The following is a 57,547-nucleotide window of genomic DNA, read 5'->3' as shown; positions in this document are numbered from 1 at the left end:
TGTTATTACGGGCGGCGAACTCGAGTGGTGTCCGCGTTGATCCGCTGAGGTGTGGGATCGGCAGGATCGTTGGAACAATGAGCCTATCCGGCGCGATCCCCTGCAACTGACCCTTAATGGATTCGAGCACGGCGAATAGACCTAGTAGGATTCATGGGCCAATTTGCGCGTACTCGGTCAAAATGCTTTTGAATTCAGCATCTTAGATGACCTGGGTTGTCCCACCTCTGTCACCAACCTGCTGATCGGCCTGTTTGGCGCCGTACGCAATCCACTGGCCCATGCACCAAAGACGAATTGGCCCATGTCCGAACAGGACGCACTGGACATCCTGACGTTGGTATCGCTGATTCACCGCAAGCTGGATGGCACCACGAAATTCGCGGCCGTATCGCCATAAGGGAAGGACAAGAATGGACGAGGCGATCGTTGTCTTCTCTCGGAAAGGGATTTTCCAGACCACGATCGCCGCGCGCGATGTTCGCAGCCGGGAACATGCGCGAAAGCTGTGGCCCCTGGTGTCTCCCGGCGCATCTCGGCAGATGGTGACGTGGGTCAGCCCCTCCTTTGAAGGCGGGAAGCTGCGTCGGCGATCCCACTTCCGCGCACTTCCTGCCCAGCACACCTTTAACCCCAAAGCGCACTTCGACGATGAAGAAGCCACTCGGTGGCGCGCCGTGAAGGAAAGTCCCGAACACCGGTGTGCGAAAGAACTTGTCGCAGCCGAACTATCACGACGTTTGAATGCCGGGCTGGCGATGCCGTGGGCGTTCAAGGATGCGGATGCGTCGGACTATCCGCTGGAAGGCAACCTATTGCTCGGCGCCGACCAGGTGGAAACCGAGCATCCCCTAGAGACGCCATTCGGAAGCAAATTCCGGCTCGACGTTGCTGTGCTCGGGCCGCCGGTCCAGGCTGAGCCGATGGTGCTAGGCGGCGTTGAAATCGAACTCGGCCATGCCTTCGACGGGCGCAAGGCGCTGATCGGGAAGTCGCTCGGATTTCCGCTGATCTCCATCGACATCACCGAGATGAAGCTGGACGAACTCACGCCTGAGTGGGCGCAGCAAGTATTGACCGCGACCACGCGGAGCCACGAGCAAGGACGCCGGCAGACCTACATCTATCTCCACGACCTGATGTACCCCCTCTACGGGCAATTGCCGACGTTTCTGGACGACGAGCAACGCCATCAGTTCCTTGTGTTTGCCGACGATGAGACTCTGAACAAGTTGGTGCGCTGGATGAACCTGCTCGCCGAAAAGCTGGAGTACCACAAGGGTACGGTCGCCGTTGGCCTGGTCAATGGCAAGACTAAACAGTCGCGCAAGATGCTGGAACGCGCGGGGCAGGTCGTTGGCCCCGACTGGAGTGAGTTCAACGGCCAGCGATGCCTACGGCTGACCCTGCCGCGTCCCAAAGGCCCGGCGGATCTCCAGGCCCATCGCTTCCACATGACGATGGCGCGCATCCTGCTGTCGCACACTGATGCGCTGGTCGGCTACAAGTATTGCAACGGCGTGGACAACAACCATCCCGAAGAAGACGTGTGGGTTGCGCATCGCTGGATCGCCGACCTGAAAACCCATACCCAGCATCGCGTATTGCCGAAGCGGCTGGCCGAACCGATCAACAGGTTGATTGCGGTGGTTTCGGGCCTACATCGCAATAGCGCAGCCCTTTCGCCGAGTAAGTGAAGATGTGATGTGAGAATAGAAACAGTCTTCGCCAAGATAGCAGGCGGTGAAAGAGCCATTGGAATTCCGCGAAAGAGATCACATCGACTCACAAAGAAGGAAGCTGCCAGAGCCAGCGACCTGGATTCGAAGTCGGGCTTTCACGGTATCTTCCCTTCGCACGAAAAACTGCGTCTCCATGTCGGCAAAGCTCCAAAAGCTGCCACGCAATCGCGGGAACGAACGGCCGCTGACGCTGCAGACCAGTCCCCTACCATCCCTCAATTTCGCTCACTTCCCACCTTCAGCCTCTCCGGCGCAAACGGTACCAAGAACTGGTCACTGCGTTCAGGCGTGGCCACGAGCCACTCGTCATAGGCCGCCTCAGGCAGTATCACGACCATGCGTTTCTCGTCGGTCGGCTTGTGGAACTGGTTCATCAGTGGGTGGGCATCGGCGTTGATAGTCAGCATGGTGTAGCTGTGCACCCATTCCCCCTGGGGTGACTTCCAGGCCGACCAGAGGCCCGCAATGCCCATGGGCCGACCGTCATCTCGCTCGATGCGTGTTGGAATGGCCTTGCCGCTGCGCCAGTCCGGTTCGTAGATGGCCTGGGCCGGGATGATGCAGTGCTGCGCCTTTTTCCACGCATCCCGAAAACTCGGCTTGGTGGCCACCGTTTCGCTGCGGGCGTTGTAGGTGCTGCGGCAGATCTTCAGGTCAGTCGCCCAGTGGGGCGCCAGGCCAAACAGGCCCGGCAGCACCTCTCGCTCCGGCACCGCGTCATCGCCCGAGTCCTTTTCTCGGGGACGGCGGATCAGCAGGCCTTGGTACCCCGGCCACAGATCGGCTTTGCCAATGTCGGCTGGAGGTTCCGCCTGGAACATCTTCCGTAAGACCTGGGTGTCCCGCACCCCTTCGTAGTGACTGCACATGCCTTCATCCTATGCGCGGATGCCCATCCGTTTTTATGAAGCATTCCCCAAACGAAGAGCCTGGCTTCTATACTGTTGTTATGTCCAGTATTACAACAGAGTTCCAGTTGCCACCCCTGCGCCCCGGCACTGAGTCGGGGCGCTGCAGTACACCAAGGCCCTTTGCCGAGTGCACCCTCCCCGCCTTCCAATTGGAATCCCGGATTCGAGCGGGTTTTCCGTCACCGGCCGAAGATTTCCAGGCCAAGCGCATCGACGTGCTCGAACACCTGATCAAGCACCCGCAGGCAACCTACAGCATGACGGTCCGCGGCGAGTCCATGCGTGAGGCAGGCATCTTTGATGGGGATGTGCTGCTGGTGGACCGGGCGATCAAGCCCAGCCATGGCCAGATCGTGGTGGCGGTGGTCGATGGGGACTTCACCTGCAAGCAACTCTGGCAGCGCAGTGGGCGCCTGAAGCTCAAAGCGGCTAACCCGACCTTTGCCGACATTGTGCCCACCGAGGGCCAGACGGTGGAGGTCTGGGGCGTGGTGATCGCGGCGATCAAGCAGTTCAAGCGCTGAAGTTGGTTGAACTTCTCTGCGAATGCTTCATGGCTTCCCCGCTGTATGCCCTGGTCGATGGCAATAATTTCTACGTCTCCTGCGAGCGGGTGTTCCGCCCCAGCCTGAACGGCAAGCCGGTGGTGGTGCTCTCCAACAACGACGGCTGCGCCATCGCCCGCAGCAACGAGGCCAAGGCCCTGGGCATTGCCATGGGCGCACCCTGGTTCAAGATCCGCCACATGGCGGAATCCCAGGGACTGGTGGCCTTGTCTGCCAACTTCCCGCTCTATGGCGATCTGAGCGACCGGATGATGAGCCTGGTGGCCGGGCTGGGGCACCGGCAGGAGGTCTATTCCATCGACGAGTCCTTCGTCGATCTTTCCGGGGTTCGCGGCGATTTGCTCAAACGCAGCCAAACCATCCGCGAGCGCGTGCTGCAGTGGGTGGGCATTCCTTGCTGCATCGGCATCGGGCAGACCAAGACCCTGGCCAAGCTGGCGAACCACATCGCCAAGACCGCCGAGCGAAAGCCTGACAGCTACCCGTCGGAGTTGGCCCAGATCTGCAACCTGGCGGCCTTGGACCGAGCATCATTGGAAGCGGTGTTGGCTGCGACCTCTGTCGACGAAGTCTGGGGTGTCGGACGCCGCATTGGGGCGCAGCTCAAAGACGGTGGCATTCAAACGGTACTGGACCTGGCTCGCATGGACCTCGGCACTGTTCGCCAGCGCTGGTCGGTTGTACTGGAACGCACTGTGCGGGAGCTGCAGGGGCAGCCCTGCGTGGGTCTTGAGGACATTGCACCTGACAAGCAAGAGATCGCCTGTACCCGTTCATTCGGCCGCACGGTGAGTGCCTTGGGTGACCTTAGCGAGGCCGTGAGCGAATTTGCCAGCCGAGCGGCCGAGAAGCTGCGCCGCCAAGACGGCCATGCCTGCCAGGTGCTCACCTTCGTTCGGACCAGTCCATTTCGGACCGACCCACAGTACAGCCGCTCAATCGTGGTTCCGTTGCGTCGGCCGACATCGGACACAAGCCGGATCGTTGAGGCAGCGCTGGCCGGCCTGCACTGCATCTACAAGCCCGACTTCTTGTACGCCAAAGCCGGGGTCATGTTGCTGGAGCTGCAACCGGCCTCAGTGCACCAGACGGAGCTGCCCCTGGAGCTAGAGGACGAGCGAGACAAGGGGCGCCTGATGGGTGCGCTGGACGGGCTCAACCGACGTTACGGCAGAGGTACGGTGCTGCTGGGCAGCACAGGGCTGCAGGGCGATCAGAGGCGATGGTCCATGAAACAAGAACGCCGCACGCCCCAATACACGACCCGATGGGAAGACATGCCGGTGGTACGCGCTTGACATGCCCAAATGGAGGTGTGCCCGATGCACCCAGGCGCAAGTTTTCATAGACGGCTCGGGCCAGCCGAATCGATAATGCACTCGGGGCAGCCTGAACAGCCGCCCCTCCTCCCTGAAAAGTCGTGTGACAGCGACTTTGATTTACCCGGCACTCGTGCCGGGTTTCTTTTTTCTGGCGCGCCAAGACGGCAGGGGCCTCGCGCGCTACGAATGTGCTGGAAAACAGCCCAAATCCAGCAGCGGCGCAGGGGGTTTCAAGTCCTACATTGACCTCACGGTGTTCAGAGAGCAGGCAACCGATGCCCCATCAAGAACAGCGTCAATCCGAGGGACTTGACCATGAACCATCCACCTCCCGCCGACACCCGGTGCTGGCAATCCACCGAAGCGGCAAACTCGCCGAGAAAGTTGGCGGCAACGCTGGCGAGCGCCGCCGTCAGCATGTTGCTCACTTTGGGGCTCCTCGCACCATCGACGGCACGCGCCGTCGATGGCTGCCTGGTTCTGCTGTGCTTTGCGGCACCGAGCTGGAAGTCTGTCCCTCAGTGTGTGCCACCGATCCGAAAGGTGCTACGGGATCTGGCTCGGGGCAAGGCGTTCCCCATGTGCGGTATGTCTGGCGCGGGCAATTCGGCGAGAAATGTGTGGGCTCGGGCGCCCGGCAACTGCCCACCCCAGTACACCCAAGTGCATGAGACCGAGAGCGGACCGATCTACACCTGCGACTACACCGGGGCGATCACGATCACGATCGACGGCAAGCAGTTCACACGCACCTGGTGGGACATGGGTGGCGATACCGTGACGGACTTCAGCCCGGTCGCGAAGTCCCAGCTTGGCAAGTGGGACACCCGGTACGACAACGACCATGCCAACTGGCTTCGCTCCCGTCCGTGAGGGCTGCGCCATGGAAGCCTCCACCTTCGCAGCACTGGCCTTGGCCTGCGCGCCACAGGTCCACCTGACAACGGCTCAGGCGCTCGTCTCTGTTGAAAGCGCCTTCAACCCCTGGGCCATCGGCGTCGTAGGCGGCTCTCTGCAACGCCAACCCCGCCAACGCACCGAGGCACTGGCCACCGCGCAGGCTTTGCAGGCGGCCGGTCGCAACTTCAGCGTGGGCCTCGGGCAAATCAACCTGGGCAACTTCCAGCGCTTGGGACTGTCGCTGGAATCGGCCTTCGAGCCTTGCACCAATCTGGCCGCCATGCAGGCTGTGTTGAGCGCGTGTTTCGAGCGGGCGCGACGCAAGTCGCCCCGCAAAGCGGGAGACCAAGCAGCCCTGCGCGCCGCCTTCTCCTGCTACTACAGCGGCAACTTCACCACGGGCTTTCGCCATGGCTACGTGCGCAAGGTGGTCGCCGCAGCCCGCAACCCTCTCCCCATCAGTCAACCCAACCCCGTGAAGGAGCCGTCATGAACCGCTTTCGTCTCATCGTTCCCCAGCGCCACACCGCAACCGCCCTGCTGCTGTTCGCTGCAGCGTCCAAGGGCTGGGCGCAGGGTTTTGACAAGATCAACACCACGGTCACCAACGTCAACACCATCCTGGTGACGATCTCGATTGCGGTGGTGACCATCGCGATCATCTGGGCAGGCTTCAAGATGATCTTTCAAGGCGCACGCCTGGCCGATGTGGCCAACGTGCTGATTGGTGGCACGCTGGTGGGTGGGGCGGCGGCCTTCGCCAGCTACATCGTCAGCTGACGGCTGAAGGTGCAGACCATGCAGGCCGAAGCCATCTACAAGGGCGCCACGCGCCCGGCCATGAAGCTAGGCATCCCGCTGGTTCCGCTGGTGATCCTGATTGGCACCGGCATGTTGCTGATCATGTGGGGCGGCATCCTGGTGAGCTGGTGGCTTGCGCTGGGTGTGGTCCTTTCCATTGCACCGGTGTTGCTCTGGATGCGCTGGTTGACGGCCCGCGATGACCAGCGGTTCCGGCAGATTTTTGTGGCCCTCAAGCTGAAGCTGCACGACCGCAACCGGCGGTTCTGGCGCGCGCGCAGCTACTCGCCCACGCTCTACCGGGGAGGCTCCAATGTTTGGCATGTTTGACCGATCTGGCAGCACGGCCCGTCGTCGCCTCGGGCGACCTGCTGCAGGGCAGCCACAGCCGCGCCACTGGGCACAAGCGCTGAAGGAAAACCCGCTCTCGCGGTTTGTGCCTTTCTCCTCACTGGTCAGCGAGCACGACGTGATCACGCGAGGTGGCGATTTCATGCGCGTGTGGCGCCTCGACGGCGTGGCCTTTGAATGCGCCGACGAACACCTGATCGCCGAACGGCATGAAGCCCTGTGCAGTCTGTTGCGCAATCTGGCCGGCGGCCAGTGGGCCGTGTGGACCCACCGGCTGCACCGGAAGATCCAGGACCAACTGGAAGACCCGCTGCAAGCTGGCTTCGCACGCGACCTGTCACAGGCCTACCAGGTCAGGCTGGGCAAGCACGCCATGATGAGCAACGAGCTGTACCTGACGCTCGTCTACCGGCCCAATGCCTCACGCCTCAGCCGGGCACTTCAATCGACCCAGCGTTCGAAGACCGCCATCGCCGCAGCGCATGCTGAAGCCTTGCGCGTGTTGGAAGAAAGGACCGCGTTTGTGCACCGGGTGCTGCGCGGCTTTGGCCCTCAACTGCTGGGGGCGCGCATGCAAGGTTCAAGGCGGTACTCCGAGCTGGCCGAGTTTCTGGGCTACCTGGTCAACGGCAGCTGGAGGCCGGTGCCCCTTGCGGCGGGGCCGCTGTACCGAACCTTGCCCACCACCCGCCTTTCTTTCGGTGGCGACAAACTGGAACTGCGCCACGGCGAACAGCGCCGTTGCGCGGCCCTGGTGGACATCAAGGAATACGCTGACGCGGTGGAGCCGGGCATCTTGAACTCGCTTCTGTATGAAGACAGCGAGTTCATCGAAACCCAGAGCTTTTCGATACTGCCCCGGCGCGAAGCCATGAGAGCGCTGGAGCTGCAACGCGACCAGCTGATCGCCAGCGACGACGTGGTGGCCAGCCAGATCGCCGACATGGACGAAGCGCTCAACGAGCTGGGGGATGGGCAGTTCTGCATGGGCGAATACCACTACAGCCTGGTGGTGTTCGGTCAGCCAGGGGAAGACAGCCTGGCAGATGCCGGGCGACGGGCTTCGCAGGCGATTGGTGCGGTGGGCGAGGCGTCCAGCCTGCAGATGTCGCCGGTTGATCTTGTGGCCGATGCTGCCTGGTTTGCTCAGATGCCCGGCAACTGGCAATGGCGTCCGCGCGATGCCAAGTTGTCGTCCCGCGCTTTCGCGGCCCTTGCCAGCGGTCACAACTTTGCCCGGGGCAAGCGCGACGGCAACCCCTGGGGAGAAGCGCTGGCCTTGCTGCGCACCCCATCGGGCCAGCCCTTCTATTTGAACCTGCACAGCAGCCCCGAAGGCGAAGACTCTGCCGACAAGAAGCTGCCGGGCAACACCCTCATCATCGGCTCCACAGGCGTCGGCAAGACCACGCTGGAGATGTTCCTGCTCACGCTCACCCGAAAGTGGAACCCGGCTCCAAGGCTGGTGTTGTTCGACCTGGACCGAGGCTGCGAGATCGCGATTCGGGCCTTGAACGGCCGCTATTTCACTCTCGAAGCGGGCAAGCCCACCCACCTGAACCCGCTGCAGCGCGACCCCACGCCAGCACGCATCCAGTTCTGGGAACAGCTGATCCGCATCTGCATTGCCACGCCCGCCCTGCCCTTGCTACCGGCCGATGAGCGGGCGATTGCCGACGCCGTCAAGACGGTGGCCATGATGCCGACAGCTCTGCGCCGCTTCTCGACGGTTCGCCAGAACCTGCCGAAGTCGGGTGAAAACAGCTTGTACGAGCGGCTCGGGCGCTGGTGTGAAGGTGGCGCCCTGGGCTGGGTGTTCGACCAAGCCAACGACCAGTTGGCGGACCTGGATGCGGCATCGGTGATCGCCTTCGACACCACCGAGTTTCTGGACCTGCCCGAGGTGAGGACGCCGGTAATGCTCTACCTGCTGCATGTCATGGAAGAGCTGGTAAACGGCGAACGCCTGATCTATGTGATCTCGGAATTCTGGAAAGCGCTGGACCACGAGATCTTCAGTGACTTCGCCAAACAGAAGCAGAAGACCATTCGCAAGCAAAACGGCCTGGGCATTTTCGACACCCAGAGCCCGTCCGATGTGCTGCGCCATCCCATCGGGCGGACCATGGTCGAACAAAGCGTGACCAAGATTTTCCTGGCCAACCCGGAAGCGGTGCGCGAGGAATACGTCGAAGGCTTTGGACTCAGCGAGGCCGAGTTCGGCATCGTGCGCAGCCTCGGCGCGCAGGGTGGGCGCCGCTTCCTCGTCAAGCAAGGCCACAGCAGCGCCATCTGCGAGCTGGACCTCAGCGGCATGGACGATTTCATCACCGTGCTCTCGGCCACCACCGACAACGTGGCCCTGCTCGACACCGTTCGTGAACGGCACGGTAACGATCCGTTTCTGTGGCTTCCCGTGCTGCTGCGCGAGGTTCAGGATCGCAAATCCCGTACTTCAAGGAGAACCCCATGAAAGTCCACGTTCAACGGTTTGCGCTGATCGCTTTGGCGCTGGCCACCAGCGCCGCCTCGGCCCAGTTCGTAAAAGGCAATGAGGCGATCCGTGTCATGGCCGATGGCACCCAAAAGGTGGAGGTGCCGCCGCTACCGTCGGTGGCTTTGGGTTCGCCATGCCCAGCCGCCAAGTCTGGCTGCGCTGGCGGTGGCTGGAAGATGTTGGAGAGCGATTCGGGTCTGGTCGAGTGCACCGAGGTCTTTGCGCGACCCACGACCTGCAGGCCCTCAACCTACGGCGCTGAAAAGCGATCACGCGCGTGGATCGTGAAGCTCAAAGGCCAGTGGGTGCAGTGCGCTCAACCCGACATTTCGGGGAAGTGCGTCAGCCTGAAAAGCCTCCCTGTTAGCGCTGTTCAATAGCTGAGGAGACATCCCATGTTTGCCTGGGTCGGCTCACAGTTCGATGCGGTCCTGAGCACTTACGTGATCGGCGTCGTGGGTTCGCTCATGGCCGGGATCGCACCGATCGCACTGACGGCGATGACGATCTGGGTGGCGCTGTATGGGTGGGCCGTTCTGCGCAATGAGGTTCCAGAGACGGTGCCCACCTTTCTTTGGAAGGTGTTCAAGATCGGTCTGGTGCTGGCGTTTGCCTTGCAATCGGCTTTTTACATCGCGAACGTGGCCGACACCGCCAATGCGCTGGCAACGGGAGTGGCCACCACGTTTCTACCGGCAGCCGCAGACCCCACCACGATTTCTTCACCTTACGCACTACTGGACAGGTTCAATGACGGCGCCAGTCAACTGGTGCTCGATCTGCTGAAGGACGCGGGAATCATGCGTCTGGACCTGCTCTTCGCTGCCGTGGTCTGCTCCATCGGCAACGTCGTGTTTCTCTGCATCGCCCTCTTTGTCGTCACGCTGGCCAAGCTCTTCCTGACGTTCGTCATCGCCGTGGGTCCGCTCTTCGTCTTGTGTCTGGCTTGGCGTCCCACTGCACGCTTTTTCGACAGCTGGTTGTCCATGGTGTTGAACGCCGTCGTACTGACCTGGTTTGCATTTTTCGCCTTGGGTATCAGTGCGTTCATGGGCGATGCGATTGTGCAAACCGTTCAGGTCAATGGTGGATTTCAGGGCTCGACGTTCAACGTCGTCGGGGAAAGCCTGAAGTACTGCGTCGTCATGGTCCTCATGGCCATCATCTGCTTTCAGGCGCCCAGCCTGGCCTCGGCGCTCACCGGCGGTGCCGCCATCCAGCAAGGCATCCAGATGATCCAGAACGCCATGATGGTTTCGGGCCTGCGTTCTGCCTCGTCGGCTCGGAGCGCCAGTGGTGTCACCAGCGCTGGCGGCGTCATCCGTGCAGGCGCCGGTCTTCCACACACCGCCGCGTCCATGGCCCGCCGAGGCTACGGCGCTGCCCGCTCCGCCGCTTACAAACTCGCCGCCCAACGCGGCCGGTCCTGACCACCCCACCCGCCAAGGAGTTCACCATGCACACCCGCCTCAAAGTAGCTGCTGCCGTCCTTATTGCTCTGGGCGCCACCCAGGCCCGAGCCACCGGCATTCCCGTGATCGATGTGGCCAACCTGGTCCAGACCGTCCAGCAGGTCATCAACGACATCACCAAGATCAACAACCAGATTCAGCAGATTCGACAACTGCAAACCCAGATCGAGAGCATCAACGGCATTCGCAATCTGGGCGACGTGTTCAACAACCCGCTGCTGAAGAACTACGTTCCGGCCGAAGCCTTCACCTACCTCAACGCGGTGAACACCTCGGGCTACAGCGGGCTCAACGCCACGGCCAAGGTGTTGCGCGATGTGAGCATGATTTACAACTGCATGGACCTCACCGGCGGCGCCCGCACCCAGTGCCAGGCCACTCTGGCGCAGCCCTATCAACAAAAAGGGCTGCTGCAAGACGCCATGCAGACCGCGGCGGGCCGACTCACGCAGATCCAGTCGTTGATGACCCAGATCAACGCCACCACCGATCAGAAGTCGGTGCAGGAAGTCCAGGCACGAATCGGCGCTGAAAACGCCTTGCTGGCACACGAAATGTCGCAAGTGCAGATGCTGCAAGGCATGGCCGACAGCGAAGAACGCATCGCCCGATCTCGCGAGCGCGAACGGCAGTACGAAATGCTGGGCCGCACCGGCAAGGTAGCGGATTTTCTGCCGTAAACCCGCCTGAATCCCGCCGCCCCCCAGACCCACCGGAGAACCCCATGAGTGCCATCCTGTTGTCAGGTAAAGCCGCCGCATGGCCAAAACGTCCCCCTGAACCGTCGAACGAGGCTGAATCGGCGCCCTTCAACGCGAACCGCGACTGGGAAATCGACCGATCCCTGATGCTCGAACGCTCGGAACGCCGGGCCTGGCGGGTCGCGGTGGCCGGTTTGATTCTGGGTCTGGTCGGAATTGCTGCCGTGTTCGTGCAGGGGCCGCTGCGCCGCGTGGTGGAGATTCCCATCGTGGTGGACCGCGTCACTGGCGAAACCACCATCCAGCAGCGGCTGAGCGAAGAAACCATCCCCGCCATGGAGGCGCTGGACAAGCACAACCTGGCGGCCTTCGTGCGAGCGCGAGAAAGCTACAGCTGGATGTTCCTGCAGCGCGACTTTGACCAGGTGGCGCGCATGGCGGTGCCGGGTGTCTTCGCCGAATACAACCGGCAGTTCGAAGGTGACGGCGCGCTGCAGAAGAAGATCGGCGCCGCTGAGGAATGGCGCATCAACATCGTGGGGGTGCGCCTGCGGGCTTCCGGGCGAAGCGGCAACCTGAGCGACGCCACGGTCACTTACGACAAGGTGGTCCGCCTGACAGACCGCAACCTGCCGGACGTCACGACCCGCCACGTGGCCAGCATCGTCTACCAGTACCAGCCCAAGGTGCTCGCCAAAGAAGCCGACCGGCTGGAGAACCCGTTCGGGTTCGTGGTCACCGCCTACCGGTCCGACCCAGAGATCAACACCCAGGCAGCGGGAGCACGGCCATGAAGCGCACTGTCTTGACGCTACTGGCTGCCTGCGCCGTGTCTTCGAGCCTGTTCGCTCAAGCGAATCCGAAATCGGCCGACCCGCGCCTGCGCGACGTGGTCTACGACCCGACGGCGGTGGTGACCGTCCCCGTCAAACGGGGCATGGTGACCCTGGTGGTGCTCGCCCAAGACGAAGTGATCACCGAAGTGGCCGCAGGCCAAGGCGGCGATTGCAGCAAGGCCGATGCCGTCTGGTGCGTGGCGGCGCAACCGGGGGGCCGCAACCTGTTCGTCAAGGCCAAGTCTGGCGCGGATGCACCCAACAACCTGGCCGTGGTCACGGACCGGCGCACGCATGCGCTGCGTTTCGTGGTCCTGCCTGACGGCGACAGACAACAGCCCGTCTACCGCTTGACCGTCAACGCGCCCGCACAACCCAAGCCCAACACTGGCCTGTCAGCGAAAGACCTGGCGGCACTTGCCGCCCTGCCCCCCCTGCCAGCCCAGCCGACGCCGCAACAGGTGGTGGCTGAACGACTGCAGGCCAGCCCCACGGTGATGAACTCCCAGTATTCGCTGGCCGAAGGATCAGGCTCGCAAGACATCGTGCCGACCCTGGTCTATGACGACGGGCGATTCACCTACCTGCGCTTCCCCGGCAACCGCGAAGTGCCAGCGGTCTTCCATGTGCTCGGCGATGGCAGCGAAACCCTGGTCAACGCCCGGATGGAAGACGACCTGCTGGTGGTGGACCGCGTCAGCCGAAAACTGATGCTGCGGGCTGGCAACGCGGTCGTGGGCATCTGGAACGAGGCCTTTGATCTGGATGGCACCCCGGCAGAAGGTGCGACCACTGTCCCGGGTGTGCACCGGGTTCTCAAGGGTGTCAACGCCTCTCTCGACAACCGCCCCACTGGAGTCAGGCCATGAACGACCAAACCAACGCCCACAACCCGTCGACCCCAGAACCTGCGGACGGCAACACCATCACACCTTTGCCGGGAGAGCCCGGCATCCCCCAGGTGACGGCGGCACGCAGCGTCAACTGGTCGCGCAAGGGCGCGCTGGGGCTCGGCATGATGGTGCTGACACTGGTGTTGTTCGCGGGCTTTGCCATCAACCGCTATTTCACCAGTGGCCCTGCAACAGACCAAGACGCCAAGCTGGTGCGCGACAAGCCCTCCGCCGCCAGCGCCGGGACACGCGCACTGGACATGACGGCTCCACCCGCACCGCGTGTGCCCGCTTTGCTGTCCACCCCTGAGATAGCTGAGCCTATCGGGGTGCGCAGCGGCGGGGCTGCTGCGCCCAAAGGCATCTCTGCAGACGATGCCCCGGTGCTAATCGTGTCTTCTCGTCCTGGCGTGCACTCCAGCTCAGCGGTCCTACCCAACGCAACGGTTCCCGGCGACCCCTCGGCCAATCCGGACGATCCAATGGCCAACACCGGCCGCAACCTGCAGACCTACCAGAGACAACTGCAGGGCCTGCTCGACAACCTGACCCAGAGCACGGCCATGACCAATGGCCAGGGTGGCGACTCGACCAACCTTGGTGCCCTCGGATCTATGGCAGGTGCCTCATCGGGCGGGGGGTTGCCTGCGCCTTCTGCGGGCCTGTTCGGCGGTCAACTGCATGGCTCCGCCACACCCAAGGTCGCGGCCAGCACACTGGGCGACCGCAGCCTCACGCTGCCAAAGGGCACGGCCTTCACCTGCGCCCTCAAAACCAGGGTGATCAGCGCTACGTCGGGCCTGGTGGGCTGCCAGGTCCAGCGCAACGTGTACGGCGACAACGGGCGCGTGCTGCTGATCGAACGCGGCTCGCACCTGGACGGCGAGTACCGCATCTCGTCGGTTCGCACCGGCACGGTCCGTATACCGGTGTTGTGGACCCGGGTACGAACGCCGCACGGTGTGACAGTGGACATCGAGTCGCCCAGCACCGGCCAGCTCGGCGAGTCCGGCATTGATGGCTACGTGGACAACCGCTGGGGTGAACGCATCGGTGCCGCCATGCTGCTCTCGCTGATCGACGACTCGGTGAAGCTGGTGATCCAGAACCAAACGCAAGACCAGCAGGCCGACACCATCGTCCTACCGTCCACCACCGACAACACCAGCAAGCTGGCCGAGAAGGTGCTGGACAGCACCATCAACATCCCGCCCCTGCTGTACCAGAACCAGGGCGGCATCGTCGGCATCTACGTCGCCCGCGACGTGGACTTTTCCTCGGTCTACGAACTCCAGCCGCGGGAAAGGTGAAGGCGATGAACACCCTGCCCGGCATTGAAGAAGACCCGCTCGACGGCTGGTGCGGCGACGCCACCTCGGTGGTGGAGTTCCTGCGCCCGTTGCGCGAACAGCTGGACGCTCCAGGCGTGCTGGAGGTCTGCGTGAACCGCCCCGGCGAGCTGCAGGTGGAAATGGTCCATGGTTGGCAAGCGGTCAACGCACCGGCCATGACGCAGGAGCGTTGCCTGTCCCTGGCCACGGCGCTGGCCACCTACTGCGACCAGCAGATCAACCAGGAACGCCCGCTGCTGTCGGCCACGCTGCCCACCGGCGAGCGCATCCAGTTCGCCATACCGCCCGCTGTGCCACGCGGCACCGTGTCCATCACCATCCGCAAGCCGTCGAATGTGGTGCTCCGCCTGAGTGACTTCGAGCAAGACGGCTTGTTCGGCCGCGTGGGTGAAAAAGCCGCCGCACCGATCCCGGAGAACAACGACGGCCTGCAGCCCTTTGAGCGCGAACTGCTGGCCTTGAAGGCCGCTGGCCGACACGCCGACTTCTTGCGCCTGGCCGTGCGGCATCACCGCACCATCGTGGTCAGCGGAAAAACCGGCTCGGGCAAGACCACCTTCATGAAAGGTCTGGTTGAAGAAGTGCCGAAACACGAGCGCCTGATCACCATCCAGGACACGGCCGAACTCACCTTGCCCAACCACCCCAACGTGGTCCACCTGTTCTACAGCAAGGACGCCCAGGGCATGGCCCGGGTCACCGCCAAGTCTCTGCTTGAAGCCTGCTTGCGCATGAAGCCCGACCGCATCTTCCTGGCCGAGTTGCGCGGTGAAGAGTGTTTCTCCTTCATCCGGCTCGCCGCCTCAGGCCACCCGGGCAGCATCACCAGCGTGCACGCCGGCAGTTGCGATCTGGCGCTGGAACAGATGTCGCTGATGATCCGCGAAAGCGGCGCGGGTGGCGGCCTGCGCATCGATGAGATCAAAGGCCTGCTGCGCATCGTGATCGATGTCATCGTGCAGTTCGACCGGGACGAACGGGGCCGCTTCATCGCCGATGTGGCCTACGAACCCCGCCGCAGGCACCATGCCGCCAGTCTCAACCCGCAGCGCGCCAGCACCCTGCAAGAGCCCAGCGCTGCCGCGAGCGAGGGGCTGCCATCATGAGCCAGGCATTGGCCTTGCCCTTCACCGCCTGGTCCTTGGGCCGACGGGTTGCCGCAGGCGCCTTTGCAGCGGTCATGGCCGCTGCCCTGCTCTGTGCGGCGGTCTACGTCTCGGGAGTGTTGTTTTTGCTGCTCAGCAAGGCCGACCCCAGGCAGGCCCGGTGGAGCAGCATCACCACCTACTGGCAGCTCTATTCAGACGATGCTGTTTTGCGCCAGCGACTGTTCACCGCCATGGCCCTGTCCGGCGCTGGCTTGCTGGTCTTCCTACCCGGCGCGCTCATCGCAGCGGCCCGGCCACGCCGCGCATTGCATGGCGACGCGCGTTTCGCCTCGGCTGGCGAGGTGGCCCGCGCTGGGCTTGTTGATTCGGCCAAAAACCCTGAAACCCCGAGCATCCTCATCGGACGATTCAAAGGCCGGTATCTCGCCCTGCCCGGCCAGTTGTCGGTGATGTTGTCCGCCCCCACCCGCAGCGGCAAGGGTGTGGGTGTGGTGATTCCCAACCTGCTCAACTGGCCCGACTCCGTGGTCGTGCTCGACATCAAAGGTGAAAACCACGCCATCACGGCGGGCTACCGCGCCGCCCACGGCCAGCCGGTCTACGCCTTCTCCCCGTTCAACGAACAGGCCCGCAGCCACCGCTGGAACCCGATGACGGCGGTTCGCACCAGCCCGCTGCACCGGGTCGGCGACCTGCTGGGTATCGGCCAGGTGTTCTTTCCCAACGACGGCAGCGGCACCTCGTCCGAAGCCTTCTTCAACGACCAGGCGCGCAACCTGTTTCTGGGCCTGGGCCTGTTGCTGCTGGAAACTCCCGAGCTGCCTCGTACCGTGGGTGAGCTGTTGCGCCAGTCTTCTGGCAAAGGCCAGCCGCTGAAAGACCACCTGGGCAGTCAGATCGCCCAACGCCGCGAACAAGGCAATCCGCTTACCGACGAATGCGTCGATGCGCTGCAGCGCTTGCTGAGCAATTCCGAGAACACCCTGTCCAGCGTGGTCGCCACCTTCCATGCGCCGCTCACCATCTTTGCCGATGCGGTGGTCGATGCCGCCACCAGCGCCGACGACTTCCGGCTCGAAGACCTGCGGCGCCAGCGCATGTCGGTCTATGTGCGCATTCCGCCGCACCGCCTGGCCAATGCCCGCCCCTTGCTCAACCTGTTCTTCTCGCAGCTGGTCAGCCTGAACACCCAGCATCTGCCCGAACAAGACCCCAGCCTCCGGTTTCAATGCCTGCTGGTCAACGACGAGTTCACCGCCATGGGCCGCGTGGGTGTCATCACCCACTCTGCTGCCTTCCTGGCTGGCTACAACCTGCGCCTGCTCACGGTGGTGCAGGCCATGTCGCAGCTGGACGCGGTCTACGGCGACAAAGAAGCCCGCACCTTCGCCACCAACCACGGCATGCAGATCCTCTTTGCGCCCCGTGAGCAGCGCGACGCCGACGAATACAGCGCCATGCTCGGCCACTTCACCGAGCGCGCCACCTCACGCGGTCGCAGCCGTTCTTTCAGCGGACACGGCCACAGCACCGTCAGCCGCAACGAAAGCGAGCAACGCCGCGCCCTGCTGCTGCCGCAGGAGTTCAAGGAACTGGGACGCGAGCGGCTGGTGGTGATCTTCGAGAACTGCAAACCGATCCTCGGCGAAAAGATCCGTTATCACCGGGACAAGGTGTTTCAAGCCCGCCTGCGCCCTGCCCCAGCGGTGCCCCGGATGAACATGGACCTGCACCAGGCCAAGGTCCAGCAACGCTGGTGTTACGCCGATGACGATCTTCCGCCCGAAATGCACACCCTGGACTGCGAGGCGCTGGCCCACGACATCCAGTTGGCACCTGAGGTTCTGAACGGTCCAGCCGACAGAGCGGCCGACGCCCTGCTCGACCCCTTTGACCAGAGCAAGGCACTTCAAGACGGAGGTGGATCGATCGAGCCCGCCAACGAAGACGCAACCGACGAAAGCACCACAGCCCCACCCCTGTCTGCTGAGGAAGGTGGACCTCAGGTGGAGATCACAGGAGAACGCCCATGACCGCCCCATTCAATCGCTTCGTATGGACCAGCCTACTGAGTTTGACGCTGGTTGCCTGCAGCTCGCCGCCCAAGCCACCCACGGTGGACGAATCCCAGAAGCGACCCGCCAACGCGCAAATGGCCGTCGAGTTGCAGGTCTGCAAGAACGATCTGCAAAACACCCGCATCCTGGCCACCGAATCCAGCCGCCTGGCCGAGACAACGGCCGCCACGTTGGCCCAAATGGCGGCTCGTCAACAACTGTTGGCGTCGATCCAGGAGAAAGCAGCGGCCAACAGCCTGCGCATCGTCCACTTCGCTTTCAACAGCACGCAGGTGTCCATCCCAACGGCTGAGGCATCGGCACTGGTGGAGGAAGCCAAAGTCGCGCCGCTCGTACTGTTGCGAGGGCGCACCGATGGCACGGCGGACTCATCTGCCGAAAGCCGAATAGCTCAGGCTCGAGCCAACGCGGTTCGCGACTACCTGGTTGCCTCCGGCGTGGACCCCTCCCGAATCCGCACCACCCATCAACCCAGCGGCGACCACCTGGCCGACAACCGCAACCCCCAGGGCCGCAACCTCAACCGCCGGGTCGAGATCGAGGTGTACCGCACCCTGCCCATTGCCCAACAAACAGCACAGCAGCAGCCCTGACCCATCCGCCAGCAAGCTCCAACCCCAGGAGGTTTCCATGGACGACAGCAATGCCCCCGCCCAACGTGTGAGCCGGTCCATTCCGGATGCCCCAACTTCGCAGGGCGGCACGGTGGAACCCGCCAACCGCGCTCCGGTGGCCATCCGGACGTTTCAGGCGCCCGAACCCGAGCCAGGCGAGCGCTACGAACTGCGCGACCCCTTCACCGACCTCACCTACCGCAGTGACCGTCTCCAGGAAATAGTGGCCAAAGCCGATCAGCTCGGCGCCAACCGCTTCGTGGTGCTGGATGCAAGGGAACAAAGGTCCTTCATACACAAGGTGGATGGCCAGTGGCAGCGCGAAGAGCCGCGCGAGCCAAAACGCGACGGGCAAGCCATCCCACGGGCGACAACCAGCCCAGAGCCCAGCTCACAGCAGCCGCCCACCAACGACATCCCCCTGCCTTCGACGCAAAAGGAGCCAATGGCGCAAGAGACCACTGATCTGCAAGCCTCAGCGCGAATGGATGCCCAGGCCGAACGCGCCGCCTTGGTGGCCAAGCTCGAAGCCTCCTTGCTGGACCGCTACCTCATCAAACGGGCTCCGGTCACCGTGGGTGACGTCAAGATCGGCCTGACCGAGTACCGGTTCAAGGGCGATACCTCGCGTGTCGCTTTCACCGAATCCACCTTCCGACTGGCCACAGAAACCAACAGCCCGTCTGTGGCACGGTCCATGGTGGACGTCGCCGAGGCCCGCAACTGGCATTCCCTGCGGGTGTCCGGCAATGAGGACTTCAAACGCCTGGTGTGGCTGGAAGCCGCCGCACGCGGCGTGAAAACACTGGGCTACGAACCCAACTCGGCCGACCTGGAACGCCTCAAGGTGGAACGCGAGCTGCGCCAAGTCAACCGCATCGAACCAGGCCGGGAAACGAACGCCAGCCAGGGTAGCGCACCCGGCGACAAACCTGCGGGCCGTGGAAGCGGTGGACGCAAAGCCGTGTTGGCTGCCGTTGAGGCCATTCTGGTTGCCAATCGCGTGCCCGAGAAGCAGCGTATGGCCATCATGGCAGCTGCCACCGAAAAGCTGGCCCAACGCATCCGCGACGGCCACACCCTCAAGGTCAAGGTCTACGACAAGAACGCACCGTCCCAGCGCCCAGCCGTAGTACCCAAGCAAGAACAACAGCGCACCCGTGAACGGGCAGCGCCCGTACGGTGAGGGTGTCAGGATGCTCAGCGATGACGTGCCATACATGGCGTATGACATCGGTGGTCGGCGCTGGATGAAAGGCGCGCCCGGCTTCGCCGAAGCCATCGCAGAAGCCCATGCCACCCGCCAGCGGCCACTTTGTCTTTGCGTTCCACAAGGCGTCGAGATGTACGTGGCACGCCTTGCAGGGCCTTGCGGGGGCTTCATTGTCAAACGCATGCCCGACACTGGCTATCGCCATGCCTACGACTGTCCCTCCTACGAGCCACCGGCCGATGTTTCAGGTCTGGGTCAATTGCTGGGCACCGCTATCAACGAAGACCCCGCCACCGGCCAAACCAGCTTGCGGCTGGGCTTTTCTCTGACCAAGATGCCAGGCCGCTCACAGACGCCACTGGCAGGGGAAGAGAGTGAAAGCGTCGCCACTGACGGCACTAAGCTCTCTCTCCGCGGCCTGCTCCACTACCTGTGGGACCAGGCCGAACTGACGAAGTGGCATCCGGGCTTCGCGGGCAAACGAACCTGGGGGACGGTGCGCAGGCAGCTGCTGTCGGCGGCGGATGACAAGATCGCACGAGGCGATTCGCTGCGCTCGCGCTTGTACATTCCCGAAACGTTCTTTCTTGACCAGCGCGATGCGATCAATGCCAGGCGATCTGCGCAATGGTTACAAGCCCTATCTGCACCCGGCAGGCCGCAGTGCCTGTTGCTGTTGATTGGTGAGGTCAAAGAAATCGTGCCGGCGCGCTATGGCTTCAAAGCCGTGTTGAAGCATGTTCCTGACCAGGCTTTTGCACTGGATCAACAACTCTACCGAAGGCTGGGAAGGCGCTTCGAGACGGAGCTTGCGCTTTGGAGTTCCTCCGACCACATACACATGATGATCATCGCCACGTTCAGAGTCGCTGAGACAGGATTGCCAGTCGTCTCGGAACTGTCGCTGATGTCCGTCACGCAGCACTGGGTGCCCGTAGAAAACGCATTTGAAGAACAGCTCGTGGACCGATTGGTGAGCCAAGGGCGCACTTTCAGAAAAGGCCTGCGATACAACCTTCCTGCAACGATACCTGTGGCCAACGCGACCCTCATTGATACAGGCGACGACCCCTGCTTTCTCCGATTAACACGCGAAGTGAGGACTGCCATGGATATGTCGGGACACATTGAACCCAGTGACCCATCCGACCCGTTGCAGAGCTGGGTCTGGTATCCAGAATCCGAAGCCATGCCCCCGCTACCGAAGAAGCGCTTGGTCGCCGAAACCCTCGGCAACCGCCAGTAGGTGAATCGCCTTAGCAGCTACTTCATTCCTTCTTCTTTGCTTTCTGCGAAGGTGAAGAAATCGGCAAGGTGGGTTTGCTTTCAAGCGCTCTCACGGCCGATCTCAAGTCTTCCACCTTTTGCCGCAGGTCGGCATTCTCGCCTTCCAGCTTTGAGGATCGCGAGTTGGACACCTTCAACTCATCCAGGACTTTCGCTTGCCAGTCATCGCCCGACTTGTTGTTGAACCAATCTTGAAGGAAAGAGGCCCCGGCTAACGCGGCAGCGATTGCCACGGATCCCACAGCAATCCAAAGCTGAATTTTGGTCGTTCGTTTGGACTCGTCGTCACGTTGGTCGAGTTTCTCCAACATCGTGCTGGCCGCAGCAGCAAGCTCTTGGAGGGTCTCAGCAGACTGCGCTGTCATCTGCCCAGTCAGCCTCACCATCTCGCGGTCTTCAGACCGTTCACGCGCCGATCTAGCGTTGTGTTCGGCCAGGTGGTTGCTCAACTCCAGTGACCTGGCTTCAATTGAAGGAGAAATACCAGTGGAGGGAAAAGCGCTGGCCCTTGTCAGTCGCTCAAACTGCTGCCGGGTATCGCCGAGTGCTTGGCTGGCTTTCCGCATCTGATCGAAGATTCCATGCGTTGAGCCGAGAGCCTGTTCACGCAGCTTCTTGAATAGGTTTGCCTGTTCCTCAATCTCACCGTGCATGAGCCTGCCCAGATATGCCGTCGCAGGTTCATCCGCCTCCCTCACGATGGGCGCACGGTCCTTTCCACCTTCGCGGACGGATCGAACACCATTCGACGAGACAAAGGCCTCAGCGATGGCTTCGACCATTTCGTCGGACAGACTGGAGGCATGGTCCGGCGTGATGCCAACACGCTCGTGCTTCAACCCGTAGTCAGAATACAGACTAGCGATGCACGGCAAAAACTGCCTCGCGCGATCAACGTGATTTGTCTTGGGCAGTGCACCAAAAGCTTGAAGGTCTGAAGTACGCAAAGGGAACAGATACAGCTTCCCAATAGGGGTATCGACCTCGGCAACATGCTTCAAGAGGCTGCTGAGATCAAACCCCTTCTTCTTGGGCTCATCCCCCTCGCGGTCTCCCAACTCGCTATCCGTGGTCATTGCTTCACCAGTTCCATCAACTTGCCGAAGCTGTCCACCACGTCGTACCTGACCTGCTCAGGGGCGAATTTCTGATTGATGTCGTCGAAGAACTTGCGGGCGCACTTGATCTTGGTTCTCTCGATCTCGCGCAGCTCCATGGAAGACATGGTGCCCTTGGTCTCGGCCACGAAGTAGACGTGCTTGACCGCGCCTTCCTTGAAAGAAATGGCCCAGTCGGGGTTGTAGTCACCTACCGGCGTGGGGATCAGAAAGCCTCGGGGCAACTTGGCGTAGACCACGACATCGCCGCTGGTGTCCAACTCCTTCACAAACTGGCGTTCGACGTTGGAGTCGGTCAGAACGTAGTCGTAGATATGGCGCTGCAGCTTGTCGCCAGCCTTGCTGAAGTCCTGCTTGGTCAGGCCGGCCGTGAAGATGTCGAGGTCGAACTTGTCTTCCACCGGGTCATAGGCCAAGTGCTCGATGATGACCGTGGCCTTCTGCTCGTTGATCAGGCGGATGGCTTCAGCGATAAAGCTCTCGGGGTTGGTCTTAAACTGCGCGAAGACCGCGACGTTCATGCACTTCAGGATCTCGGCAATCGTGCGCCGGGTTAGCTGTGTGCCTTCGGCCAGCTTGCCGATCAGGTCGTATTTGACGGCCGAGTGCACCGACAGGCGGTTGACCTCAGTTTCCGTGGCCTTGAGCTTGAACGCTTCACCGGACTTGATGCCGTCGTAGGTGACGGCCTCGGTCTGCTCGCCGCGCTGGATCGTGTACTGCAACGGGGTGACACGAAGGCCCGCGTCTTTGTCGTTCAGCACGGCCACGGCCTTCTGGACCAGCTCGGCCTCTTCGAAGCTGACGCTGTAGGCCGCCTTGCGGTTGATGCGGCTCCAAAGGGCTTTGAACTCTTGCTTGTCGAAGTTGGCGTTGAGCGGGTTCTTCTTGGGGCGGCGGTCGTCGCCGATCTCCGGCAACTGGCTGGCGCTGAACACGCTGTCGATCAGCTGGTAGACCTGCGCCGCATAAGGCTTCAGTTCAGGCGGCAGTTCGGCCAAGGTCTCGGCCTTCTTCGCGTCGTGATACGTGCCAGTGATGCGGTCGGCATCATCGGTGTAGTCGTTCTTGAGCAGGTACTTGTAGATTTGCTTGGCCACCTGCGGGGTGACTTCCACGTCGCCGGTGACCGTCTTCAACACCTTGCCAGTGAAGAAGGCTTCGTCTGCCACCTTCGGACGGGCAGACAGCGAGTCACTGATGTCCTTCTGCAGTGCCGCAACGAAGTCCTTGTAGCTCTCGCTGGCCACCACCGTGAGCACGTTCACATCGTGGACGATGGCCGGATGGTCCATGCGGTCGCCGTGCTGGTTGACGGACAGGCGCAGACCCCGGCCGACTTCCTGACGGCGGGAGATCGTGTTGTCGCTGTGCTTGAGCGCGCAGATGACGAACACGTTGGGGTTGTCCCAACCTTCGCGCAGCGCCGAATGGGAGAAGATGAAGCGCACTGGCTCGGCGAGACTGAGCAGTTGCTCTTTCTTGCGAAGAATAAGGTCGTAGGCCTCCACGTCGTTGGAAAGGCCCGCGTTTTCGCCGCGTTTCTCTATGTCAGGATCAACGTCGCGCTTGGTCTTCTTGTCGATAGAGAAGTAGCCGCTGTGGGTCTTTTCGGCGGTGATGCCCTTGAGGTACTTGACGTAAGCCGTCTCGTCCAGGTCCAGCATCTCATTGAGGTATAGGTTGTATTCCTCCTCGAAGATGCGGGCGTACTCGCCTTTCTCGTCTGGCTGCGAGTAGTCGCGGTACTTGGCCACCTCGTCGATGAAGTACAGCGTCAGGACCTTTACGCCCTGCTGGAACAAGGCCTGCTCCTTGTCGAAGTGGGCCTTGATTGCCTCGCGAATCTGGATGCGGCGCAGTGCGGCCTCAGTCACGTCGCCGGTGGCATCACCCACCGTCAACTGAAGCCCGTTGGTGAAGCTCAGGGTGTCGGTGTTGGCGTTGATGTCCGACACCACGAAGCCGTCGCGGTACTGGTCTAACCCGTTCGAGAAGCCGCCTGAAAAGAGGTTGTCGCCCTTGGACAGCTTCTTGACCACGCGCTTGATGTTGCCGCCTGCCAGCTTCTGCTCGAACTCGACGCGGGCCTCGGGCGGCTTCTTGCTCGAAATTTCGATGGATTGCAGGTACAGGTAGCCCGCAGTGCCCGCCAGGCCCTTCACCGCGATGCCGCGCACGGCGATCTTCTTCACCAGCTTCTGGTTGTAGGCGTCCAGCGCGTCCAGTCGGTGAATCTTGTTGTGCGTTGTCTTGTGCGTGGCCGAGTAGCGCAGCACCATCAAGGCCTTGAACTCCTCCAAGGACTTCAAGGTCTGCGCGCCTTCCATCTTTTGCGGCTCGTCCAGGATCAGGATGGGCCGGTTCGCGCTGATGACATCAATCGGGCGGCGCGACTGGAAGTCGTCCAGCACCTCGTAGATTCGACGGTTGTCTGCCCCACGCGCGGCAAAGGCCTGCACGTTGATGACCATGACGTTGATGCCAGCATCCGACGAAAAGCTCTCCAGGTGGTGCAGCTGCTTGGAGTTGTAGATGAAGAAGCGCGCCTTCTTCTGATAGGTCTCCAGGAAGTGCTCGGCGGTGATCTCGAGCGACTTGGCCACGCCCTCACGGATGGCGATGCTGGGCACGACGATGATGAACTTGCTCCAGCCATAGAGGCGGTTGAGCTCGAAGATGGTCTTGATGTAGCAGTAGGTCTTGCCCGTGCCCGTTTCCATCTCCACATCGAGGTTGACGCGGGCGACCTTGTTCTTCACCAGCGTGTCGGACACGGGCAGGTTTTGGCCGCGCTGCACCTGCTGGATGTTGTCCAGCAAAGCCAGGTCGGTCAGCGCAAGGTCCCCGTTCTTGAAGCCGTCCTCGGTGCCCAGCGTAGTGCCCAAGGTTTGTCCACGTGCTGCGCGACCGGGGTCGATGCGATAGCTGATGGCCTCCGCTGATTCGGGTGGCTGGCCCTTGAAGCAGTCCACCACGGCTTGCACCGCCGCAGACTGGTAGGCCTGGGTCTTGAACTTGAGTTTCATCGCCAGCCCTTCAGATGCACTTCACTTCGGTGGCAGGCGATAGCAGCTTGAAGATTTGCTCCACGTTGATCTTGACCGAGCTGTCTTTGAAGCCCGCGTCGCGGAACACGGCGCGCAGTGGCTGTACCTTGGCCAGCTCTTTCACGAAGTCTTCATCGACACCGCCGTGACCGTCGAAGCACGCGGCCAGTGCATTGCCGTCGACCAGGAAAACGTCCTTGCCCTGGATGGCTTGCTTGGCGATAGGCAGCGCAAGGTCGACGCCCCAATCGAGCATCACTTGGAACAACAGGTCCTCCGGCGTGCGGTCGGGCTTGATGTTGTCTACCAACAGGTCGATTTGGCCAATTTGATACTGATCTGGCGCGTAATAAACATCGGACAAATTTGAAGTGTCGACCTGCACAGCACGGAAACCAACGTCCCGGCGCCAGCCCTCGCTGCTCTTTCCTTCCAAAACCTGCTTGCCTGATCGCCGCAATCTCTCTTTGCTGATATCTGATATCTTGGAAAACCCCTCTTGGTCACAATTCTCTGGCAACTGAACCAAAATGAAGCGGCGATTGTTCCCATCTTCAGCGTTCTGCTGCATAACAGCATGCGCGGTACTTCCACTCCCGGCAAAGAAGTCGAGGATGAGATCATCACCTGCGGAGGCCAGCGCAATCATTCGCTGCAAAAGTCTTATTGGTTTTTTTCCATTTGGGAACTCAATATTCCCTTCTTTGGTGAGGTTGTTGTAGTCGATGTCATCCCAAAGCGACCCAATCTTATCCAGGTAGTAATAGACACCATCAATCTTCTGAACGACATCCGAAAGAAACATAACCATGTTTCTTTGATCACTCGTGGATCCCGTTTTGTATAGGACCTCGATGACCGTTCCCTCGTTCCGTCCTTTTATTGGCGAATACTCACACCCGTACATCGGGAAATCTGTATTTCTTGTCTCCTTGATGACTGTTTGTCTTACACTACTTTGGGCATTGGTTGTGCGGAAAATCTTGTCCGCGTACTGGTTATAAACATCTTCCTCCGTAAGCCTATTTGCTCTCGCGAAAGCTTGGATTGACATTGTTTCAAGGGTCTTGTAGCCGAAGAAACGTACGCCTTTACTGGCATCCTCCTTTATTAAAATTTTGTCTGCCAACTTGGTGATAATGGAGGTGTACTTCCAGCTCTTTCCATCTTGCTCATAGGCACGAATCCGATCCGACAACTTCGTCTTTATATAGACCGGATTCAGCTGAAGGTTCTCTTTGTTCTTTGCAAAAGCCCAGATAAATTCCGTGGTGTCCTTGAGGCTCTTACCCTCCGAGCTTCCGGAAACTCCTCCCACCTTTGTCTTGACTGTAATAATATTTACAAAGTTATCCTCGCCGAATACCTCAGTGCACAGCTTTCCGAGTGAATCTACTTCGTTGTCGTCAATATGAACAAACACGATGCCGTCATCGCGCAGTAAACTTGATGCCAGCTTCAGTCGCGGATACATCATTGAAAGCCAATCTGAATGGAATCGTCCATTGGACTCGGTGTTGGCCACAAGGCGGTTTCCAGATTCATCCTTTTGATTGGATTGCTTTAGAAAGTCATCAGCCGTCACCGAGAAGTCATCGTCATAGATGAAATCATTGCCCGTGTTGTACGGCGGATCGATGTAAATCATCTTCACCTTGCCCAGATACGTTTCTTGCAAGAGCTTCAGCGCATCCAGGTTATCGCCCTCAATGAACAGACTCTTTGTGTTGTCAAAGCCCACGCTTTCTTCCCGTCTGGGCCGAAGCGTCTTTGCAATCGGCGCATTAGCAGTCAGCAATGCCTCACGCTTGCCAGGCCAGTTCAGGTGGTAGCGTTCCTGTGGCCCCTCGACGATCGACTCAGTCAGTTCTTGTCGCAACTGGTCGAAGTCCACTGCGAGCTTCACGCTGCCGTTGCTGTCCCTGGCCTCGGTTATGCAGCCCGGAAACAGATCGCGAATGCGGGCGATGTTGACTTGCGTGAGGTTGGGCGAGTGCATCTTAAGTTTTTCCATGTTGTTATTCCGTGTCTTTGGCCGCTTGCTTCAGCTCGGCAAACTTGGCGGCCATGGTGGGGTTGCCCCGGGTCAGTTTCTTGATCGTCACATCCTGCGCTTTGTCGTTGGCCAGCCGCAGGTTGCGGTCGGCGCCGAGCAAGGCTTCTTTGGTCTTCTGCAGGTGGTCTATTGACTTGTCGATTTCGTCGATTGCCGTTAGAAAACGTCGCGAAGCCAAGTCGTAGTTCTTGCCAAATGCCTCCTTGAAGCTATCCAGCTGGTTTTCAAAGTTGGTGATGTCGATGTTCTGTGACTTCACCAAGGCCAGCTCGGTCTTGTACTTGAGCGAGTTCAAGGCCGCGTTGCGCAGCAGCGTGATGATGGGAAGGAAGAACTGTGGGCGCACTACGTACATCTTTGGAAAGCGGTGCGACACGTCGATGATGCCTGTGTTGTAGAGCTCGCTCTCGGGCTCTAGCAATGAGACCAGTACGGCATATTCGCAGCCCTTTTCGGAGCGGTCTTTGTCCAGCTCCTTGAAGAAATCTTCGTTCCTTTTCTTGGTGGCAGTTGTGTCGTTTTCATTCTTCATTTCGAACATGATCGACACGATCTCGGTGCCCGCGTCGTCTGAATCTTTGAAGATGTAGTCACCCTTGCTGCCGCTGCTAGCGTCGTTGTCCTTTTCAAAGTACGCGCGGGGAAAGGCCATGGCGCGGAGGCGGTTGAACTCTGTTTCGCAGTGCTGCTCCAGGGTTTCGCCCACCATCTTGGTGGAGAGCTTGACCTTGAGGTCTTTCAGGCGTTCGATGGCGTCTTCGCGCTCCTTGATCTGGAGTTCGTACTTTTCTTTGAGCGACTGCTCGGCAAGGCGCTTCTCCAGCTGCGCTTGTTCAAAACGGCTTTTGAACTCATCCCGCTGCTTTTCAACCGTGCTCAAAGCTTGGTTGACGGCCAGTTGCTGGTCCTTGGTGGCGGCATCCAGTTGCGCCCGCAGGGCTTGTATTTCTGCGGCGCTGGCGGCAGCGGCCTGTTGCAGATCAGCCATGCGTTGTGCTTGCGCCAGTGCAGCGGCGGCTTGGTTGTCGCGCTTGACTTGCTCCAACTGGTGGGCCAGCGCGTCGCGCTCTTTCTCAGCACTGCTCAGTGCGTGGGCCACCGCCAGTTGTTGCTCCTGGTTGGCTGAGGTCACCTTGGCTTGCAAGGCCTGAATTTCAGCATCCTTGACAGCCGCGGCTTTCTGCAGCTCGCTGGTCAACCGAGCCTTGGCCAGCTCGACCGCACTTTGCTTGTCCTTCTCGGCCAGCTCCAGCCTTTCGTGCAACTGCTGCTCGAACGCGCTGTCGCGCACTTGCTTGAGGATGTCTGCATAGCCGGCCTCGTCAATCTTGAAGGCTTTGTGGCAGTGGGGGCAGATGATTTCATTCATTTGAGTTGCTCCTCACTATTCGGAGTAGCGGCTTCTGGTTGTGTTGCCGACATTTGTTGCCAGTCATCCGCGATGGCCTTCCAGTTGACGCAACGCTTAATCGCCTCTCCATCGCGGTTCTTGCCTGACCAGACCGCCCAGAAATCTGGGTCGTCGGATTTCGGACGATGTTGCTCGGGCAGAGCGATCATCTGCACCAGTACGGGCAGCTCTGACGCCCAGCCAAGCAGGATGGCATGGCGGGACGGCAAAGACGGCAAGTCGCGGAGCAGCCCACGCAGGTTGTCCGGTACCAGTTTGTGGACAAGCTCCTGGTCTCGGTCGTTGCTGATTCGGTGCAGCAGATAGCTGTTGCACTGGGACAGCACAGTAGGTGACAGTTCGCTTGGACGCTGAGATGACAGCACCAGGCCGAGTCCAAACTTGCGCCCTTCTCGGGCGATCTTCTCGAATACTTGACAACAAATAGCAGCCGAGTTCTGATTTTCTGCGTCGTCGTGGTAACGCTTGATGAAGGTGTGTGCCTCTTCCATCACCAGCACGGTAGGCAAGGTCTTGCCATGATGCAGTTTGCGATAGCGTTGAAGCGCCTCCAACGTCATGCGGGCGATCACAGCCGTAATGATGTGCACCACCTCGGCGGGCACCAACGAGAGGTCGATGATGGTGACCGAGCCGTTGGATGCCTGGTCGTCACCGATGTAGCTGCCCAGCCAGTCATCCAGCGTGAGGTCCTGGGCGGTACCCGAGACGACTTTCATGCGGTTGTCTGACAGCAGAGTGCGAATGCGCATCTGCATGGTTTCTACGTACTCGGAGACGCCGAGCAGCTCAGCTGTGCCTTCGACGCTGCGGAGAAGCTGGTCGCCGGTAAACGGACGTGGCACATCGGCGTCAATGGGCAGGATGTCGGTGTCGCTGCCGCCGAAATTGGCGTGCGCGGACTGGAGCAACGACAAGAGTTCGTTAACTTCGCCACGCGTGAACTCGTAGGTCGGGTATTGACCGGCGCGCGCATTGATCAAGCTAGTGAGCTCGTCTCGGACAGCACTGAGTGACGCTTTTTCGTCGTCTGAGAATGAGTCCTGAGAAGCTAAACCCTCCTGCCACTTCTTCAGCTTTTCAAAGAATCCTTTGGGCTGTGGAAACTTACCCCAAGGACTACCGGCGTTGCGCTCTAGTTGCAAGATACTGACCAAGGTGCGTAGATAGCGCCGCATTTCATGGCTAGGCGTGACCGTGGCACCGAACACGCCGTCACGGACTGATCGCAACGCCTGTACTAAGGTTGGTCGCTGGGTCTTTGCGCTGGCCTGCGTAAACGCACTCCATTCGGCGCTGTTCCAGAACCACAGCGGGATTTGCAGTTGCCCCACGCCTTCGCTGGGCTCGACGGCGAACACCCGCACCTTGCTCATGTCTCTGAAGGTGTTGGCGTATTCGCCATTGGGGTCAAGCACGATGAAGCGGGCATTGGGGTCTGCGCCGCCACGAGCTTTGCGAGCCTCGTCCATCGACCAACGGATCAAGCCTGCAACAGAGCATGACTTGCCACTGCCTGTGTTACCCAGCACGGCCAGATGGCGGCCGAACAGCCGATCCGGGTCAATCTTGACCTCTGCATTGGCGGCCAATGGGCTCGTGCCGATCAGCACATGGCGGTTTTCGCCTGACTCTACGATGGCACGCAGCTGATTTTGTGTGGGCAGCAGTACTGCATCGCCAACTGTCGGATAACTTTCGACACCGCGCCGGAAGCGAAAAACGTCGCTGCCGTTTGCGTCTTCGCGCTCATAGGCGAGCACCCCTAGGGGGTTTAGGCTCATCTTGCGCAGCGGATAGGGCAAGTCCAACAGACCGAAGTCCTGCATGCCTTTGCGCTTGGGGTATTGCGAACGCTCGATGGTGATCCACTCAACCTGGGCGACCAAGTGCCCTTCGTCACTGGGAATCAGCACATAGCCATTAATGCGCGGGAAGGGACGCGGCGTGCCGGTATTGAGCGCCACGCCATCGGGCGCCTCGATGTCGAGCAGCACTTTGATCTCGTCGGGCGACACAAAGTCGATGGTGCCGATGCGCAATGAGTCGGCATAAGCCAGGGGGGACATACTCATACGAGATCACCCCCATCGGAGGCACCTGCTTCCAGTGCTGCACCTTTGGCCGCTTGCGGCTCTGTCCCCATGCGCTGCTTGAGCAGCTCACTCATGCGGAAAGTGGTCTTGTCGATGGCCGGCTTGGGCAGGAAATGCTCGGTCAGCATGGTCAAGTCTGCCAATGCCGGGCCGATCAACAGGCTGATCTGGGAGGGCCGACCCAGCTCTTGGTAGGTCTGCATGATCCGGCCCAATGGGTCGTCATACGAGATCACGACCAGATGCGTCGATGGGATCGTGAGCATGTCACGGATGACTCGGTTAATGTGCTCATCGCCAAAGCTGTAGCCGTAGGTCACCAGTGTGCTGTTCGGGCGGCACACCGCAGCTGCGAGGTCGCGGAATAACTCCACATAGGGGTAGTCAGCAGTTTCCCTGTCCTTTGCTGCGTTGGGGTAGATCATCAGTTCGTGCGCTGACACTCCACACAGGCCCGGTGCCTGCAAATAGGGTTCAACACTGGCAGCACCAAACGGCAATCCGATACGGCGAATGTCTTTGTCTGTCTGCACCCAGTCCACCGAGCCGTGCAGCTTGGTGTAGCGGGCCACGCCTTCCAAATAGCGCGGCTCGCCACGAATGCCAGGCGGGTTGTAGTGCATGTCCAGATCCAGGCGCGAGGAGCGAAAGACCGGCATCAGCTTGCCCAGGAAGCGGTCCAGCAGGTGCAGCCCGGCCAACTCGGCCCCAGCCTCGATCAGCCGGTCGTAGTTGGTGGTGAATATGTTCAGCCGATCGCGCACGCCAGTGCGGCTGGCGAAACTCATCAGGAAGGTGACGAGGGTGTTGAAGGCATGCTCGCGCTGCTCGTGACCTGAAGTGGCAATGCCCGCTTCGCTCGCTAGGATCGATTGGGCGAAAGCCAGCATGCCCGTCTGAAGTTCCTTGCGCAGGGCTTTGGCCTCATCGTTCTTTTGCAGAATCTCAAGACCTCGCAGCAACTCGTTGGCAACTCGAAGTTGATCTTCCAAGTTGCCCTTCTTACGCCCGGCCGCTACAGAAGCCTTTTCAGCAGCCTGATTGATTACGGCTTGATGGTTGCTCAACGTCAAGGCACCCATGCCAGCAGCGCCTTTCTGGGCGGCCAAGTAGTGCACTGCATGGGTCAGACCCGAGCCGGCTAGGAGTGAGAGATGCTCAGATTGAAACAGCGATGTCAGCCACGGCTCAATACGTTGGCGAAGGTCTTTATTGCTGAATTCGTTCTTGCTCAGCCATGAAACTTCAGTATTTTCCTTGAGCTTGTATTTCCCATTGCCTCCAGAAAACCATGCTGGAATTGGGTCATCACGAACCTTGAGGATATTCTTGCATTCGGGCGCCACGTCAGCAGCATGAGCCATATTTGTCGTATCAATTTCTTCCGTCATCTCAATTTCTCCTCCGCTATCGTGCAGTTAATGATTGAAGTTCAGCTTTGAGTTGACTCAGTGTGGAGTTGATTTCCACTTTGCGATTGAATTGCTTCTCTTTGGCAAGGCGGGCCTCGGTTTTTGCGACTTCTCGTTCTTTAGCTGTGACCTTTTCTGCCCGCGCCACCAAGTCGTGCAGGGGCTCGCCGGGCCTGGCGGTGACTGGCGCCAGCCGGCGGAGTAGCTGCTCATAGAGCCCACCAAGGTCTAGGGCCAGCGGCAGCGATGCGCGCACAGCCGCTGCGGGCGTCCAGACTGACTCGAAGTAATCGGAGCACACCCAGCTGGCAGGATCCGTTTCGCTGGGGCGCTTGTAGGCGCCGACGACCTGCGATCTGGCTTCGACTCCTTGGCCGTGAGTCAGTTCAAAGATGATGGGGAACTGGATGGCACCGTCGATGCAACGGAGGACGTCACGGTGCAGTTCTGACGTCTTGAGCTGGATGGCGAAGACTTGAATTTCCGGCACGCCCGGCTTCGCGGCCAGGTTGATCGTTTCCGGGGCCAGCTTGTAGCGCCAGACGATCTTCTCCACCTGCTCAACGAACAAATCCCTCAAGCGGGTGTTGGCGCCGCTGTGCTCGTAAATCTTGTTCTTGGGCAGCGTGCGGTCGAATTCGGCTTGCTTGGGGTACGCGAACAGGCCGCTCATCCCGCCTCCTGGATCACCAGGAAGGTGATGAGTTCGAAGTCGTCCAGGCCGGAGATGGTGTTGGTCAGCGCCGTGGTCTTGCCGCCGGTGAACAGGCTGTCCAAGTCCTTCTCTTCCTTGACCTCGATCATGGTGCGAATGGCCTTGCCCAGCAGGTCTGAGTACACCTGCATCTGTCGGCCCTCGGCGGTCTCTTCGTTGAAGATCAGGGTTGCTTGCGGGATGGGTTTGTCCTGACCTTTGCAGCAAGTGCGGGCCAAGTCCAGCAGGCGCTTCACCTCGGTGTGGTCGTGCACCACTTTGCCAGCCCGGTCGATGTAGACAAGGTAGTACGGGTGCAGCCGGTTGTGCTGGTTGACGTTGACGCCCGTGTTGAGGTTGCGCAGCGTGAAGATGACGCCAGGGTGCAAGCCCATGGCAGGCTTGGCGGGCACCACGGCATGCATGCCGTTGGGCACGTTGCGCAGCTCGCCATGTTCCTTGACGTAGTTGAGCAAGTCCATGCGAAAGTCGTTGAGGCCGAGGTCGGTGATGGACACGCCGGTCTTCAGGTCTTCCAGTTCGATGACTTCCTCTTGCAGGCGACGCAGTTGCTCCTTTCGGTACGACACGTCGTTGGCCTGGGCAGAGAGCACGTTGTCGTCACCGGTGGCGGTCACGTCCGCAATCATCATGCGGCTCTCCACCCGATCCTTGAGGTTGATGTACTCGTCGAGGGTTATGTCCGGCCAGTAGTTGACCAGCTGGATGCTGGTGTTGGGCGAACCGATGCGGTCCACACGGCCAAATCGCTGGATGATTCGGACTGGGTTCCAGTGGATGTCGTAGTTGATGAGGTAGTCGCAGTCCTGAAGGTTCTGGCCTTCAGAGATGCAGTCCGTGCCGATCAGCAAGTCCACCTCGGCGGGCTCACCCGGCAGTACCACGGCCTTTTCTTTTGAGCGTGGGGAGAACAGTGTCAGCAGCTCCTGGAAGTCGTAGCCCTTCTTCAGCGTGGACTTGGGGGCGCCCTTTCCAGTCACCTTGGCGGTGTGCAAGCCGTGGGCTTCTAGCAGCACGGGGGCGAGGTTGGCATAGAGGTAGTCGGCCGTGTCTGCGAAGGCGGTGAAGATCAGCACCTTCTTGTTGCCGGGGTTGATCGGGTTGGCGATCTTCTCCAGCACATGGGCCTTCAGGTGTTGGAGCTTGGCGTCGTCCTCGGGCGTGACGCGGTGCATGATGGCCAAAAGGTCGTCGATCACCTTCAGGTCGGCCTGCAATTCGTGTTTCCACGAGGGCAAGTCCATGTCCGCCAGGTTGATCTTGACCTTGCCGCCAATCTCTTCGTCCCCCTGGAAGGAGATGTCGTCCTCTTCGGCGTCCAGTCCTTCCAGTGCCTCAGTGAGGTCGCCAACCAGGGTGACCTGGCCGTTCTGCTGGAAAGCGTTGATCTTGCCCAGTGTGTTCGTGTGGTTGGCCCGCAGGGACTCCAACGTGAGCCTGAACGACTGGACGGAGCTTTCCAGGCGCTTTAGCAGGTTGGTCACCATGAGCGCCTGCAAGCTGCGCTCGCGATCAATCTGCCGCAACGTGCCTTTGCCCGACCCCACCTGGGTGTCGTACATGTCTTCGTACTTTTTCAGGCGGCTGGGCAGGATGTAGCTGATCGGGGCGTAGACCGCGAGTTTGAGCAGGGAAAGCTGTTCGAAGATGCCGTTGAAGCCCATCACATCGGTCCGGGCGGTCAGCGGAGACTGAAAGGTCAGCGGCTTTCTGCGTTCAGGAAACTGCCCGATATCCTTGGTGTCGTAGAAGGTCTGGATGTGCTTTCGCGAGCGCGCGATGGTCACGCTGTCCAGCAGCTCAAAGAAGTCGAAGTCCAGGGAGTCGAGGATGGCCCGTGCGGTGCGCTCGGCCGGAGGCAGTTTGGCCCAAGCATTGAACGAACCTTGTGCCCCGCGGAAAATCTCTTCAACGGTTTTGCCGGTCTTGAGCTTCTTGCTGAGGTTTTCCGAGTCCCCCTCGTAGGCCAGCGCCAGCTGATTGCGTAGGTCGGCAAAGCGGTTGTTGACCGGGGTGGCTGAGAGCATCAGCACTTTGGTCTTCACCCCTTCCTTGATGACCTTGTTCATCAACTTCTGGTAGCGCGTCTCCTTCTCCTTGAAGGCGTCGTTGTTGCGGAAGTTGTGGGACTCGTCGATGACCACGAGGTCATAGTTGCCCCAGTTGATCCGGTTCAGCGGCGTGCCGAAGGATTCACCGCTGGTGCGGCTGAGGTCGGTGTGGCAAAGGACGTCATAGTTGAACCGATCCTTGGCGAAGATGTTGGTCTTGAGGTTGCGGTTGTAGTTGAGCCAGTTGTCGGCCAGCTTCTTCGGGCACAGCACCAACACCGACTTGTTTCGCAGCTCGTAGTACTTGACCACGGCCAGCGCCGTGAACGTTTTGCCCAAGCCCACGCTGTCGGCCAGGATGCAACCACTGTAGGTTTCCAGCTTGTTGATGATGCCGGTGGCTGCGTCCTGCTGGTAGTTGAAGAGCTTCTTCCAGATCAGCGTGTCCTGGTAGCCGGTGCGGTCGTTGGGGAGTACGTCCTCGTCGATCTCGTCCAGGAACTCGTTGAAGATGTTGTAGAGCATCAAGAAGTAGATGCTCTCGGGCGAATTCTCTTGGTACACCGAGGCGATGTGTTCGCAAATCTGCGCAGTCACGTCCTCCAGCTTCTCTGGGTCGTTCCAAATCTGGTCGAACAGGCTGAGGTAGGTGGCGGCAAAGGCGGGCTCGTCCATCTTGTTGACGAGGTTGGACACGGCGTTGCCTTGCTGGTAGCCCAGATCCACTGCTGTGAAGCCGTGGAGCGGCATGTAGGCGGTGTCTGCGCCATTGGCCTGGACCACGGCGAAGGGCTGCATGGGAGCCTTGGTGCGGTTGCTCTTGAAATGAGCTTTGCGGCGTATCCAGTCGGCGCACTCCTTGGCAATAGCGCGCTGGTTCAGCTTGTTGCGCAGCTGAATCTCGAACTCGCTGCCGTACAGGCTGCGTTCACGGTCGAGCTTGGGGATGTGGAATTCCTTGCGCTCTTTGCGAATCTTGTCGGTGACCTCGCTGGCCGTAAAAGTGGGCGAGGTGAAGATGAAGCTGAGTTCGTCGATCTTCTCCAGCTCGGCCTTCAGGGCTTCGAAAGCGTACATCGAGAAGCACGAGGCGGCGATCTTGAGCCGTGACTTGGGCTTCAGCGTCGCTTTGAGGTCGTCACCCAGCAACCGGGTGATGTTGTCAATCAGTTCCATGTTTCTTCTTCCGCTCCCCAGCGTTGATTTGCGCTTCAGGCTCTGCATCTAAACCATGCTCTTTCGCATAGGCCAGAACCAGAACCTCAACCATGGAAGCGACTGAGCGGTGCTCCCGCTCCGCTGCCAGCCTCAGCATTTGCTTGATGTCAGCTGACGTGCGGATAGACAAGGTCTCATCCTTTAGTCGTTTCATGGTTTTGCACCCAAATTGTCTTGTCCTGCAAATGTACTGCGTCTTGAATGACTGCAAGTTCGGGGCCTTGGGAGACGGATCTGCTGGGCTCAAGGTATATCTGTTCGGGCATAGTCGAAGCCCATTGGGCAACCAGGGCCTGGACATCAACAACCCGGAACAGAAGTACAGCCTGAAGGCCCGGCTAGTTCTCGGGCCTGCACCTGCTGTCCATCATGTACGCGGCGTTCCATCAGATCGATCCCGGTATGAACTTGGGCATGGACTTCGAAGCCGAGCACAAGGCGGCGATGGAGCTGAAAAAAGGTTGAGGGTTCAGCGGGCTCCAGCGCAATTTCACGCCGAGCCGACAGGTCGCCTTTATCGATTCAGTCCGATGTCTCTCGGCAGGGTCTGCGGCTGCAGATTCGGTTGAAGTTCGGATTTCTGTGATGGGAGCTGGACCGTTGGCTCCGAGCGTACGGGGCTCCGCTCCGGCACACCCGGCTGGGTATCGGTCATCTCTTTGACGAACCTGGCGACATGCGCGGCCAATTGCCGGTCAGCTGCATCCCCCGATTGGGCCAACGCCAGACCGATTTGCACCCAGGCATCAACAGCCGCCTTCCTCGCCGGATGGTTCTGCGCTTCGCTTTGTTTGGTTGATGGCGTGCGGCGCAGGCGCCCTTCTTCCCGGGCCTTCAAGCGCCACAACGGATCGGGCTGGCGATGTTGGCCGCGCGTGGTTTGCCGGGTTGCCTCGGCCTCGACGCCATAGCCTCGCAGATTTTCAGCGAAGGTTTCTCGCCAGCGGTGCAGGTCGTTCTTGCGCGGGTTGAGGCGCTTGCCCAGCCTGGATACCGCACGCACACTGATGTGCACGTGCGGGTTGGCCTGGTGGTCGTGCAGCACCATCACGTATTTGTGGCCGGCCAGTTCGGCCCGCGCAAAGTCACGCGCGGCGCGCTGCACGATCAGTGGATCGGTGCCACGAGGCATAGACAGCATGATGTTGAAGGCCTCGCGCCGCTGGCCTGGCTCGGCGTCGTCTGGGATGCGCGCGCCGCCCATGCGCCACTCATCGGCCAAGTGGTGCAGGCTGTCTTTGCCTTGCAGGGTCTCCCCACGCTGGTCTTCGATCTCCAGCCGCCCGTTTTTGCTGATGTAGCGGAAGTGCGCCGTTATGGCCGCCATGCTCCGCCCTCCCCCGGTAACCTTGACCATGACCTGCGGGGCACGCCGAACAACGGTGGCTTCGATGCGCTGGCGGATGGCGTTGGCTCGCTGGTGCGCGCCCGAAGCGCCCAGCTTGGGCTGGGGCCGAACCTGGACGAGGCGGTTGCCCGGATAGAACAGGCGGTCGCCCCAGGTGATGAGGATGCCGTCGAGCGAGGGGTTCTGAGGCGTGTTGGCTCCGTACGAATGACCTTGGACTGACGCTCGCGAAGACGAGCGAAGTTGGCCAGATGGCGATTTCATGGGGGGCTCCTTCGGTTTCCGGGCCGGGTGCAGCCCCTTGGTTCTGCGTTGGCGGGGCGGCGCGGCTGCAGGTCAGCGAGCGCGCTGGAAGCGAGGTCGAGGTGCTGGCGCACATCGCGCGCCAGGGTGTCGAGCTTCAAGCGCAGCGGCCTGGAGGACTCGTCTTCGCCTCGGCGCAGCAGCGTGCTCAGCAGGTGGAGATTGCGGCTGAGGGTGGCGAGCTCTGCGGTGGATTCACTCAAAACAGCGATGTGCTCAACGCGGCTGGCACCGCCTGCCAACACCGGTACGTGGGCCACCAGACCGGCCAGGTAGGCACCGCGCGACAGGCCTGCGGCTCGGGCACCAGCAGCCAATTGAGCGGCCTCCTCGGCTGTCATGCGGATCGACAGCTTGACGCTGGCAGCGCGCCCAACGCCATGGGGCACCTCCACGCTTTGAGGCTCACCTTCGACCACCGAAAGACCCAGATTGCGCGCCACAGCGCTGCGCACCATCTCCGAGACGCTGACCCGTTGCGCCTGCGCACGGGCCACCAGCGCGGCCTTCAAGCCGCGCATTTCAACCGTGACGAAGTCGTGTGTTGGGGTGTTCATGGGCCGACGACTGGAGGGGCGCGGAGCGCTTGTGAAACCGGCGGCAGGCCGCCTATCTCTGCACTCACCATGAACCCAGTATTGGCCCGAACCAAGGCTCTTGAGCTGCTGGATTTGGGTCCAAATCCAGCGCGTGAAAGGGCAGCAGGAGGGTCGAAGATGGGTCACAACGCAAGGCACCCATCACACGACTGAACAGAAAGTGCGCAGCAACTGCACAGGTTGAACAGCCAGCGCACAGGCACTGCACAAACTGAACAGCAACCGATCAACTGCTGCACAAAAAATGAATAGAAATGACGCGATAAAGCTGGTCCCGAGCGAACCGCCCGGCCGAAGCTCTCGCAAAGCGCGGCGCTTTGCGCCCGAGATGCGAGCGCTGCGTGCCCAGGGCTACACCTTCGAGGCCATTCGTCTGGCGCTGGCGTCCTCTGGCGTGCACGTCAGCAACGCGACCGTGCAGCGCGAAGTGGCCAGGGCAACCAAAGCATCTTCAAGCGCACAGAGCGCGGGATCCGGTGTTCGTCCAGATGAATTGCCGCCTGTTCTCACTGAGTCGCAGGTGTATGCATCCCCACCATCTACCAACGCGCCCCAGTCACCTCAGGTCGTTTCCGTGGTGACGGACATGCGCAGCGGCAAAGAGATCGCCGAAGCGTTCGCCAGCAGCCGGATCACCAACCCCCTGGCACGCGCCAGGCTCAACGCAAAGGACTCATCATGAAAATCGCCGTCATCAACTTCTCAGGGAACGTGGGCAAAACCACCATCGCCAGGCACCTGCTGCTGCCGCGTATCGACGGCGCGGAGCTGTTTTCTGTGGAGAGCTTGAACGCGGCCGACGGCGAAGGCCATGCGATGCGTGGCCGGCAGTTTGGCGAGCTGCAGGAACTCCTGCAAACCATGGACAGCGCTGTGGTGGACATCGGGGCCAGCAACGTGGAGGAACTGCTCGACCTGATGCAGAAGTACCAAGGCAGCCACGAGGACTTCGATGCGTTTGTGGTTCCCACGGTACCAGCCCTCAAGCAGCAGCAGGACACCATCGCCACCCTGGTCGAGCTGGCGCGGCTGGGCGTCTCCCGTTCAAGGGTGCGGCTGGTGTTCAACATGGTCAGCAGCGCCGCCGATGTCCCAGCGCAATTCGATCTGTTGAGGGCCTTCCTCAAAGCGCAGCCCATCGCCACAGAAACCGCTGCCTGCTATCTGGGCCCCAACGAGGTGTATGGGCGCATCCGGGGCAGCAACACCGACCTCGCCACCCTGGCCCGTGACGACACCGACTACAAGGCCTTGATCGTCAAGGCCAGCAGCACCGCCGAGAAACTCGCGCTGGCCCAGAAGCTGGCCACACGGCGGCTGGCGGTTGGGGTGTTGCCGCAGCTGGATGCCTGCTTTGCGGCGCTCGGACTGGGCGAGAGCGCGGCCAGCAACGTGGTGCCGTTGGCACGGCAGGTTCAGTGAGCGACCTGGTCACGGCCCGCGAAGAGCTGATGGCCGTGGCCATCGGTCAGCTGGGGGAATTACTGGACCGCATGGATACCCTGGCGCCCAACCTGGACGCAAGCCGCATGGAGTTGCTGATAACCAGTACCGATCTGGCAAAAAAAGTCGAGGCCTATTCAAAGCGCATGGATGAAATCACCGAGAACGCGAAGGTTCAGACGGTGAAGCACATTGCCCGCCGCGCCGACGAAATGGCCCGGGTGACTGTGGACACACAGACCCGGGCCATGGAGGAAGCGGCGCGCACCGTGTTCCGCCATGAAGTGGGCCCAGCCCTGCAGCGGGTGACGTTGCCGCTGCAGGACGTGGCAGACTTGGCCCGCAAGGGTGCCCGTCCCTGGGAAGGGTGGTTGTTGCACGCCGCGACGGCGGTGCTTGCTTCGGCCATCAGCTGGGCGATGGCCGCCTGGCTGTGGCTTCGGTGAGAAGCTGCAGCCGAAATCGCGCGAGCCGGCGACAGCCGGCGAGCGCGTTTCGGAATTTCTGGTGGACCACACCGCCCAGCGTTGGGGCGGTGTGGCGTTAAGCGCGTTCAGGCTTTGAGCTTGCGCATCTCTTCGGCCAGAACCCACAGCGCGCGGTTCAGGCTCACGCTGCGGTCGATGCTGGCCACCGGGCGGGTGTGCAGGCGCCGACCCTTGGCTCCGCGCCCGGGCTGACCACCGCGCAGGGCGTTTTCCTGCACCCGCTGGAACGTGGTCCACAGGCTGTTGCCGAAGTCTTCCGGCCGGCGGGCTTCGATCAGCTGCTCAGCGGTCACCGGGGCCGGTGGTTCACCCTCCCCCCGTTCACCGTAGCGCAGCGCCAGGGCGGCGGTGGCAAAGGCCTGCTGTTCCTCGCGCTGCAGCGGCAGGGCCTTCATGCTGTCGGTGGATGCGTCCACCACCTCGAAGTCCTCCAGCACCCGGAACGCGCCTTCGATCACCTCATCCTGGATGTTGCCCTTGTGCGGGATACGGATGTCGTTGGTGACGTCGCCGACCACCAGACCGTTGCAACAGACGAACCTGAACAGACCCGAAAGCATCTGGTAGCTGCTGGCGCCGTCGTGGCTGTTGATCAGGATGATCTCGTTGGCCTCGGGCCGGGTGTTCACTTGCCCAGCGTGGCGCATGCGGATCATGTGTTTGGTGAACTCGGTCTTGCCTTCGATGCGGCTCTTGCTCTGGGCCACCATGAAGGGCTCGAAGCCCTCCTGCCGCAGACCGCGCAGCACGTCGATGGTAGGGATGTAGGTGTAGCGCTCGGAACGGCTGCCGTGTTTGCCTTCGGCAAAGATGGACGGTGCGGCCCGGCGCATCTGGTCTTCGGTCAGCGGTGTCTCGCTTCGGATGACGAAGGTGTTCTGGCCAAAGCGGGTGGCCAGGGGGCGGGAAGCTTGGACGGTGTTCATGGTGATGCTCCAGAAATCAGACTTGAAATGGGTTGGGATGGGAAAGCCGGGCGGCTGGACACCGCCCGGTGTGCTGCGTCAGGCGTGCGCCGGTTGGCGCTCGTTGCGGGCCTTGCGGCTGGGGGTGGGTGCGCTAGGAGCGGCTGCGGGTGGATCGCCTGCACCTTCACGCGCGCGGCGGGCCTCGCCTTCGGCCTTGCTGTCGAGGTAGTCGATCTCGTCCACGGTGAACGCCAGCCCGTAGACCTCGGCCCCGTCGCTGTCCTGGTAGTGGTTGTTGCGCACCCGGCCGACGATGTTCACGTGCGAGCCTTTGCCCAGGTACTCGGCCGCGTGTTCGGCCTGCTTGGCCCACAGCGTCCACTGGATCGCGGTGGCTTCTTCGGACCGCTCGTCGCCGCTGCCCCGGCGGCTGTTGCTGATGGCGGTTAGCACCGCCTTGGCGACCTTGCCCTCGCGCCCGTTGACGAATTCGAGCTTGACGGCAGATGCCAGGTGCGCGTGACGCTGGATGACTTGAACGTTGGCCATGGTGGAACTCCTTGCATAAGCGAATCAGCCGGACCCCGACCCGGGTTCCTCAAAGCTGATCCTCTCGCTCGGACTCCCTCGCTCCCGCCCACGGGCGGGCGGGGGGTGGGCAAGGCCCCTTCCCTCGGGAAGGGGTGGGGGATGGGGAAACCTTGCAGCACGAAACAGTGAGCCAGTCACCTGGCCCACCGCTGAAAGATCCCCCCACAAGTCCCCCTCACCTGTGGATGGGGGCGCCGTGGGGGGATGACGGTGGGCCCATTGGCGCACGCGCTGCCACAGCCTCTTCGGGCGACCAGCGAAGCGCAGGCGACCGTGTGACTTGAGCAGCGGCGGCTCTGCGGACGGCGTGACACCAAGCGCAGCGACTGGCGCGGCGTTCGAGCCGATGCGATCACTTCAGGGGTTTGCTGTCTCCGGTAGTCCCAGCGGCCCGGCTTCGGGCATGGCGGGTGACCGGGGGGACGATCTGGCGAACGGGACGGGACCACAGCGCAGCGGCGGGAGCGGACCGAACGTCAGTTCGTCCAGCGGGCTCGTTCCCGCGCAGCGGGAAGGAAACCAGACCGCGTTCCCCGGGCACGGGACAGGGCCGCTGCTCCCCGTGCTGCCAGTGATCACCGGCCGTGCTTCGCCCTCCCCTATTCCCGCGCACTGCGCGCTGATCAACAACAAAAAATTGGGGCAGAAGGCCCCAGGGTTTAGACCATTCCCAATTCGGCCATCGAATTCACGGAGTCGCCCGCCACAATGAAGTGGTCGAGCACCCTCACATCGACCAGAGCCGCTGCAGCCTTGATGGTCTGCGTCAGAACCTCGTCGGCCCTCGATGGACGGGCAGCGCCGCTGGGATGGTTGTGCACCAGGACCAGTGCGCAGCTGTTCCGAAGCAGTGCATCGCGCACCACCTCGCGCGGGTAAACCGATGTCTGGCTCACCGTGCCCCGGAACATCTCGACGTAGTCCAGCACACGGTTCTGTGAGTCCAGGTGCATCACCGCAAACACCTCGTGCGGCAGATGGCCCAGGCGAGAGCGCAGGAATTCCTTGACCACGGCAGGCGAGTCCATCAGGTCGCTGCCGCGCACTTGGGCCGCCAGCAAGCGCTGCGCGGCCAGCAGAACCTCGTCGGCCTCGGCGGGACGGTACTGCCCAGTCACATCGCGGATGAGCAAGCCGCCCGAACCAGCGGGCACCGACAGGAAGGAATCGAGGGAAGAGAACAGATCGTGCTGCATGACCAACTCCGGTGATCGGGCGGGATTGCCCGAGACCGGAACCGGCACGCCGCAGCGCAGCGGTCACAGGTTCGAAGACGGCCGAACGGCCGCCAGCGCCCACAGGGCGCGCAGACCTTGACGGCGAGAACGGTGTGCAAGGATGAAGGGCTCAGCAAGCCAGCCCCACCACACCTGCAGGCGTGAAACAGGCAAGCGCAGCGCGCAGGCCGGGGGCATGCCATCGGCCGGAGACGTCAGGGATCGGAGCCGAATGGCCGCGCCACACAGGGGCGCGGGGCGCAGCCCGCAGAGCGCGACGGCGGCACGCCGGGACGCTATATCAAAATCGGCACTCTTCAACTGCTGCACCCGACAGCACCGAAGACAAGTCACCCAGATCCATTTGCATACCCCATGACCACCGCCGCCAGAGCCGACACCACATCTTGGGCCTTCCGTACCCGGTTTCGCAGGGGCGCGTTTGGCTGGAAAGGCACTCAGCTGGCCATAGGCCGCATCAACGAAGCCCTGACCGAGATCCGTGCCGTTGCCCGCCACGACACCGCCTGTGCCGCCGAAGGTGCCGTGCTGCTGCTCGAGAAGCTTTCCCCTGCCCTGTGCCAGATCGACAGTTCGTCAGGCGCCCTGGGCAACGCCACCCACGCCGCGGTCCAGGAACTGGCGCCCCTGATCAGCCATGCGCCCGTGAGCACCAAGGTGCGCCAGCAATGGCTCGACCGCCTGTTCGAGGCCATTCAGGAAGACGATCCCCCCTACATCGAAGCCCTCGGTGATCACTGGGGCGATCTGTGCGCTACAAAAGAACTCGCCTCCGCCTGGGTCGACCAGCTCCTACCAACCCTGAAAAACGTCTTGCGAGAGCGCAAGCGCGGCACCTACGCCTTCTTCTCCGGCGCCACCCTCTGTTACAGCGCCCTGTTCAAGGCCGAGCGGCACGATCAGCTCCTGGAGTTACTGGACATGGACCCGCACCCGATTTGGCCCTACCTGGTCTGGGGTGCCAAAGTGTTGGCGACCCGAGGCCAGATCGATGAAGCCATCGCCTACCTGCGTGAACGCGCAGGCAGCACAACCAGCGAAACATCCATCGCCCGCTTTGCTGAAGAAGAACTGCTCAAGGCCGGTCGCCGCGCCGAAGCCTTCAACCAGTACGCGCTGCTCGCCAATCAGGCCAACACCCACATCGCCACCTTCCGGGCCGTCGCCAAGAAGTACCCCGAGCTGGGCAAAGACAAGCTGCTGAACCACCTGATCGCATCCACACCCGGTGAACCCGGCAAGTGGTTTGCCACCGCCAAGACGCTGAAACTCTTCGACCAGGCGACCCGCCTGGCTTGGGCCACCCCGTGCGACCCCAAGACCCTGAACCGCGCCGCACGCGACCACCTGAAGACGCAACCAGACTTCGCCATGCAATGTGCGCTGGCCTCGTTGCACTGGATGTCACTGGGCCACGGTTACGAACTCACCGGCATGGATGTGCAGGATGCGCATCGAATGGCCATCGAAGCAGCAGCCGCCACACAGCAAACTCAACAAGCCCACGCCACCATTGGGCAAGTGCTTGCAGCCGACAGACCGAAGTCTGCCTGTATGAAGCGGTCATTGGGCAATGTGCCGTAACTGGCGTAGTTAAGGCTCGCACCTTCCCTGAAGTAGCAGCTTTCCAGACAGGTGCGTTGTCCCAGTCAGGCGCGAGCAAACTCCCGTTCGCTGCCTCTGACCGTTCAAGGCTGGGTGCTGCCGCGCGGGTTCAAATGCGGAGCGGCCTCATATCGACAGTAACCGGTCACAAAGGGGACTACTTACTCACTGCGAGGCGCTTCAGCTCGCGTGTATCCTAAGGCAACAAGATGAATTTGGGACCTATGGGGAGTGGCAGGCAATGACATTGATCGTCTACGGCGAAAAAGCCGGACGGACTCACGAAAACCAGATGCTCCAGATCTTTCTGGAGCGACTGGAAGATCGTTGGGCAGACAGTACCGACTGGATTGTTGCCGTTGCAAACGCGATGTGGAACGGCGCCGAAATCGACTTGGTCTGCATCCTGCCGTCCGCCATCATGGTGGCCGACTTCAAGAGTTATGGCGGTGTATTGACCGGCACCGAGAACGGGCCTTGGCAAGCGGATGGTGTGATAGTCAAAGGCGGCCGGAAGGCCAACCCCTACCAGCAATTGCGCGACAACAAGTTCTCCGTTCTGGATTGGCTGCAATCCAAGGCGCTGCTGTCCGGGCGCAACCTGGGTCATATCTCTGCCGGTGTCATCTTTTCAGGCGGGATTGAAGATCAGTTGGAATTTCCCTCCAAGGTTCGCTCCTGGTTCTACCCGTCGGATTTGGCCAACTGCGCCGTGATGCTCGATGGCCTGTCGTCACCCGAGTTGAGGATTGCTCGCGACGAAGCGCTGGAGATTGTCCGCAGGCTGGGCGTTCAGCCGATTGAATGGGCCTCCACTCGCCCACAGGTTCGCGATATTCATTCGCGTCCGGATCAACCCCAAGCGCGCACCCCGCTGACCGGACATCAACGCGAGGCGTTGCAGACCCTGAGCAGCTTCGTCGCTGCGGACGATTCTGTCAGTCTTTCAGTTCTGGGCATGACTTCGACCGGCAAGAGCCGTTTGCTTGCTGAGTTGGCCGACGAGGTCAAGAAGGCGGGCAAGCAAGCCATCGTGTTGCAACCTAACCGGCGCCTTGCCGATGGCGCAGAGGTGGAGTCCAACAGCATCTACGGGCATCTCTACACCGGCAGCGTGAACGGTGATGATGAACCGGAAAATGAAGCAGAACAGAAGAAGCTCAAAGTCATCCCCTTGCGCGCCTGCGATGACGAGGCCGACTGCGTCTACCTTCTGGACGACGCCCACTTGCTGGGTAACTCAAGATTTTCTACCCCTGACGGCAAGCAATATGGCAGCGGCCAGTTGTTGTCGGACTTCTTCGACTTTGCTGCTTTGGGCAAGGGGGCGCGCAAGGTCGTTTTCTTTGGCGATCCGTATCAGATTCAGCGCGGCGGCAGCGAGGGGGCCGTGCTTTCGGGTGACTTCCAGAAGTCACGTGAGCTAAAACACCAATCGCTAGAGCTGACGCAACTGATCGACACCACAGGTGGTTCAGCCAAACTGGCCAACGCAGTCAAGCTGGTAACCGCCATCCGTGCCCAGAAATTTGCTGCTTTGGAACTGGAAACCGATGAGGGTTTCAGGGTTCTCGATAAGAAGGATGCGGCCAATGAGATGGTGGATCACTTCCAAGCAGACCCAAGTTCAGTCTGGTATTTGGCCGAGACACATGGCCAGGCGAACGCATTGATCCAGTGGATTCGTGAGCGCTTGCACGGCAAGAAACTCCTGGACACGGTGGAGGTGGGCGACCTGCTGGAGGTATACGTGAGCCCTGATGTGCGCGATGTATTCGGCGCCCGGGTAGCCGTGCAGTCCGGCGGGCGTCTGACAGTCGCGAGTGTCGGCAAGCGATCCGTGTACCAACAAGGGTTGAGCTGGGTAAAGAGCGGCCCGATCAAGTTCCATTCCATCAGGTGTAGGGTCGAACGTCGCGATGAGATTGAACTTGAGGTGTTCGAGGAGTTCCTGCGGGCGGAAAAGCCGGAGTTGGACAAAGAGACGGCAGTTGCCGAAAGCGTCTGGCGAAATGTCGCAAAGCGCGACAGAGAGAAAGCGTTCGGCGGGAAACAGGCGGCGCTACAGGGGATAGAGATGCTGTCCCCGCCACCAACCGCGCCAGATTTCACGTATGCCCGTTATGGCTATGCCTCCACGGTTCACCATGCCCAAGGCATGTCACAGCCGATTTGCTACGTGAATTGCGATCATGCAGCAGGCCGCCACTCGGAAGGATTCTTCCGTTGGCTGTACTCGGCACTCACTGTGGCCGAGCGTGAACTGGTTTTGTTGAATTTCACTGACATACACCCCTTCGACGCTGCTGTTTGGAAACCAGGCGCTGTCAAGGTGGCTGCTGACATCGCAGTGGGCGCGGGCTGGGTATTTCAGCCCAACGGAATTGCGTCCGAAAGAGATCAGCAACGCAGCTTGCCCGAGGGGCTTGATCAATCGAAAGACGTTCTCAAGTCCGTCGCCATCTGGCTTCGTGTCGTCAACGCCGCAGAGCAGTTTGACTGGCGGGTCGTAAAAGCGGCCTGTCACCCCTACCAAGAACAGTATGACCTTTCTGGCCCGCTGGGCGAACACTGCCTACTGCGGATCGCCTACAGCGGGAAAAATGTCGTCACGGCCATGCACGTGAAGGAATCCGAGCACTGGGGTTTGCTTTCCGACGTGGCTTTTGAATGCCTCGCGACGAATGACTTTTCACCGGAAGCTGCCTCCTTGCTCCGATCTACTCGGTCGCGCTTGGATCAAATTGGATGGAAAGTCGTTTCTGCCACTGAGACTTCGTATCGTTTGGCAATAACGGTTGCTCGCAGCCAGGATGAGCGAGTCGGGCTTGAGATCAACTTTGACAAGCAGGGGCTCGTATCCAGCTTGCGCCCGTTGACGTGCAGCAGCCCAGAGTCCGTTGATACGATAAGGTCTGTTTTCCAATGACGTGGGCAGAAGTACAAGCGCTCCGTAAATCCGGGCGTTTCCAAGAGGCTGTTGACCTTGGTCTCCAAGAGCTTGCTGACGATCCCGATAACTTCAAACTGCGGACGCAGATTGACTGGGCGTTCTATGGCTTAGTCAAGAACCATGTGTCTTCCATAGTTTCCAAGCTAAAAGGAGGGCAGGCGGCCCCCAACGCGGTCGTCAATCAGATTCATCAGGCGTTACGCCGTTACGCGCGGCAACCGAAGCGCCGTCCAGACAACGCGCTGTCCAACATCTTGCGCGAGTTGTCGAAGATCGCATCGCACTTTCCATTCTTCCCTGGGTTTGTTCGGTGGGTGGGCTTCGACGGCCTCGCTGCGGAAGATTGGCAGTACAACCAACTCGATGAAAATCGTTTTCCGCCCATTGCCCTTGGAATCGCCCGTGGCTTGGCGAAGTGGATGAAGGCATTCCCTGATGCGGCCCAAGAGGAAATTGATCTGGCGCTTGAATGGATCGACCGCGTGCGACCAGTGGCTGAGGGTGACGATGCCCTATGGATGGACTGGGACAGAGTTTATCTGCTGCGGCGCGTCCATCGCCATGCCGAGGCTGCCGGAGTTCTTGGTCCAGTCATCAAGGCGAAGAGAAACGAGTTTTGGGTATGGGCCGAGGCGGCGAGGCTGTATTCGGAGGAGCAGCCAGACCTTGCATTAGCGTGCGCGTGTCGGGCGTTGGAATGCGGTTCAGACCCCAAGTTCACTGTGAAGGTTCACCGTGAGCTTGCCCAGATGTTGGCAGATCGCGGTGAGTTTGCTCAGGCAAGCAGCGAACTGGCTTCGGCGATAACGCTCCGGCAAGAACAAGGTTGGGGAATCGATGCGGAGCTTCAGGAACTGATCAACAGCAGTTGGTACGACCCGTCAGCGCAAGGTGCTGAAAGGGCAAGAGACTTCTACGCCCACCACTCCCAGGACGCACTGGTACTGTGTTTCGATTCCGTGGAAGTGAAACCTGCGACCTATTTGGGAACGATCGTGCCACAGCCGCAAAAGGATGCTCAACCGGAAAGGAAGGTCCGGCCTCTTCCACGTTTTGCGATACGTGAATCCAATGGTGCATCGGTCAGTATTGTTGGGCCGGGCGTTCGTTGCCGCAATATCAAGGTCGGAGATCCTGTAACGCTAGTTCTCGGCAGGCAACGGGATAGTGATCGTGACGCAATTGTTCAAGTTTCAGTTCGCTTGGATGGGGCCAACTGGGACTGCACCGATTCGGGGCAGGGGCTGGTAACCCGCGAGGCAGCAGATGAGAGACGGGCAAAAGTCTTTGTTGATCGGGATCTGGAGGTTGGAATCGACAACGACGCTTGGATCGGGTCACATTCCCCCAAAGTTGGCGAAGGCGTTCGTTTTCGGGTGACTCAAAATCCCAAGACGGGCCGAAGGGATCTCTTCGCCGTTGAACCAGGTCCTCGTCCAGATGTTGATGTCAAGGTGAAAACTGGTCACTTGAAGCGGAACCCTAAGGGTTTCGCTTTTGTTGATGATGCCTTTGTTCCTCCATTTATGCTTGAGACAATCCCGGCAGATGTCGCTACCGTTGTTGCGGTGCTTGTGTATGCCAAGCACCCGAAGGAGGATAGACACGTATGGCGAGCAGTCGACGTAAGCGCGACTTGACTGCAGCTTGTCAGTGACCGGTAGTGGTCAGCCAGTGTGAACTTAATTGAAGAGGCGGAATGTCAGCAGTCGCACTTGAGTCACTCAGGTCTTTGTATCGCCTCTTCTGAATGGGATGGTGGCGTCACCCTTTTTCTGAGGACTTAGCTGGCTAGACCTGTGCCTGCAGAAGTACCTACTGAGTCGCGCACAGTGGCGGCGCCAGGGACCACCTTCACATCATCAGGCGTTGGCTGCAGAGCCGCAGCCTCAATAAAGTCAGCTACCGTCTGCCATCCGGCGCGCAACTGCGCTTCACTCTTGCCCACATAGTGACCCAAGGTGACATCCCCTGCGACCGAGTGGTTGAGCATTCGCTTCAGCAAACCACCTGACACCAACTCTTCAGCGATGCTGGCAAAGGTATCCCGCAAGCCATGTCCCTGCACATTGGTTTTTGCCTTTGCATTGATCCACTTCAACGTCTTACGCGCATCGGTGATCGGGAACAACACTTCTTCCGGCTTCCTGCCTGCGCAGTGTTTCGAGGCGATCTCCAACGCCTGCCGGGCTAGCAGCAGCTTGTGGTCGCTACGGTTCTTCGTGTCCCGCAGAACGACTTTCCCGGCATCACAGTCCACGTCACCCACCTTGATTGGTGGGTAGTTGTATCGCTTGTCGCCATGAATTTCGCCGCCACGACAACCGGTCAACAACTGAAAACGGTAGTAGTCGGCTGCGATTTGTGAGGGGGCTTTGCTGCTCACCCGCCACCAGGCGCCGAGTCGTTCCGGGGGGATGGGAGCCGGATTCCCCTTCGCTGGAGTGAGCACGATCCGATCACGCCCTGCTGTATCGCGTCCCAACGGGTTGCCTGGCACCACAACCCCATGCCATCGCATCACCGCTCGCAGCACCTGCATCGCATAGTCGGCTTGCCGCTTTGACCGCTTGAGCAGTGACGAATACTGGTCCCGAATGTCACCAGAAGTGAGCTTCACCAACAGCTTGTTTGCGAGCTGAAATAGCAACCCGTCAGCCAGTTTCTTCCCCGTCTTGGTTACTTCCCCGGGTTCGACCATGGCCAGGTAGTCAGCCTTTGTACGGGCCTTCAGTGGCAGACCATCTTTTGCCCGCCGCTTCTTGTCGACGTACTCGCGGAGTGCTTTGGCCACGGTCATGCCCTCTTGCCGGTCCAGTTGCTCGCGCTCAGCTGTCTCTGCCCGCAAACGCGCCTCCTCTTGAGCTGGCCAGTCCACGCCGTCGCGGGCCAGCGCCCGGATGCGAGCGGCCTCGGCACAGGCCGTGGCCAGCTTCATTTGGCCCAGACCTTCCCCATACTCCTGCGGCAATCGATACTGACGCTCAACATCGCACCCTTTGACGGTATAGCGGACCAGCAATGTGCGAACTCCATCTGGCGCGATGCGCAACTGCAAGCCTCGGTCGAGCGTGAGCTTGTAGGGCCGCGCTTTGGCTTTGTGGGTTTCGATCGCTCTGACAGTGAGGAGCGGCATTTGCGTGTTCCGTGTCCGACTGGTGTCCGAAAAATCCTGAGATCAAATGCTACCCAGCGAGACCGCATGAAACAACAAAATCTTGTAACCCATTGATTTAGAATGGTTTTATCTCGTCCCAGGACGTCCCGTAGCGTCCCAGAAAATCCGGTTTATACTGACTGTTAATCCGCAGGTCCCTGGTTCGAGTCCAGGTCGGGGAGCCACCCAACACCCAGCAAAGGCCTTCCAACGAAGGCCTTTGTCGTTTCTGCATCCATGCAAAACATGCCAACGCTTGCGCGCATTGCGTTCTGGTTCAGCCTTGCGGCACTCACCATTGCCTCGCTGGTGCCCGTTGCGCTGCTGCCGCCGCAGGCCATGAACCTCTGGGACAAAGCGCAGCATGCGCTGGGCTTCGCCTGGTTGGCGGCGCTCGGGCTGGCCAGCTATCCGCGCTCGGCGCCGTTGCTTGCAGGCAGTCTGATCGCCTGGGGTGGTGCCATCGAGCTGATGCAATGGGGCACCGGCTGGCGCTACGGCGAGTGGATCGACTGGCTGGCCGACGGTGTGGGCGTCGCCGCGGCGTGGCTGGTCTGGCGCGCCATGCCTGCGCGCTGGACGGGCCGCACTTGATGCCATCGAGGCGCTGCGCACAATAGCGCCATGACCCAAACGCCTCCCACCCGACCGCTGCCCTGGCTGGAACCGGGGGACGCGTTTCCGCCGGTGGAACAGGCCTGGGGGCCGCACGACCCGGCACCGGGTCTGCTCGCTGCGGGCGGTGTGCTGGACGTGCCCACCCTGGTCGCGGCCTACTCACGCGGCATCTTCCCCTGGTACAGCTCGGGCCAACCCATCCTGTGGTGGAGCACCGACCCGCGCATGGTGCTCGAGCCGGCGCAGTTTCGCCTGCATCGTTCGCTGCGCAAGACCCTGCAGAAGCTGCTCCGGGAAGGCCGCCTCGAGGTTCGTTTCGACCATGATTTCGACCGTGTCATCCAGGCCTGCGCGCAGATTCCCCGTGACGGCCAGAGCGGCACCTGGATCCTGCCGGCCATGGTGCAGGCCTATGCCCGCTTGCACCGGGCTGGCGTCGCGCATTCGGTCGAAACCTGGATCGACAATGAGCTTTGCGGGGGTCTCTACCTCGTCAACCTGGGGGCCATGGTGTTTGGCGAGTCCATGTTCAGCCGCCGCAGCGATGCCTCCAAGATTGCCCTGGCGGCACTGGCCGCGTTTTGTCGCGCCAACGCCATTCCCGTGATCGACTGCCAGCAGGACACGGCCCACCTGGCCTCGCTGGGTGGCCGGCTGATGCCGCGCGAGCGCTTCGTGCAACACCTGCGGCTGGCCGTGCTGCAGCCCGCACCGCGCTGGGAATTCAGCCCCGTATACTGGCGCGAACTCCTCCTCCCTGGCGACGACAGCGCGTGACGCACCCCAAGGAACTTCCCCTTCAGGCGCTGCAGTTCTACGCCACCGCGCCCTACCCGTGCAGTTACCTGGCCGGACGGCAGGCCCGCTCCCAGGTGGCCACGCCCAGCCACCTCATCCACAACGACGCCTACTCGGACCTCGTCACGCACGGTTTTCGCCGCAGCGGCATGTTCACCTACAGGCCCTACTGCGATGGCTGCAACGCCTGCGTGCCCCTGAGGGTGCCGGTGGCCGACTTCCGGCCCAACCGCAGCCAGCGGCGCTGCCTGCGCCAGCACGGCGGGCTGGTGACCCGGGTGCTCAAACTGTGTTTCGTGCCCGAGCACTACCAGCTCTACCTGCGCTACCAGAACAGCCGCCACGCGGGCGGCGGCATGGACCACGACAGCGTGGATCAGTACACCCAGTTCCTGCTGCAAAGCCGCGTCAACTCAAGATTGGTCGAGTTTCATGAGCCCGGCGTGGACGGCCAGCCGGCGAGGCTGAAGATGGTCTCCATCATCGACGTGCTCAACGATGGGCTGTCGGCCGTCTACACCTTCTACGAGCCCGAGGCCGGTTCGGCCTATGGCACCTACAGCGTCCTGTGGCAGATCGACCAGGCTCGCGCACTGGATCTGCCCCACGTGTACCTGGGTTACTGGATCGAACAGAGCCCCAAGATGAACTACAAGGCGGGTTTTCGACCGCACGAGCGTCTGATTCAGGGCCACTGGCAGCGGTTCGAGGACTGAGACGCGTCTTCCCGCGCAGGCACGCGGGGATTTCATCTCGTAAGATGATGGTTGCATTGGCAGACCATGATCAAACGAACCGACACCACCCCGGCAGCGCCCACCGTCCAGGTGCTGGAGCGCATGTTCAACCTGCTTGAAGTTCTGGCTTCACGCGAGGAGCCGGTCTCCCTGAAGGAGATCAGCGAGAAGACAGGCCTGCATCCCTCGACGGCGCATCGCATCCTCAACGACCTGACCATCGGGCGATTCGTGGACCGCCCGGAGGCTGGCAGCTACCGGCTTGGCATGCGGCTGCTTGAGTTGGGCAATCTGGTCAAAGGCCGCCTGAACGTGCGTGACGCCGCACTCGGTCCGATGCGCGAGTTGCACAAGCAGATCCAGCAGCCGGTGAACCTCAGCGTGCGCCAGGGCGACGAAATTGTCTACGTGGAGCGTGCCTACAGCGAACGCTCGGGCATGCAGGTGGTGCGCGCCATCGGCGGGCGCGCGCCGCTGCACCTCACCTCCACCGGCAAGCTCTTCCTCGCCGATGATGACCCGGCCCGCGTGCGCACCTACGCCACCCGCACGGGCCTGGCGGGCAACACACGCAACAGCATCACGCAGCTGCCCGTCCTGGAGCGCGAACTTGCCCAATGCCGGCAAGTCGGCGTGGCGCGCGACAACGAGGAACTTGAACTTGGTGTGCGCTGCATGGCTGCCGGCATCTATGACGACCAGCGCAAGCTCGTGGCCGGCTTGTCGATCTCGGCCCCTGCCGATCGCATCGACGAGGGCTGGTTGCCGCGCCTGCAAGCCACGGCGGCCGACATCTCCGCGGCGCTGGGCTGCCCGATGGACCGTCAGCCGCGGCCTGCGGTGCGCTGATCAGCCCTGGGGGCGGGCCGGGCTGTCCGACAGCAGATCGGCCTGCTTCTCGACCCAGCGGCGGACCCGCTCGGCGTCCTGCAGGCGGCCCAGCTTGCCCGACGCGTCGAGGAACACCATGATGAGTTCACGCCCCGCCACACGGGCCTGCATCACCAGGCAACGCCCGGCCTCCGAGATATAGCCGGTCTTTTGCAGACCGATATCCCATTCGGGGTTCTTGATCAGGCGGTTGGAGTTGTTGTAGTGCAGCGTGCGCCGGCCGACGTCGACCTCGTAGCCGGGTGAGGTCGACAGGTCGCGCAGCATCGGGCGCTCGGCGGCGGCAGACACCAACGTGACGAGGTCCCGCGCACTGGAGCGGTTGTCGCTGGACAGGCCGGTGGGCTCGACATAGCGCGTGTCCTGCATGCCGAGTTCCTCGGCCTTGCCGTTCATGCGGCGCACGAACTCGCGCATGCCACCGGGAAAGGTTCGCCCCAGCGCATGTGCGGCGCGATTCTCGCTGGACATCAGCGACAGGTGCATCAGCTCGCCGCGCGTGAGCGTGGTGCCCACGGCCAGACGGGAGCGGCTGCCTTTCATGGTGTCGATGTCGTCGGCCGTGATGGTGATCGACTCGTTCATGTCGAGGCCGGCATCCACGATGACCAACCCGGTCATGAGCTTGGTGAGCGATGCGATGGGCAGGACGGCGGAATCGTTCTTGGAAAAAAGGATCTGGTTCGACGCCTGGTCGACCACCAGAGCGACGCTGGAGCTCAGGTCCAACGGGTCGTCGCTCTCGCGCAAGCCGAGCCGCTGGCCAACCGAAGCGCGCGCTGGTACCGAGACGCGCACCACCGAGTGGCGGGACTGGGTGACACGTGTCTTGCCACCCGCCACCGTGGCTTTGACGCGGCGAGCCGGCTTGGCGTGAGACACCTTGCGCACGGCGGCCTTCTTCACGCTGGTGACCGGCTTCTTCACCGCGGGCTTCTTCACCGCGGGCTTCTTCACCGCGGCCTTCTTGACCTTGCTGGGGCTGCTCGACGCCGCGTGGGCGGTCGACATATGCCCGAGGCCGCCCACGAAAGCCAGGGCCGTGACCACGGCACACAGCGACCTCAGGGCGAACGGGCGAAAAAACATGAGACCACTCCAGCTTCAAACCAACGCTGGGGCGGAGTATAGGGACGTCGCAGAAGTTCAGCAATATCAAGAACTTGGGCGGTTGTCTTTAGCGATCAGTGGAAAAAGACCACCTATCCGGTGCTATTTTTCACTTTTGGCTTGATGTACGCCCAAGTTATTGATTTAAAACAACTTATCCCTGTGCAGCCACGCGGTCAGCCTTGCTGTGAAGCTTGTTGAGCGCGCTCAGGTAGGCCTTGGCCGAGGCGACCACGATGTCCGGGTCGGCGCCCACACCGTTGACCACACGCCCGCCGTGCTGCAGGCGCACCGTCACCTCGCCCTGGCTTTCGGTGGACCCGGTGGTGATGGCGTTCACCGAATACAGCAGCAGTTCGGCACCGCTCTTGACGTGCTGCTCGATGGCCTTGAGAGACGCGTCCACCGGGCCGTTGCCATCGCTCTCGCCGTGCAACTCCTTGCCATCGACGGTGATCACCACCGCTGCATGCGGGCGCTCACCGGTCTCGCTGCGCTGGGAGAGCGACACGAAGCCGTACTGCTCCTTTTCGGTGGTCACGCTCTCGTCGCTCACCAACGCCAGGATGTCTTCGTCGAAGATCTCTGCCTTGCGATCGGCGAGTTCCTTGAACTTGGCGAAGGCGGTGTTGATCTCGGTCTCGGACTCCATCTCGATGCCGAGTTCCTGCAGCCGCTGCTTGAATGCGTTGCGCCCCGAGAGCTTGCCCAGCACGATCTTGTTGGCGCTCCAGCCCACGTCCTCGGCGCGCATGATCTCGTAGGTGTCGCGCGCCTTGAGCACGCCGTCCTGGTGGATGCCGCTGGCGTGCGCAAACGCATTGGCGCCCACCACCGCCTTGTTGGGTTGCACGACGAAACCGGTGGTCTGGCTCACCATGCGGCTGGCCGGCACGATCTGCGTGGTGTCGACCGCGACATCGAGGCCGAAGTAGTCGCGCCGCGTGCGCACCGCCATCACGATTTCCTCGAGCGAGCAATTGCCCGCGCGCTCGCCCAGGCCATTGATGGTGCATTCCACCTGCCGCGCGCCACCGATCTTGACCCCGGCGAGCGAGTTGGCAACGGCCATGCCCAGGTCGTTGTGGCAGTGCACGCTCCAGATCGCCTTGTCCGAGTTGGGAATGCGCTCGCGCAGCGTGCGGATGAAATCGCCATACAACTCGGGCACGGCGTAGCCGACGGTGTCGGGGATGTTCAGCGTCGTGGCCCCCTCCTTGATCACGGCCTCGAGCACGCGGCAGAGGAAATCGACATCGCTGCGATAGCCGTCTTCCGGGCTGAACTCGATGTCCTCCACCAGGTTGCGCGCAAAGCGCACCGACTGCTTCGCCTGCTCCAGCACCTGCTCGGGCGTCATGCGCAGCTTCTTCTCCATATGCAGCGCACTGGTGGCAATGAAGGTGTGGATGCGCGCACGATTGGCGCCCTTGAGGGCCTCGGCGGCGCGGGCAATGTCACGGTCGTTGGCGCGCGCGAGGGAGCACACGGTGGAGTCCTTGATGTGATCGGCAATCGCCTTCACCGACTCGAAATCGCCGTTGGAGCTGGCCGCGAAGCCAGCTTCGATCACGTCGACCTTCAGCCGCTCGAGCTGGCGCGCGATGCGCAGCTTTTCGTCCTTGGTCATGGACGCGCCGGGCGACTGTTCGCCGTCTCGCAAGGTGGTGTCGAAAATGATCAGACGCTCGCTCATCTCGGTTCTCCGGTTCGCCACGCATGCGTGGCAGGCAAAAACCCACAGCCCCAAAACGAACGGCCCGCTGCGGGTGCAAACGGGCCGTTGGTGTGAATCGCTCGCGCGCTACCGCATCTGCCCGTTCAGGACACCCAGTAGTAGCAGCGAAGCGGCTTTGGACATGCTTTGCAATGTATCACAAAGGCCCAGGGGGCCGATAGACAATGACGATCGCCGCCATCAATCGTGCAGACCGCGCTCGTCAGGCTCGTCGGTCGAGGTGCTGATGACGCTCGTGGGACGGCCCTTGGACTTGCGCCACAGGTACACGCCATAGCCCGACAGGCCGTAGACCACGAAGAGCAGGAACAACACCGTGGGCGGGTGGATGTTGATGACCGCGATGCCCAGCGCCACCAGCACCAACGCGGCGAAGGGCACGCTCTTCTTCAGGCTCAGGTCCTTGAAACTGTAGAAGGGTACGTTGGTCACCATGGTCAACCCCGCATACAGGGTGAGGGCAAAGAGCACCCAGGTCACGTCGGTGGGCGCGACTTCGGTCTCCTGCATGAGCCAGATGAAGCCAGACACCAGGGCAGCGGCGGCCGGCGACGGCAGGCCCTGGAAGTAGCGCTTGTCGACCACGCCCGTGTTGACGTTGAAACGCGCCAGGCGCAATGCCGCGCACGCGCAGTAAACGAAGGCCGCGATCCAGCCCCATCGCCCGAGGTCGCGCAGCGCCCATTCGTAGGCCACCAGCGCCGGAGCCGCACCGAAGGACACCATGTCCGACAACGAATCCATCTGCTCGCCAAAAGCGCTTTGCGTGTTGGTGAGCCGCGCCACCCGGCCGTCCAGGCTGTCGAGCACCATGGCCACGAAGATGCCCACGGTGGCCAGGTCGTAGCGACCGTTCATGGCCATCACCACCGCATAGAAGCCGCCAAACAAGGCGGCCAGCGTGATCATGTTGGGCAGGAAATAGATGCCCTTGGGGCGGCGCGGGGCGTCGCTTGCGCGTTCGATTTCGGTATCGGTTCCGTCGTGCATGGGTTGATTCATCGGTTGCGGCCCGGGTAGCCCGCCAAAGGCGCAGTGTACGTGGCACGCGCCACAAAGAAAAAGGCCGGGTGCGCCACCGCGCACCCGGCCCTGACCGATGGAGGTCGCAATCAGTTGCGGCTCTGGTCCACCAGCTTGTTCTTGGCGATCCAGGGCATCATGGCGCGCAGCTGGGCACCCACCACCTCGATGCTGTGCTCGGCCGTGTTGCGACGGCGTGCCGTCATGCTCGGGTAGCCGGTGCGGCC

51 protein-coding genes and 1 pseudogene (1 of these 52 cut by a window edge) are annotated in these 57,547 nt (G+C 61.2%); 31 read left to right on the top strand and 21 right to left on the bottom strand.

The genetic code is table 11. From position 1 onward, the window contains the following. The 3 genes from M3149_RS18475 to M3149_RS18465 all read left to right on the top strand — a co-directional run. Positions 1-40 carry the 3' portion of a hypothetical protein gene (locus tag M3149_RS18475; RefSeq protein ID WP_251710960.1) on the top strand. The gene continues 728 nt to the left of window position 1, outside the view, so 40 of the gene's 768 nt are visible here — the last part of the coding sequence; its start codon lies off the left edge, out of view; it ends in the stop codon at positions 38-40. A gap of 123 nt (positions 41-163) precedes the next feature. Beyond that, entirely contained in the window at positions 164-400 is a 237-nt protein-coding gene (locus M3149_RS18470) for a TIGR02391 family protein (protein WP_251710959.1), read from the top strand. 13 nt (positions 401-413) lie between these two features. After that, a complete protein-coding gene (locus M3149_RS18465; protein ID WP_251710958.1) occupies positions 414-1,697 on the top strand; it encodes a hypothetical protein in 1,284 nt (427 codons plus the stop codon). Between the two features lie 260 nt (positions 1,698-1,957). Here the strand turns inward: M3149_RS18465 and M3149_RS18460 are convergent, their stop codons facing one another. Then, positions 1,958-2,611 carry an SOS response-associated peptidase gene (locus M3149_RS18460; protein WP_251710957.1) on the bottom strand — a complete coding sequence of 218 codons (654 nt, stop codon included), beginning with the start codon at positions 2,609-2,611 and terminating at the stop codon, positions 1,958-1,960. A 191-nt stretch (positions 2,612-2,802) separates the two neighbouring features. Between M3149_RS18460 and M3149_RS18455 the strand changes: the two genes are divergently transcribed. Beyond that, positions 2,803-3,177 (top strand): LexA family protein, encoded by a 375-nt coding sequence (locus M3149_RS18455; RefSeq protein ID WP_251710956.1) that lies wholly within the window; start codon positions 2,803-2,805, stop codon positions 3,175-3,177. A 41-nt stretch (positions 3,178-3,218) separates the two neighbouring features. Further along, the gene (locus M3149_RS18450; RefSeq protein WP_251710963.1) at positions 3,219-4,517 is read left to right on the top strand and encodes a Y-family DNA polymerase; all 1,299 of its coding nucleotides are present in this window, start codon (positions 3,219-3,221) and stop codon (positions 4,515-4,517) included. A gap of 281 nt (positions 4,518-4,798) precedes the next feature. On the opposite strand, the gene M3149_RS18445 is transcribed toward M3149_RS18450, so the two are convergent. Beyond that, positions 4,799-4,969 (bottom strand): hypothetical protein, encoded by a 171-nt coding sequence (locus M3149_RS18445; protein WP_251710955.1) that lies wholly within the window; start codon positions 4,967-4,969, stop codon positions 4,799-4,801. A 235-nt stretch (positions 4,970-5,204) separates the two neighbouring features. On the opposite strand from M3149_RS18445, the gene M3149_RS18440 reads away from it, so the two are divergent. From M3149_RS18440 to M3149_RS18365, 16 genes are read left to right on the top strand one after another with little or no spacing between them, the layout of a single operon-like run. Continuing rightward, complete coding sequence (locus M3149_RS18440) at positions 5,205-5,414, top strand: hypothetical protein (RefSeq protein WP_251710954.1); 210 nt, start codon at positions 5,205-5,207, stop codon at positions 5,412-5,414. Positions 5,415-5,424: 10 nt separating this feature from the next. Further along, complete coding sequence (locus M3149_RS18435; RefSeq protein ID WP_251710953.1) at positions 5,425-5,934, top strand: lytic transglycosylase domain-containing protein; 510 nt, start codon at positions 5,425-5,427, stop codon at positions 5,932-5,934. Beyond that, a complete protein-coding gene (locus M3149_RS18430; protein ID WP_251710952.1) occupies positions 5,931-6,221 on the top strand; it encodes a TrbC/VirB2 family protein in 291 nt (96 codons plus the stop codon). Before M3149_RS18435 ends, M3149_RS18430 begins: the two co-directional genes overlap by 4 nt. Before the next feature lie 18 nt (positions 6,222-6,239). Further along, entirely contained in the window at positions 6,240-6,572 is a 333-nt protein-coding gene (locus M3149_RS18425) for a type IV secretion system protein VirB3 (protein WP_251710951.1), read from the top strand. After that, positions 6,556-9,066 (top strand): VirB4 family type IV secretion/conjugal transfer ATPase, encoded by a 2,511-nt coding sequence (locus M3149_RS18420; RefSeq protein ID WP_251710950.1) that lies wholly within the window; start codon positions 6,556-6,558, stop codon positions 9,064-9,066. The genes M3149_RS18425 and M3149_RS18420 overlap by 17 nt, the downstream gene beginning before the upstream one ends. After that, positions 9,063-9,470: a hypothetical protein gene (locus M3149_RS18415; RefSeq protein WP_251710949.1), complete on the top strand. Its 408-nt coding sequence runs from the start codon at positions 9,063-9,065 to the stop codon at positions 9,468-9,470. Before M3149_RS18420 ends, M3149_RS18415 begins: the two co-directional genes overlap by 4 nt. Positions 9,471-9,485: 15 nt before the next feature. Then, positions 9,486-10,520, top strand: a complete 1,035-nt coding sequence (locus M3149_RS18410; protein WP_251710948.1) for a type IV secretion system protein — start codon at positions 9,486-9,488, stop codon at positions 10,518-10,520. A gap of 26 nt (positions 10,521-10,546) precedes the next feature. Continuing rightward, positions 10,547-11,242: a type IV secretion system protein gene (locus tag M3149_RS18405; protein WP_251710947.1), complete on the top strand. Its 696-nt coding sequence runs from the start codon at positions 10,547-10,549 to the stop codon at positions 11,240-11,242. A 44-nt stretch (positions 11,243-11,286) separates the two neighbouring features. Further along, on the top strand, positions 11,287-12,057 hold the full coding sequence (locus tag M3149_RS18400) for a virB8 family protein (RefSeq protein ID WP_251710946.1): 771 nt from the start codon (positions 11,287-11,289) through the stop codon (positions 12,055-12,057). Continuing rightward, positions 12,054-12,968: a TrbG/VirB9 family P-type conjugative transfer protein gene (locus M3149_RS18395; protein ID WP_251710945.1), complete on the top strand. Its 915-nt coding sequence runs from the start codon at positions 12,054-12,056 to the stop codon at positions 12,966-12,968. Before M3149_RS18400 ends, M3149_RS18395 begins: the two co-directional genes overlap by 4 nt. Beyond that, positions 12,965-14,302 (top strand): type IV secretion system protein VirB10, encoded by a 1,338-nt coding sequence (gene virB10 / locus M3149_RS18390; protein WP_251710944.1) that lies wholly within the window; start codon positions 12,965-12,967, stop codon positions 14,300-14,302. The genes M3149_RS18395 and virB10 overlap by 4 nt, the downstream gene beginning before the upstream one ends. A gap of 5 nt (positions 14,303-14,307) precedes the next feature. After that, positions 14,308-15,450 (top strand): P-type DNA transfer ATPase VirB11, encoded by a 1,143-nt coding sequence (gene virB11 / locus M3149_RS18385; protein WP_251710943.1) that lies wholly within the window; start codon positions 14,308-14,310, stop codon positions 15,448-15,450. Further along, positions 15,447-17,486, top strand: coding sequence for a type IV secretory system conjugative DNA transfer family protein (locus M3149_RS18380; RefSeq protein ID WP_251710942.1), 2,040 nt, complete (start codon positions 15,447-15,449; stop codon positions 17,484-17,486). Before virB11 ends, M3149_RS18380 begins: the two co-directional genes overlap by 4 nt. Then, a complete protein-coding gene (locus M3149_RS18375; protein WP_251710941.1) occupies positions 17,483-18,124 on the top strand; it encodes an OmpA family protein in 642 nt (213 codons plus the stop codon). Before M3149_RS18380 ends, M3149_RS18375 begins: the two co-directional genes overlap by 4 nt. Before the next feature lie 37 nt (positions 18,125-18,161). After that, positions 18,162-19,331 (top strand): LPD7 domain-containing protein, encoded by a 1,170-nt coding sequence (locus tag M3149_RS18370; protein ID WP_251710940.1) that lies wholly within the window; start codon positions 18,162-18,164, stop codon positions 19,329-19,331. Positions 19,332-19,341: 10 nt separating this feature from the next. Next, the gene (locus M3149_RS18365; RefSeq protein ID WP_251710939.1) at positions 19,342-20,604 is read left to right on the top strand and encodes a DUF1173 domain-containing protein; all 1,263 of its coding nucleotides are present in this window, start codon (positions 19,342-19,344) and stop codon (positions 20,602-20,604) included. A gap of 22 nt (positions 20,605-20,626) precedes the next feature. On the opposite strand, the gene M3149_RS18360 is transcribed toward M3149_RS18365, so the two are convergent. The 11 genes from M3149_RS18360 to M3149_RS18310 all read right to left on the bottom strand — a co-directional run bounded on the left by M3149_RS18360 (position 20,627) and on the right by M3149_RS18310 (position 37,980). Beyond that, positions 20,627-21,721: a hypothetical protein gene (locus M3149_RS18360; RefSeq protein ID WP_251710938.1), complete on the bottom strand. Its 1,095-nt coding sequence runs from the start codon at positions 21,719-21,721 to the stop codon at positions 20,627-20,629. Beyond that, complete coding sequence (locus tag M3149_RS18355; protein ID WP_251710937.1) at positions 21,718-24,792, bottom strand: type III restriction-modification system endonuclease; 3,075 nt, start codon at positions 24,790-24,792, stop codon at positions 21,718-21,720. The genes M3149_RS18360 and M3149_RS18355 overlap by 4 nt, the downstream gene beginning before the upstream one ends. Positions 24,793-24,802: 10 nt before the next feature. Continuing rightward, entirely contained in the window at positions 24,803-26,827 is a 2,025-nt protein-coding gene (locus tag M3149_RS18350) for a site-specific DNA-methyltransferase (RefSeq protein WP_251710936.1), read from the bottom strand. Between the two features lie 4 nt (positions 26,828-26,831). Then, on the bottom strand, positions 26,832-28,238 hold the full coding sequence (locus tag M3149_RS18345; protein ID WP_251710935.1) for a DUF2130 domain-containing protein: 1,407 nt from the start codon (positions 28,236-28,238) through the stop codon (positions 26,832-26,834). After that, a complete protein-coding gene (locus M3149_RS18340; protein ID WP_251710934.1) occupies positions 28,235-30,355 on the bottom strand; it encodes an ATP-binding protein in 2,121 nt (706 codons plus the stop codon). Before M3149_RS18340 ends, M3149_RS18345 begins: the two co-directional genes overlap by 4 nt. Continuing rightward, the gene (locus M3149_RS18335; RefSeq protein ID WP_251710933.1) at positions 30,352-31,767 is read right to left on the bottom strand and encodes an SIR2 family protein; all 1,416 of its coding nucleotides are present in this window, start codon (positions 31,765-31,767) and stop codon (positions 30,352-30,354) included. The genes M3149_RS18340 and M3149_RS18335 overlap by 4 nt, the downstream gene beginning before the upstream one ends. Positions 31,768-31,783: 16 nt before the next feature. Then, a complete protein-coding gene (locus M3149_RS18330) occupies positions 31,784-32,461 on the bottom strand; it encodes a DUF4391 domain-containing protein (protein WP_251710932.1) in 678 nt (225 codons plus the stop codon). After that, a complete protein-coding gene (locus M3149_RS18325) occupies positions 32,458-35,730 on the bottom strand; it encodes a helicase-related protein (protein WP_251710931.1) in 3,273 nt (1,090 codons plus the stop codon). Before M3149_RS18325 ends, M3149_RS18330 begins: the two co-directional genes overlap by 4 nt. Continuing rightward, positions 35,717-35,926, bottom strand: coding sequence for a hypothetical protein (locus M3149_RS18320; protein ID WP_251710930.1), 210 nt, complete (start codon positions 35,924-35,926; stop codon positions 35,717-35,719). The genes M3149_RS18325 and M3149_RS18320 overlap by 14 nt, the downstream gene beginning before the upstream one ends. 360 nt (positions 35,927-36,286) lie before the next feature. Next, complete coding sequence (locus tag M3149_RS18315) at positions 36,287-37,384, bottom strand: relaxase/mobilization nuclease domain-containing protein (protein WP_251710929.1); 1,098 nt, start codon at positions 37,382-37,384, stop codon at positions 36,287-36,289. After that, entirely contained in the window at positions 37,381-37,980 is a 600-nt protein-coding gene (locus M3149_RS18310) for a hypothetical protein (RefSeq protein ID WP_251710928.1), read from the bottom strand. Before M3149_RS18310 ends, M3149_RS18315 begins: the two co-directional genes overlap by 4 nt. 370 nt (positions 37,981-38,350) lie before the next feature. Here M3149_RS18310 and M3149_RS18305 point away from each other — a divergent pair, with 370 nt between their 5' ends. The 3 genes from M3149_RS18305 to M3149_RS18295 are packed head-to-tail and all read left to right on the top strand — an operon-like array spanning position 38,351 to position 39,911. Further along, the gene (locus M3149_RS18305) at positions 38,351-38,704 is read left to right on the top strand and encodes a hypothetical protein (RefSeq protein ID WP_251710927.1); all 354 of its coding nucleotides are present in this window, start codon (positions 38,351-38,353) and stop codon (positions 38,702-38,704) included. Beyond that, positions 38,701-39,444, top strand: a complete 744-nt coding sequence (gene stbB, locus M3149_RS18300; protein WP_251710926.1) for a StbB family protein — start codon at positions 38,701-38,703, stop codon at positions 39,442-39,444. Before M3149_RS18305 ends, stbB begins: the two co-directional genes overlap by 4 nt. Then, on the top strand, positions 39,441-39,911 hold the full coding sequence (locus tag M3149_RS18295; protein WP_251710925.1) for a hypothetical protein: 471 nt from the start codon (positions 39,441-39,443) through the stop codon (positions 39,909-39,911). The genes stbB and M3149_RS18295 overlap by 4 nt, the downstream gene beginning before the upstream one ends. A 107-nt stretch (positions 39,912-40,018) precedes the next feature. On the opposite strand, the gene M3149_RS18290 is transcribed toward M3149_RS18295, so the two are convergent. The 3 genes from M3149_RS18290 to M3149_RS18280 all read right to left on the bottom strand — a co-directional run bounded on the left by M3149_RS18290 (position 40,019) and on the right by M3149_RS18280 (position 42,648). Continuing rightward, positions 40,019-40,879 (bottom strand): DUF932 domain-containing protein, encoded by an 861-nt coding sequence (locus M3149_RS18290; RefSeq protein WP_251710924.1) that lies wholly within the window; start codon positions 40,877-40,879, stop codon positions 40,019-40,021. Positions 40,880-40,957: 78 nt separating this feature from the next. Then, positions 40,958-41,410 carry a single-stranded DNA-binding protein gene (locus M3149_RS18285; RefSeq protein ID WP_251710923.1) on the bottom strand — a complete coding sequence of 151 codons (453 nt, stop codon included), beginning with the start codon at positions 41,408-41,410 and terminating at the stop codon, positions 40,958-40,960. A gap of 701 nt (positions 41,411-42,111) precedes the next feature. Next, the gene (locus M3149_RS18280) at positions 42,112-42,648 is read right to left on the bottom strand and encodes a JAB domain-containing protein (protein WP_251710922.1); all 537 of its coding nucleotides are present in this window, start codon (positions 42,646-42,648) and stop codon (positions 42,112-42,114) included. A gap of 396 nt (positions 42,649-43,044) precedes the next feature. Here M3149_RS18280 and M3149_RS18275 point away from each other — a divergent pair, with 396 nt between their 5' ends. The 3 genes from M3149_RS18275 to M3149_RS18265 all read left to right on the top strand — a co-directional run bounded on the left by M3149_RS18275 (position 43,045) and on the right by M3149_RS18265 (position 48,888). Further along, entirely contained in the window at positions 43,045-44,274 is a 1,230-nt protein-coding gene (locus M3149_RS18275; protein ID WP_251710921.1) for a hypothetical protein, read from the top strand. 262 nt (positions 44,275-44,536) lie between these two features. After that, positions 44,537-47,224, top strand: coding sequence for an NERD domain-containing protein (locus M3149_RS18270; protein ID WP_251710920.1), 2,688 nt, complete (start codon positions 44,537-44,539; stop codon positions 47,222-47,224). Then, a complete protein-coding gene (locus M3149_RS18265; protein WP_251710919.1) occupies positions 47,221-48,888 on the top strand; it encodes a DUF7017 domain-containing protein in 1,668 nt (555 codons plus the stop codon). Before M3149_RS18270 ends, M3149_RS18265 begins: the two co-directional genes overlap by 4 nt. A 143-nt stretch (positions 48,889-49,031) precedes the next feature. On the opposite strand, the gene M3149_RS18260 is transcribed toward M3149_RS18265, so the two are convergent. Beyond that, positions 49,032-50,384 (bottom strand): tyrosine-type recombinase/integrase, encoded by a 1,353-nt coding sequence (locus M3149_RS18260; RefSeq protein WP_251710918.1) that lies wholly within the window; start codon positions 50,382-50,384, stop codon positions 49,032-49,034. Between the two features lie 267 nt (positions 50,385-50,651). Here M3149_RS18260 and M3149_RS18255 point away from each other — a divergent pair, with 267 nt between their 5' ends. The 4 genes from M3149_RS18255 (at position 50,652) to M3149_RS18240 (ending at position 53,407) form a co-directional block, all read left to right on the top strand. After that, positions 50,652-50,999 (top strand): VanZ family protein, encoded by a 348-nt coding sequence (locus M3149_RS18255; protein WP_251710917.1) that lies wholly within the window; start codon positions 50,652-50,654, stop codon positions 50,997-50,999. A 30-nt stretch (positions 51,000-51,029) separates the two neighbouring features. Continuing rightward, a complete protein-coding gene (gene aat, locus M3149_RS18250) occupies positions 51,030-51,800 on the top strand; it encodes a leucyl/phenylalanyl-tRNA--protein transferase (protein ID WP_251710916.1) in 771 nt (256 codons plus the stop codon). After that, positions 51,797-52,537 carry an arginyltransferase gene (locus tag M3149_RS18245; protein ID WP_251710915.1) on the top strand — a complete coding sequence of 247 codons (741 nt, stop codon included), beginning with the start codon at positions 51,797-51,799 and terminating at the stop codon, positions 52,535-52,537. The genes aat and M3149_RS18245 overlap by 4 nt, the downstream gene beginning before the upstream one ends. 66 nt (positions 52,538-52,603) lie before the next feature. After that, on the top strand, positions 52,604-53,407 hold the full coding sequence (locus tag M3149_RS18240) for an IclR family transcriptional regulator (RefSeq protein ID WP_251710914.1): 804 nt from the start codon (positions 52,604-52,606) through the stop codon (positions 53,405-53,407). Here M3149_RS18240 and M3149_RS18235 read toward each other — a convergent pair whose 3' ends face one another. From M3149_RS18235 to M3149_RS18220, 4 genes and pseudogenes are all read right to left on the bottom strand, one after another. Continuing rightward, complete coding sequence (locus M3149_RS18235; RefSeq protein WP_435370762.1) at positions 53,408-54,460, bottom strand: serine hydrolase; 1,053 nt, start codon at positions 54,458-54,460, stop codon at positions 53,408-53,410. Between the two features lie 253 nt (positions 54,461-54,713). Next, positions 54,714-56,255, bottom strand: a complete 1,542-nt coding sequence (locus M3149_RS18230; protein ID WP_251710912.1) for a 2-isopropylmalate synthase — start codon at positions 56,253-56,255, stop codon at positions 54,714-54,716. A gap of 222 nt (positions 56,256-56,477) precedes the next feature. Continuing rightward, on the bottom strand, positions 56,478-57,287 hold the full coding sequence (gene pssA / locus M3149_RS18225) for a CDP-diacylglycerol--serine O-phosphatidyltransferase (protein ID WP_251710911.1): 810 nt from the start codon (positions 57,285-57,287) through the stop codon (positions 56,478-56,480). Positions 57,288-57,409: 122 nt separating this feature from the next. After that, positions 57,410-57,547: pseudogene (locus tag M3149_RS18220) on the bottom strand (ketol-acid reductoisomerase); the annotation flags it as partial.

Origin of the sequence: Hydrogenophaga intermedia (assembly GCF_023715105.1) — a bacterium.
In the GTDB taxonomy this organism is placed as follows: Bacteria; Pseudomonadota; Gammaproteobacteria; order Burkholderiales; family Burkholderiaceae_C; genus Hydrogenophaga; species Hydrogenophaga intermedia_A.
This window is presented reverse-complemented; position numbering and strand designations above follow the sequence as displayed.

Coding starts and splice junctions, on each gene's coding strand:
- M3149_RS18465 (WP_251710958.1), top strand. CDS start 414: ATGGACGAGGCGATCGTTGTCTTCTCTCGGAAAGGGATTTTCCAGACC.
- M3149_RS18460 (WP_251710957.1), bottom strand. CDS start 2,611: ATGTGCAGTCACTACGAAGGGGTGCGGGACACCCAGGTCTTACGGAAG.
- M3149_RS18435 (WP_251710953.1), top strand. CDS start 5,425: ATGGAAGCCTCCACCTTCGCAGCACTGGCCTTGGCCTGCGCGCCACAG.
- M3149_RS18430 (WP_251710952.1), top strand. CDS start 5,931: ATGAACCGCTTTCGTCTCATCGTTCCCCAGCGCCACACCGCAACCGCC.
- M3149_RS18425 (WP_251710951.1), top strand. CDS start 6,240: ATGCAGGCCGAAGCCATCTACAAGGGCGCCACGCGCCCGGCCATGAAG.
- M3149_RS18420 (WP_251710950.1), top strand. CDS start 6,556: ATGTTTGGCATGTTTGACCGATCTGGCAGCACGGCCCGTCGTCGCCTC.
- M3149_RS18415 (WP_251710949.1), top strand. CDS start 9,063: ATGAAAGTCCACGTTCAACGGTTTGCGCTGATCGCTTTGGCGCTGGCC.
- M3149_RS18410 (WP_251710948.1), top strand. CDS start 9,486: ATGTTTGCCTGGGTCGGCTCACAGTTCGATGCGGTCCTGAGCACTTAC.
- M3149_RS18405 (WP_251710947.1), top strand. CDS start 10,547: ATGCACACCCGCCTCAAAGTAGCTGCTGCCGTCCTTATTGCTCTGGGC.
- M3149_RS18400 (WP_251710946.1), top strand. CDS start 11,287: ATGAGTGCCATCCTGTTGTCAGGTAAAGCCGCCGCATGGCCAAAACGT.
- M3149_RS18395 (WP_251710945.1), top strand. CDS start 12,054: ATGAAGCGCACTGTCTTGACGCTACTGGCTGCCTGCGCCGTGTCTTCG.
- virB10 (WP_251710944.1), top strand. CDS start 12,965: ATGAACGACCAAACCAACGCCCACAACCCGTCGACCCCAGAACCTGCG.
- virB11 (WP_251710943.1), top strand. CDS start 14,308: ATGAACACCCTGCCCGGCATTGAAGAAGACCCGCTCGACGGCTGGTGC.
- M3149_RS18380 (WP_251710942.1), top strand. CDS start 15,447: ATGAGCCAGGCATTGGCCTTGCCCTTCACCGCCTGGTCCTTGGGCCGA.
- M3149_RS18375 (WP_251710941.1), top strand. CDS start 17,483: ATGACCGCCCCATTCAATCGCTTCGTATGGACCAGCCTACTGAGTTTG.
- M3149_RS18370 (WP_251710940.1), top strand. CDS start 18,162: ATGGACGACAGCAATGCCCCCGCCCAACGTGTGAGCCGGTCCATTCCG.
- M3149_RS18365 (WP_251710939.1), top strand. CDS start 19,342: ATGCTCAGCGATGACGTGCCATACATGGCGTATGACATCGGTGGTCGG.
- M3149_RS18360 (WP_251710938.1), bottom strand. CDS start 21,721: ATGACCACGGATAGCGAGTTGGGAGACCGCGAGGGGGATGAGCCCAAG.
- M3149_RS18355 (WP_251710937.1), bottom strand. CDS start 24,792: ATGAAACTCAAGTTCAAGACCCAGGCCTACCAGTCTGCGGCGGTGCAA.
- M3149_RS18350 (WP_251710936.1), bottom strand. CDS start 26,827: ATGGAAAAACTTAAGATGCACTCGCCCAACCTCACGCAAGTCAACATC.
- M3149_RS18345 (WP_251710935.1), bottom strand. CDS start 28,238: ATGAATGAAATCATCTGCCCCCACTGCCACAAAGCCTTCAAGATTGAC.
- M3149_RS18340 (WP_251710934.1), bottom strand. CDS start 30,355: ATGAGTATGTCCCCCCTGGCTTATGCCGACTCATTGCGCATCGGCACC.
- M3149_RS18335 (WP_251710933.1), bottom strand. CDS start 31,767: ATGACGGAAGAAATTGATACGACAAATATGGCTCATGCTGCTGACGTG.
- M3149_RS18330 (WP_251710932.1), bottom strand. CDS start 32,461: ATGAGCGGCCTGTTCGCGTACCCCAAGCAAGCCGAATTCGACCGCACG.
- M3149_RS18325 (WP_251710931.1), bottom strand. CDS start 35,730: ATGGAACTGATTGACAACATCACCCGGTTGCTGGGTGACGACCTCAAA.
- M3149_RS18320 (WP_251710930.1), bottom strand. CDS start 35,926: ATGAAACGACTAAAGGATGAGACCTTGTCTATCCGCACGTCAGCTGAC.
- M3149_RS18315 (WP_251710929.1), bottom strand. CDS start 37,384: ATGAAATCGCCATCTGGCCAACTTCGCTCGTCTTCGCGAGCGTCAGTC.
- M3149_RS18310 (WP_251710928.1), bottom strand. CDS start 37,980: ATGAACACCCCAACACACGACTTCGTCACGGTTGAAATGCGCGGCTTG.
- M3149_RS18305 (WP_251710927.1), top strand. CDS start 38,351: ATGCGAGCGCTGCGTGCCCAGGGCTACACCTTCGAGGCCATTCGTCTG.
- stbB (WP_251710926.1), top strand. CDS start 38,701: ATGAAAATCGCCGTCATCAACTTCTCAGGGAACGTGGGCAAAACCACC.
- M3149_RS18290 (WP_251710924.1), bottom strand. CDS start 40,879: ATGAACACCGTCCAAGCTTCCCGCCCCCTGGCCACCCGCTTTGGCCAG.
- M3149_RS18285 (WP_251710923.1), bottom strand. CDS start 41,410: ATGGCCAACGTTCAAGTCATCCAGCGTCACGCGCACCTGGCATCTGCC.
- M3149_RS18280 (WP_251710922.1), bottom strand. CDS start 42,648: ATGCAGCACGATCTGTTCTCTTCCCTCGATTCCTTCCTGTCGGTGCCC.
- M3149_RS18275 (WP_251710921.1), top strand. CDS start 43,045: ATGACCACCGCCGCCAGAGCCGACACCACATCTTGGGCCTTCCGTACC.
- M3149_RS18270 (WP_251710920.1), top strand. CDS start 44,537: ATGACATTGATCGTCTACGGCGAAAAAGCCGGACGGACTCACGAAAAC.
- M3149_RS18265 (WP_251710919.1), top strand. CDS start 47,221: ATGACGTGGGCAGAAGTACAAGCGCTCCGTAAATCCGGGCGTTTCCAA.
- M3149_RS18260 (WP_251710918.1), bottom strand. CDS start 50,384: ATGCCGCTCCTCACTGTCAGAGCGATCGAAACCCACAAAGCCAAAGCG.
- M3149_RS18255 (WP_251710917.1), top strand. CDS start 50,652: ATGCCAACGCTTGCGCGCATTGCGTTCTGGTTCAGCCTTGCGGCACTC.
- aat (WP_251710916.1), top strand. CDS start 51,030: ATGACCCAAACGCCTCCCACCCGACCGCTGCCCTGGCTGGAACCGGGG.
- M3149_RS18240 (WP_251710914.1), top strand. CDS start 52,604: ATGATCAAACGAACCGACACCACCCCGGCAGCGCCCACCGTCCAGGTG.
- M3149_RS18235 (WP_435370762.1), bottom strand. CDS start 54,460: ATGTCGACCGCCCACGCGGCGTCGAGCAGCCCCAGCAAGGTCAAGAAG.
- M3149_RS18230 (WP_251710912.1), bottom strand. CDS start 56,255: ATGAGCGAGCGTCTGATCATTTTCGACACCACCTTGCGAGACGGCGAA.
- pssA (WP_251710911.1), bottom strand. CDS start 57,287: ATGCACGACGGAACCGATACCGAAATCGAACGCGCAAGCGACGCCCCG.